This window comes from Candidatus Parakkermansia intestinigallinarum, from assembly GCF_944389695.1.
Taxonomy (GTDB): domain Bacteria; phylum Verrucomicrobiota; class Verrucomicrobiia; order Verrucomicrobiales; family Akkermansiaceae; genus Akkermansia; species Akkermansia intestinigallinarum.
Map to the genome: position 1 here is coordinate 1 of NZ_CALXNG010000013.1, position 55,024 is coordinate 55,024.

Below are 55,024 nucleotides of genomic sequence, written 5' to 3' on the forward strand. Positions count from 1 at the left end.
TCTCAGAGTGAGGGTAAATAACGATATCGTGGCGCCGCTGGGGTGAATAACGGTTTCAACAAAACTGCTCGAGACCCGAAAGCCGCTCCGAAACACGTTTTTTCCTTGCGGCGGCGGGAGCATTGTGCTAGCATACAGATACTCCGAATACTGCCATGCTGAAGGCGAAAAACATCTGTTTTGAAGTGCCTGACGGGGATGAAGTCCGCGTCTTGCTCAACGACGTCAACTTTTGCGTACCCAAGGGCCACTTCATGGCGATCGTCGGTCCGTCGGGCTGCGGCAAATCAACGCTGCTCAAGGCCATTGCCGGCATCAACCCCGTCAGCTCCGGCTCCTTCATCTGGGAAGGGCGCGACTTGGAGGAAGAAGGCGACTTCGAACCGCACGAAATCGGCTACGTGCCCCAGTTCAGCATCGCCTACGATGAACTCACCGTCGATGAAAGCATCGAGTACTCGGCTCGCCTGCGCGTGAAGGCCGACGAAGACACCCTCAACGACATCATCGACAACGCGCTGGCGGAGACCGGCCTGACCGACATCGCCGACCGCCAGGTCAAGCTGCTTTCCGGCGGCCAAAAGCGCCGCCTCGGCCTCGCTATGGAGCTGGTCTCAAGCCCCCGGCTGCTGCTCTGCGACGAAGTCACCAGCGGCCTCGACCCCCACTCCGAGCGGGAAATCGTCGAACTGCTCCACCAGCTCAGCCTCAAAGACGGCCGCATCGTCATCTCCGTGACGCACAGCCTCGCGCAGATGGAGCTCTACGACAGCATCCTCGTCATGGTCGAGGGCAACCTCGCCTATCACGGCTCGCCGCAGGCTATGAGCCACTACTTCAACGTCGAGAGTTTTGAGGGAGTTTACCCCATGCTGGCCTGCCGAGACGGATTCGCTTGGCACGACAGCTGGCTGCGCCACTACCGCGACTACTACATGCGCCTCAACGAAGAGCACGTGGCCAAGTTCGCGCGCCTCGGCATCCCGCTTCCCGAGCCGACGCCGCTGCACCAACGCGACAGCGATGAGGAGCAGGAGTCCCCGCAGCCGGGCTTCCTCTCGCAGACCTTCACCCTGTTGCGGCGCCGCTTTGACATCCTGATGCGCGATCGCGGGCAGCTGCTGCTGCAAATCGCGATGATCCTCATCTTCCCGATACTCGTCGCCCTCTTCTCGGACATGGGGCAAGATCAAATCCCCTCACTGCCGGCCAGCGAAACGGGCCAGTTCTCGCTCTCCGACATCGAGGCCGCGCAAGAGCAGGCCGAAGTCAGCGCTCGCGTCGGCACGGCCGTCTCCGGCATCATCATGTTCCAAGTCGTGCTGCTCGGGCTCATGGGCTCGAACAACTCGGCGCGCGAGATCGCCGGCGAGCGCCTCATCATGGAGAAAGAAAAGCTGGCCGGTGTCGGCGTGGCTCCCTACGTCGCCAGCAAGCTCGCCTACCTGACCCTGCTCGTGCTGCTGCAGAGCATCTGGATGTTCGGATTCGTGCAGTACTTCTGGCCCTTCCGGGGTGATTGGTACGTGCACATGGGCTTCCTGCTCCTGGCCAACGCCGCCATGACGGCCATGTGCCTCGGCATCTCGGCGGCCTGCCGAACGGCCGATCAGGCCTCGCTGCTGAGCATCTACCTCGTCGGCTTCCAGCTGCCGCTCTCCGGCGCCGTGCTGGCTCTGCCGGAAGTAGTGGCGCGCATCGTGCAGCCCTTCATTTCCGCCTACTGGTCGTGGAGCGGCAGCATTGAAGGCGGCCTCGAGCCCCAGGTGCGCGAGGTCGTCCTCTCGCTCAACAGCACGAACTTCAGCACTTCGACCGTCTGCGTCTGGGTGCTGGCGGCCCACATCGCGGCGGGCCTTGCCCTCGCCGTCTGGGGCGCTTCGCGAACGCGCTGGGAATAAGCGCACTGCCCCTGTGAACGCAACCTACATCACTCACTCCTATGGCCAGAAGAAGACGCAACAACTCATCGGGTAACAAAAACATTTTGTACGTGATCCTGGGGGCCGTCGCCTTGGTCCTCATCGTCGCCGTGCTCTTCAAATCGTCGGGCAGCAGCTCCGGAGCAGGGCCGACCGACAGCGACTTCCGCATATCGGATTACCGCAAGGGCGGCTCTCGCTTCACCAACAACAAATACCGCCTCGAAGGCCGCGTTGAGGCCGTGATGCCGCAGGGCCATGATCGCCTTGTCGCCGTCACGCTCGCCAACAACCCCGACGGCGAGATTCTGCCCATCCTCGTGCCTGACGGCGCCGCCGGCGACGTCAACCTCGACCGAGGGAAAACCTACATCTTCAACGTTGAATGCCGCAGCGGCCGGGATGAATCCGGCGAGCCCATCAAGGGCATCTTTATCACGCGCGAAGTGGAGAATAAGTTATGAAAACGTCTCAAATGATCATGCTGCTGGCTCTCGGCAGCTCCCTGTGCTCGGCGCAGATGCCCAACAGCTTTGACGCCTCCGGCAAGTCTGCCCAGTCGGAGAGCGGCGTGCCCGCGGATCAGAACGGCGGTGACGCCGCCAACCCGCAGCTCTTCGGTATGGAGATACCTCTGCTTGACCCCTCAACGGATACCGTCAAGTACAACGGCGGCTTCTTTGACGTGGGCAACAACGCCGTGGTGCGCGCGCGCTTCGAGAAATATCTCAGCCAGAAGCCCGACGAAAGCGCCAAGTCCAAGGACTACCGCAGCAAGATCGGCAAAATCCTCAAACTCACGGAGCGCTACACCAAGGGCAAGCGCCCGGGCAGCAAGGTGCTGGTGAGCATCGGCAAGACGCTCTACGACATCAGTGACTACTCGGGCGATGCCGGGCAGTCCGCCGCCCTGGCCAGCGCGCTCGTCAGCGCTCTGGATGCCCAGCGCGCAAACTTCGAGCGCGATCGCGAGAGCGAGCAGCTGGAGAAAGAAATCGACGAGCTGGTGAAGCGCACCAACAGCCTCAACAACCGCAACACCCAGCGCGGCAGCGGAGCCACCGGCAACATCAAGCCCAGCGGCCAGAGCAACAACAGCAGATACCGCAGCAATGACATCCTCATCGCGCACAACACCACCAAGGTGGCGGAAAACAAGGCCCTGCGCGTGAAAAACGACGCGGAGAACGCGGCCAACCTGCTGGCGGCCAAGACGAGCTACCAGAGCATGATGGCGAGCTTCCTGCTGCAGCGCCGCTTCGACCATGCACTCATCGCCGCACGCCTGTATCGGCACGTCTTCCGCGACGGCGACACGAAGCTCAACATCAAGGAAGACTCCGACTTGGGCAAGGTGTTCAGCGGCGTGGGCGGCCTGCCGCCGACGGTCTCGATGATCGACCAGCTGGCGAGCAATGCGCGGCGCGAGGTGGATCAGAACATCGAGTCCGTCCATTCCCTGCTGGCTCAAAACAAGCTCGCCGCAGCGACGCAGCGCCTTGTCGAGGCCGTGGCCGTCGGTGAATACATGCAGAGCGTCGCGACCTTCCCGGAGGCCGACAGACTGCGCATTCTCGAGTTCTGGGAGCTCCGCAAGAAGGCCCTCACAACGCTCAATCACCGCGACTACGAGCAGCTGCAGGCGGTCGCGACGCGCATGAAAGAGCTCGATGCCGACTTCGACGATTCGCTGCTGCGCAGCTACTGCAAGGGCAAGATGAACGAAAGTAACCTGCACCTGCGCAACGCGCGCAAGGCGATTGCCGCCGGAGACGAAGAAACCTTCAACGCCGAGGTGCGCCTCGCCGGCGAGATCTGGCCGCTCAACCCCAACATCGACAAGGGGATGGAGCAGATCGAAGAGCTCGATAGCCAGGATTATCTCAAGGACGACTTCCGCAGCCTCGTGGCCGCGGGCGACCTGCGCGGCGTCTACAACAGGCGCGACGAAATGAAAGTGGTCGCCATGGACAAAGAGCTCGGCTCTCAGTACGAAGAGGCCGTGACCTTCATCGGAGGCTTGGATGAGATGCTCCGCCTACTCGACGGCCAAGCGCAGTCCGTCGGCGAATACGGCGCCTGCATGGCATGGGAGGAGCTTGACCGCTACAGCCGCGAAGACGAGCGCTACGCTCGCGACTCGGCCTTCAAGGACGCCGTAAACACCTACCGAGTTCGCGCCAACGACTTCGTCGGCGCGATGGAGAAGGCCGCCGAGATGGAGAAGCGCCGCGAGTACGGCTCGGCTCTCTCCTGCTACTACTACGCCCGCTCCAAATACCCGAACTCGAAGCTGGCGCAGGAGGGCATCGAGCGCGTCTCGCGCCTGATTCTCGACGGCAGCTACGACATGAAGGACTGAGGCGGGCAGGGGGCTCTGAGCCATGTTGCGCCATCCTGTCACCACGCGCTTCGCTCCCTCGCCGAGCGGGCCGCTGCATGTCGGGCATCTGCTGGCGGCACTCTCGGCGCGTCGTCTGGCGGATCGGCACGGCGGGCGCTGCGTGCTGCGCATCGAAGACATCGACGCGCGAGCGCAAGACCCGCATTGGGTGGAGCTGATGCACGAAGACCTCGACTGGCTCGGCCTGCACTTCGACGGCGAGACCATGGTGCAGAGTCGGCGCATGCCCCTCTACGCCGCGACCCTGCACGAGCTGCATCGCCGGGGGCTGCTCTACCCCTGCTTCTGCACGCGCGGCGACATCCGCGCCCAGCTCCGCGACATGGGGCGCGCACCGCACGCAACACTCGGCTACCTCTACCCCGGCACCTGCAAAAAGCTGCCGCCCGACCTCGTCGCCGAGCGGCTCGCAGCCGGACTGCCCCACTGCTGGCGCCTCGACATGGAGCGCGTGCAAGACCTCATCGGCTGCCCGACTTGGCACGACCTCAGACGCGGGACACAGCGCTGCGTCCCGACGCTCTACGGCGACGTGGTGTTGGGGCGCAAGGATTTTCCGGCCAGCTATCATCTCGCCGTTGTCATCGACGACGCGGCTCAGGGCGTCAACCTTGTCACGCGCGGCCGGGACCTCTTCGACGCCACGCACATCCACCGCGCCATCCAAGGCGTGCTCGGCCTTCCCGTTCCCCTCTACGATCACCACATGCTGCTGTGCGACAACGAGGGAAAGCGCTTGGCGAAACGCGACGGCGCACGCTCCATCGCCTCGCTCCGCGAAGCCGGCATGACACCCGCCGAGCTGCTTGATTCACTGGCGCGCGCTCTTGAAAACGGCGGCATCTGGCGCATCTGAGCCGCGCGAAACCGCAGCTGCGCCATGACGAACTCGAGCTGCGCGAAGCCTAGCTTGAGCCGCACGAAGCCGAGCCGCGAGCCGCACGAAGCCGAGCCGCGAGCTGCCGAAGTCGAGCCGACGACGGGCGCCGAGCTTGCGTCGCACCGTCCCGTCGGTATCAGAAAAAGCGCTCGACGAGCGCCACGCTGCGAGCCGTGGCTCCGGCATGAGCCTGCAGAGCCGCCAGCCCGCGTTCGCAGCGTGCCCGCGAAGCCTCGGGCTTGCCGAGCACCTCGCGGAGAGCATCCGCCAGCCCGTCCGCTTCGCAGCGGAGGATGCCGCCGGCTTCTTCCAGCAGGCGGACGAGGTCGGCGAAGTTCGTCATGTCCGGCCCGGTGATGACGGGCACCCGTGCGGCGATTGCCTCGACGGGGTTTTGCCCGCCGCGCGCCAGAAAACTCTTGCCGATGACGGCCGCATCGGCCAGCGCCGTCCACTCGCGCAGCTCGCCCGTCGTATCGGCCACGTAGCAGGCGTCCGCGGGGACGCTTTCAGGCAGCTTGCCGGCCGTGCGCAGCAGGGGAGTAAAACCCGCGGATTGCAGATCGCGCACCACCTCGTCGCGCCTCTCGGCGTGGCGCGGGACAATCAGAGCGAACGCGCCGACCTCGCGTGCCGCGCGGGCAATCAGCAGCTCCTCGCCCGCGTGCGTCGAAGCCGCGAGCACCACGGGGCGCCCGCCCCTGAGCCGATCGAGAATCGCGCGGAACTCGGCGCGCGGTGCCTCGGGGGCATCCCCCAGCACGTCGAACTTGATGCTGCCCGTCACCTCAATGATGCCGGGCTCAACACCGATGCCCGCGAAGCGCTCCTTGTCGCGCTCGTTCTGGGCACCCAAGGCTGAGAGCCGCGAGAAAAGCAGCGACGTGATGCCCCGCACCTTGCGGTAGCGCCCCTCGCTGCGCGGCGAGAGACGCGCATTGAGCATCAGCATCGGAATCTTCCGGCGGCGGCAGGCCTCGGCAAAATTCGGCCAGAGCTCCGCCTCAATCAGCACCACCGCACGCGGCTCAAAGCGCTTGAGGCAGCGCCCCGAGAGCCCCGGCAAATCCAGCGGCGCGTACAGAGCGCGCAGCCCGGGTATCCCGGCGTCGCGCACCACCTGATGTCCCGTGGCCGTCGACGTCGCCAGCACCACCGGCTCGGCGTGCGTCCTGATCCACTCGCGCGCGAACTTCAGACCGATAAAGGCCTCTCCCACCGACACCGCGTGAATGTAGAGCCCACCTTTCGGCTCCGATGCGGACGGACGGCGATAAATGCCGAAGCGCTCCAGCAATCCCGTGCCGAAGCCTCCGCGCCTCTTCATCTTGATGAGGTAGCCCGGCAGAGACAGCAGCAGAAAAAACGGAAAAAACAGGTTGTAGAGCAGCAGAAAGAAAAAGCGTTTCATGACTCGACCTGATAAAAGAGAATGGTGTTTTTGCCGTAGCAGCGCTCATCGACAAGCCGCCAGCCCGCGAACTCGCGGCTGCGGGCGTCGCCCACCCCGTAGCCCAGCTGAGCCTCGGCGATGAAGAAGCCGCCCGGGCTGAGCAACTCGTGCAGGCGATCCGTCATCAGCTCGGCAATCATGTCGCGATCGCCGATGGCCTTGCAGTAAGGGGGATCAGCAAAAATAATGTCATATCGGCCGCCGTCGCGCTTCACAAAGGCCAGGCAGTCGCTCTGCACCACCGAGCCGCCGCTGAGGCGCGATTTTTGGAGGTTGTCTCGCGCAGCGATGCATGAGGCGCGAGAGGCGTCGACCATGCACGCCGTGGCAGCCCCACGGCTGAGCGCCTCGATGCCCACCGAGCCCGAGCCGCAGAAGAGGTCGAGCACGTGAGCCCCGTCAATCAGCGGCCCGATGATATTGAAGAGAGCCTCGCGGACGCGATCCTGCGTCGGGCGAACCTCTCCGTGCGGAACTTTGATGGGCATGCCTTTGGCCGCGCCGGCAATGATGCGCATAGGTCGATGGGGGAAGGAAGGGCGGATGTGCAGAAAAAGCGGGAGCCGATGAGCGGCTCCCGCGTACAAACATGAGGCTTCGGCTTTTACTTCTGGCCGGGCTTGCTCGACGATGCCGAAGGAGCGTCGGCGCTGAAGCGCATGAGGTAGGCTGCCTGCGCGATCGGCGTATTGGTATCGCCCATCTGCTCGAGGAAGGAGTAGAGAATGTAGACGTACTTGTTGTCATCGGAGCGCGTCACGCGCACCGTCTCCGTCACCTTCGTGAAGTCGCCGGACTTCTCAAGCTTCCATTCCGTGCCGCTCTGCCGACCGAACGCAAAGAGATCCGAAGTCGTGCAGCTCGACGGATTGAGCGTCCCGTTGTTGGACGTCCAAACATTGGCCTTGGGGTCGTAGCGGAGGGCGGAAATCGTCAGCGGAACAAGATCCCTCTCCTGCACCCTCGTGAGGGAGAGAATGCTCATCGTCTGATCATCATCAGCCTTGACGCTGAACACAACCTCGCCGCTCGGCACCACGCGCAGCTTCTTCCAAGCCGCGATGTAGGCATCGTAGTCCTTGCGGTCGGGCCAGAGGTCGGCATCGTACTCCATAGCGCAGTCCGCCTGAGACTTGCCCACGATCTCCTTCTGCTTTTCGGGACTCATCGACCGCAACTTCTCCACGAGTTTGCGCTGTTCGGCCGCGAAGGAATCATCGACGACGGCTCTGACGATGCTGCCCTTCATGATGGTACCGTCGCAGGGAATATACTCGGAGAGCCCGGGCGCTTCGCTCTGAGGCGCTGCTTGGCATACCAGAGAAACGGACGCTGCGACTGCTGCGAAAAGGAACGTAAGTGCTTTCATATTCGTGTGTCCATTTTAGCACGAATTTTTTTCTTGGCAAGTACGAAATTCGGTGGTAAGGTGTGCCGTAAGGTGAGAACAGTATCCCGATTAGCTCCCGTCATCCTAGCGCTGGCAGCGACCTGTTCGCTGCTGTCGTGCTCGGTTACTCCGGCCGACCGCATACGCGAAAATCCGACCCTCTACGCCTCGCTGACGCCCAAACAGCAACAGGCCGTTATGAGCGGGCAGCTCGAGATCGGCATGTCGACGGCTGCCGTCTATCTGGCCATGGGGGCGCCCTCGGGCTCGGGTGAGCGCGCTGATGCGAACGGGCTGCGGGAGCAGGTCTGGTTCTACAGCAGCATGCAGCCCGTTGCCGTCGTGCCCCGCGCGTACTACTGCTACCCCTACGGCGGGCCCTACTTGGGCGACGACTGGGTCTACCGCCGCCGCCTCGATGCCGTCGTTTATTTCAGGCAGGGCAAAGTCGTCGGGTGGGAGCGCAACGTGCCCGGTTCGAGCATACCCTTCTCCTCCTATGTTTCATACGGTCCCTCTTTTGTCTTATGATTTACGGAACAACCCCCGACGGCCGCGACTTTGAGATTTTCACGCTCAGTTACGGTGATTTGGACGTCAGCATCTCCAACTACGGTGCGCGTCTCGTGAGCTTCAAATACCGTGGGCAGGATCTGCTCTACGGGCCCAAGACGGCCGAGGCCATGCTGGCGGATGAGTGCTACTGCGGCGCCATCTGCGGGCGCGTCGCCAACCGCATCGCCGGCGGCAGCTTCAGCCTCGACGGCCGAGACTACAAACTGGCCGTCAACAACGGGCCGAACCACCTGCACGGCGGCCTTGTCGGCTTCAGCTCGCGCATTTGGACGGTCGAAAAGGCGGATGATCTTCAGCTGGTGCTCAGCCTCGTCTCCCCCGACGGCGAAGAGGGCTACCCGGGCACCGTGCATCTGCGTGCCGAGTACAGCCTCAACGAGCAGGAGCTCTGCCTGCGCCTCGAAGCCTCGACCGATGCACCCACCCTGCTCAACCTCACCAACCACGCCTACTGGAACCTCAAGGGCAAGGGCACGATAGACGACCACAGCCTGATGGTCAACGCCGATCAGTACACGCCCATGGTCGCCAACATCCCCACGGGCGCCATCGCTCCGGTCGAGGGAACCCTTTACGACCTGCGCCGCGAGGCGAAGCTCGGCCTTCGCAACGCCCCCGGCGCCATTGCCGGCGGCTACGACGACAACTACGTGCTCGACAACGGCGGCGAGCCGGCCGAGGCGGCCGTGCTCAGCGCAGGCGACCTCTGCCTCCGGGTGCTCACCGACGCCCCCGGGCTGCAGGTCTACACCGGCGACTACCTCCCGCTCAAGCGCGGCGGCGTGGCTCTCGAAGCGCAGAGCTTCCCCGATTCGCCCCACCACCCGAACTTCCCCTCCATCGAGCTGCGCCCCGGGCAGAACTACTGCCGCAACATCTGCTGGCTCATCGACGGACTCTGGTGAAGAACCCGCCCCGCGCGGGCAGCGACCTCCTTCAACCCCAGCGGGGCGGCATGAGCCGCCCCGCTTTTTGTTTCCGGGCGCCGCATCGGCGGGAAAGCCGCCTCTCCACCCTCCCTCTCGGCGTCCGCCCTGCGTCATCCTGCGCTGTCCTCCGCCATAACCCGCTGCCCCGCGGCACGTCTGCCCCTCAGCGCCCGCCTTTTCTCCCTCTCCCTAAGCTCTCCCCAAAAAAAAGACTGCTCCGCCCCGGAGAGGGGGGAGCAGTCCTGCACATTCTCCTTGAAAGCGGGGGCTCAGGCCAGCAGCTTGGCGATGCGGCGGCAAACCTCCTCCACATTCGCGCGGCTGTTGAAAGCCGAGATGCGGAAGAAACCCTCGCCGTGCGCGCCGAAGCCCGCACCCGGCGTAATGACCACGAGAGCCTCCTCGAGCATCTTGTCGAAGAACTCCCAGCTGCCCATCCCCGCAGGCGTCTGCACCCAGACGTAGGGAGCATTGGCACCGCCCCAGACCTTCAGACCCGCCGCGCGGCAGGCCTCGGCCAGCAGCTTGGCATTGCCGAGATAGTGCTCGATGAGCGCCTTGCACTGCGCCTGACCCTCGGGCGTGAAGAGAGCCGCCGCGCCGCGCTGCACAATGTAGCTCGCGCCGTTGAACTTCGTGCAGTGGCGGCGATTCCAGAGCTGAGCCACCTGCACGGGACGGCCCTCGGCATCCTTGCCCATGAGCTCCTTGGGAATCACCACATACCCGCAGCGCGTCCCCGTGAAACCGCCCTGCTTCGAGAACGAACGGAACTCGATGGCGCAGCGACGCGCCCCGGGAATCGCGAAAATCGACGTCGGGATGCTCTCATCCGTCACGAAAGCCTCGTAGGCACCATCGTAGAGCAGAATGGTATCATTCTTCAGCGCGTAATCCACCCAAGCCTCAAGCTGCTCGCGATTCGCCACGGCACCCGTCGGGTTGTTCGGGAAGCAGAGGTAGACGAGGTCGACGCGCTGCGCGGGCACCTCCGGCACAAAGCCGTTTTCCGGCGTGCAGGGCAGGTAGACCAGCCCCTCGTACGAACCGTCCTCGCGAGCCTTGCCCGTATTGCCGTTCATCACATTGGTGTCGACATAAACCGGGTAGACCGGATCGGGCACCGCAATCACATTATTGTGGCCGAAAATATCCAAGATATTGCCCGTGTCGCACTTCGCGCCGTCGGAAACATAAATCTCATCCGCGTGCACCTCGACACCGCGGGCCTTGTACGACACCTCGGCGATGGCCTCGCGCAGCCAAGCGTAACCCTGCTCCGGGCCGTAGCCGTGGAAAGTCTCGCGCTTCGCCTGATCGTCGACAGCCTTGTGCATTGCGTCGATGGCTGCCTGGGGCAGGGGCTCGGTGACATCGCCGATGCCGCAGCGAATGATGTCGGCAGCCTTATCAGGATGAGCCGCGGCAAAAGCCGCGACGCGGCGACCGATTTCCGGGAAGAGGTAACCGGCCTGAAGCTTCAGAAAGTTATCATTGATCTGTGCCATGCGGCGTATGATGCCAGAATGATTCTTGTTTGGCAAGCCCAAATGAGGCTTTCGCGCGCACTTTCGCCTTGACGCAGGCGAGCGTACATGGTAAGGGAAGAGGCATGTTCAAGCATCTCATCGCTACCCTGTGCCTGAGCGCTCTGCCCTCAGCCCTTGCCGCCGCCGCTGACCTGCCGCCGACCGACCTCGAGCAGCACAGCGACCATGAAAGCACCATCGCTCTGAGCGTGAGTGCCGGCGGCTGCAACGCCGACACCCTGATCGATGCCAACAACACCACACCCTACCGCTGGGTCATCATCGGTGAAGGCGACAGCTCCGTGGCCACCCTCAAACTCGACTACGAAGCCCCCGTACCCGCCTCGCGCGGCGGCGCCGTCCTCTGCGGCGCGCCCGGCAAACTGCGCGTGAGCGTCATCGGGCATCGCCCCGGCGTCACCGAATACGTGCTCGGCTACACCCATCTGGCCGATCGCCATGCCCGCCCCGCGCGGAAACTGACCCTGCGCATCACCGTAACACCCTCAAAATAAAGCCGAGCAAACGCGGCCTTCCCGTCGTTTGTCCGCAAGCTCATACCGCCTGCGATCCCCGCGCGGTATGAGCTTGTCTTTTTCTCGCCGTCGGTGTATAATCCCTGCGGTAATCAAACCCTGAATCAACCATATGAGCGACAAAGTATTATTCTTCGACACCACCCTCAGGGATGGCGAACAGTGCCCCGGAGCGTCCATGAACCTCCGCCAGAAACTCGAAGTAGCACGTCAGCTCGAGAAACTAGGTGTGGACATTATCGAAGCGGGCTTCCCCTGCATCTCCGACGGCGACTTTGAAGCCGTGCACACCATCGCCTCCACCATCACCAAATGCCGCATCGCGGGCCTCGCACGCTGCGTGGAGAACGACATCCGCCGGGCCGGAGAAGCCGTTGCGCCCGCCGGAGATCGCGGCCGCATCCATACCTTCCTGGCCACCAGCCCCCTGCATCGCGAGTTCAAGCTCAAGAAGAGCAAGGAGGAAATCATCCAAATGGCCGTCGCCGGCGTGAAACTCGCCAAAACCTACGTCGATGACGTCGAGTTCTCGGCGGAGGACGCCAGCCGCACCGAACTCGACTACCTTGCCGAAGTCGTCACCGCCGTCATCGACGCCGGAGCCACCACCGTCAACGTCCCGGACACCGTCGGCTTCACCACGCCCGGCGAGTACTGCAACATGGTGCGCTACCTCAAAGAGAACGTCCCGAACATCGACCGCGCCGTCATCTCCGTGCACTGCCACAACGACATCGGCTTGGCCGTCGCCAACTCGCTGGCCGCCGTGCAGGCCGGAGCGCGGCAGGTGGAGGGCGCCATCAACGGCATCGGCGAGCGCGCCGGCAACGCCGCGCTCGAAGAGGTCTGCATGGCGTTGACCATTCGCCCCGAGGCTTTCGGCTTCGCCGCCGGAGAGAAACCCCACAACCTCAACACGCGCGAAATCGTCAAGACCAGCCGCGTCGTCGCGCGCTCCAGCGGCCTTGCCGTCCAGCGCTCCAAGGCCATCGTCGGTGAAAACGCCTTTGCCCACAGCTCGGGCATTCACCAGCACGGCATCCTCGCCAAGCGCGAAACCTACGAAATCATCGACCCGGCGGAAGTCGGCTGGGGCGAAACGGAGCTGCCGCTCACCAAGCACTCGGGTCGCGCCGCCGTCAAGGCTCGCCTTGAAAAACTCGGACACAACCTCTCCGACGAAGAGCTCAGCCACGTCTTTGAGCGCTTCAAGAAAGTGGGCGACAGCAAAAAGTTCGTCTACGACGACGACCTCGCCTCGCTCGTCAATGACTCGCTCGACACGCACAACGGCCGCTGGAAGCTCGTGCAAATCCAGTTCATCGCCGGCGACAAAACCTGCCCGACGGCAACCGTCACCCTCGAAAAAGAGGGCAAGCCCTACACCGACTGCGCCATCGGCAACGGCCCCGTCAACGCCTGCTTCAAGGCCATCGACCGCATCACCAAAGCGAAGGGAACGCTCGTCGACTACAACGTGCGGGCCACATCGGCCGGTCAGGATGCGCTCGGCGACGTCTCCGTCAAAGTGCAGTTCGGCAGCGAGTGCGGGTGTGCGCCCGTCTCGGGCAAGGGCGCGGCGACAGACGTCATCGAAGCCTCGGCACGCGCCTACCTCAACGCCGTCAACCGCAACATCGTCTTTGAGGAGATGAAGCGCAAGGCCTGAAGCCTGCCGCGCCTCAACTTCGCAACGCCTTCGCAGCAACCCCCGACAGCGCCGCCATGGAACGCATCCGCCTCGTCGTCGGCCTCGGCAACCCCGGGCGCGAATACGCTCAGACCCGCCACAACGTCGGCTTCATGGTGCTGGATCGCCTGGCGGCGCATCTCAACGCCCCCTGGAAGGCGGACAAAGCTCACAAATGTGAGCTGGCGTCCGCTGCCGGGGTGCTGCTGGTCAAGCCGCAGACCTACATGAACGCATCGGGCGAAAGCGTCGGGCCGCTGATGCGCTACTTCAAGTGGGAGCCCGCGCAGGTGCTCGTCATCTACGACGACATCTCCTTCCCCGTCGGCACCATGAAACTGCGTGCCGGAGGCTCGGCCGGCGGGCACAACGGCATGAAATCGCTCATCGCCCATCTCGGCACCGAAAAATTTCCCCGCCTGCGGGTCGGCATCGGCGTGCCCGGGCAGAAGAGCATGGTCGGCCACGTCCTCGGCAAATTCAGCGACGAAGAGAAACCCCTCTTCGAAGAAAGCCTCCTCAAAGCCGAAGCCGCCACTCTGATGATGCTCAGCGACGGCTTCGAGAAAGCCGCCAACACCTTCAACCCGCGCAAAGAGAAAAAACAGCGCCGCCGCCCCGAGCCGGAAGCCGACGCAGGCCCCGAGACCGACGCAGGCTCTGAAGCCCCCGCAAGCGGCAGCGGCGAAGCGCCCGAAAGCGCGGCGGGCGAGCCGCAGCCCCGCGATTGCTGAAGCGGCGGCAAGCGGCGCCTTGCCTGCCCCGCTTCACCCGGCTTCCCTCCCCCCGGCCGACTCAGCTCGCGGCAACCCCATCTCTCCGCATACTTATGGCATCAGGTAAACAGTTTTTGACGCATATCAACGGCCTTCGCGGCCTCGCCATCCTCGCCATCGTCCTCTACCACCTCAGCCCGAGCCTCTGCCCCTGCGGCTACTTCGGCGTGGACGTCTTTTTGGTCATCAGCGGCTACTTCCTGTTCCGCAACGACATACCGCGCCTGCGCGACAAGAACCTGCGCCTGCGGGACTACGCCGCACGCAAACTGTGGCGCATCGTCCCCCCTTGGATGGTCGTCGCCGTCCCCGTCGTCCTGATCTGCCTCTTCTACATGCCCTATGTGCGCAACGTCACCATAGCCGGCACCGTCGGCGCGACCGCCTTCGGCTTCGCCAACGACTACATCGCCTTCAGCGGCAGCTACTTCAACCCCAACGTGCAGCAGAACCCCCTGATGCACCTCTGGTATATCGGCCTCACCGAGCAGCTCTACGTCCTTTTGCCTCTGCTGGCCCTGCTGCCCGCGCGCAGCGGCAAAGCCGCCGTCCGCGCCGTCCTCGCCCTTGTCGGCGTCCTTTCTCTGCTCTTCTGCGCCTACCTGAACTACGGCATGCTGGTGCCGGCCTGGGCCGATACCGTCAACTCCATCAACAACGACCTGATTCGTCCCTACTACAGCGTCTTCACCCGACTCTGGGAGCCCCTGCTCGGCGCTGCCGCAGCCGGCATCAGCCTCGCCCCCGCTGCCGGCAGCGCTGCTCGAATCGGGCGCAAGCTGGCGGGCGCCGCCGCCCTCCTCGGCTTTGTCGCCGCCTGTTACCTCTGTGAAACCGGATCCGCCCTCAGCCTGCCTGCCGCCCTCGCCGCAGCCCTGCTCATCCTTTTCGCCGCCGAGGGACCCGTCGCGCGCCTGCTCAACCTGCGCCCCCTCCAGCAACTCGGCAGCATCTCCTTCTCCCTCTACCTCGTCCACTGGCCCGTCATCGTCATCTGGCAGTACTTCTGCTTCTGGAATCCCGGCGCATGGGACATGCCGGGCATGGCGCTGCTCTCCCTTCCCCTCGCCGTGCTCCTCTACCGCGGCGTCGAGACCCGCTGCAGCAAGTGGCCGAGCCGGCTGGGTCGCCGCGCGCGCCTCAGCTTGGCCCTCATCCCGCACCTCCTCATCCTGCCTTGGTCGCTCTGCATGACTCAGGCCACCTTCATGGAGCAGGTCCTGCCCTCGGGCATCCCCGAAAAAGTCTCCGGCTACACCCACCGCTACTTCGCGGGCACGGTGGCGGGACTCGGCGAAGACGTCGACAAAGACGTCTTCCGCGAGGGATTGCACGGCCTCGGCGGCAACAAACAAGCCCCGCTGCGCTTCCTCATCCTCGGCGACAGCCACGCTTGGCACCTCGCCGACGGCCTCGACACCGCCTGCACCGACAACGGACGCCTGCGCGGCCTCTACCTCAACTTCTCCTGCGTCCCCGCCTGGAACTGCCGCATCACCCTCAACCAAGGCAAAAACATCTGGGAGCGCTCTCAGGGCGAAGCCCTCATGAACTGGCTGAGCCGCCGCCGCGATCTGCGAGCCGTCCTGATCTCCGTGCATTGGTGGCTGCGCCTGCAACCCGAAGCCATCACCGACTGGGACGGCCGGGCCATCGCAGCCGACGACTACCGAGCCGCCGTCGAAGCCGGCATGATCGAAACCTGCCGCCGCATAGCCGCCTTGGGCATCACCCCGGTCATCCTGCGCGACAACCCCAAATTCCTCGGCGATGACCCCTACGAAACAGCCCTCGTCTACCACGGCCTGAACCGCGAGATACCCGACATGGCCGTCACCCCCGAGCAGCATGAGGCCAACACCGCCGCCGAGCGCGCCATGATCGAGCGCATCATCGCCGCCGTCCCGCAGGTGCGCGTCGTCGATGCCGCCCCGGCCATGTTCATCGGCGGCCGCTACCCCTTCCGCGACGAGCAGGGGCGCTTCCTGTACCGCGACACCAACCACGTCAGCGTGCACGGCTCCAAGCGCATCGCCGAGCGCATCATGCAGGAGCTCGGTGAGCTGCTCGTCCCCTGAAAAATGGATAAAAAACAGGAAAATGGCGCTTTTTCCCAAGAAAAGGCTTGCCATTTCGTGAAAATATTGTACCATAACCGCCCCTGAAACCGCGCCGGAAGGCGTCAAAGTGAAAGGATTATCGGGTCCGCCGCCGGAAAAACGGCAGGTTTCCTCTAGGTGAGAGGAGCTTGCTGGCTACCGTGCAAGCGCCTGAAAACAAACAAACCAGAAGGAAACATGCCGACCATCAATCAACTCGTCCGCAAAGGACGTATCGTACCGGAAGAGAAGTCGAAGTCTCGCGCTCTTCACAGCTGCCCGCAGCGTCGCGGCGTCTGCCTCCAGGTCATGACGCGCACGCCCAAGAAGCCGAACTCCGCTCTTCGTAAAGTTGCTAAAGTTCGCCTGACCAACGGCGAAGAAGTGATCGCCTACATCGGCGGCGAGGGCCACAACCTCCAGGAACACTCCATCGTGCTCGTGCGCGGCGGCCGTGTGAAGGACTTGCCCGGCGTTCGCTACCACATTGTCCGCGGTGCTCTCGACTGCCTCGGTGTTGACAAGCGCCGTCGCGGCCGTTCGAAGTACGGTGCCAAGCGCCCCAAGGCCGGCGCCCCTGCAGCCACCGGTAAGAAGAAGTAAATCAAAGCTTTAAGAAAGAATACTATGGCTCGTCGTAAACGCGTCTACAAGAAGATTGAACGTCGTGACTCCCGTTACGATTCCGTGCTCGTGGGCAAGCTCATCGGCAAGGTGATGCTCTGCGGCAAGCGCTCTCTGGCTGAGCGCATCGTCTACAAGGCCATTGATCTGGCCAACGAGGGCACCGACACCGTCAGCCCGCTCGAGGTTCTGACCCGCGCCATTGAGAACGCCAAGCCCCGCGTCGAGGTGAAGAGCCGCCGCGTCGGCGGTGCCACCTACCAGGTGCCGCTCGAGGTTGCTCCCGATCGCTCCGAGGCTCTTGCCATGCGCTGGATCATCGGCTACGCCCGCAACCGCAAGGGTATCCCGATGGCCAAGGCTCTCGCCAACGAAATCAAGGAAGCCGCCGCCAATCAGGGTGCCGCCGTCCGCAAGCGCGACGATGTGCACAAGATGGCTCAGGCCAACCGCGCCTTCGCCCACTTCCGCTGGTAAGCAGCCGACGGAAGTTTTCTCGTAATCTCTGAAAAAATCAACATTCATATTACTTTCTACTACAATGGCTAGTGTTAGCAGCCCGAACCGCAAGGCCCCGCTTGAGCGCTACCGTAACTTCGGTATCGCTGCTCACATCGACGGCGGCAAAACCACGCTTTCCGAGCGCATCCTCTTCTACACCGGCATGATCCACAAGATCGGCGAAGTGCACGATGGCGCAGCGACGACCGACTGGATGGAACAGGAGCAGGAGCGTGGTATCACCATTACGTCCGCCGCAGTGACGACCAACTGGAAACAGCTCCCCGCTGAGGGCTGCTACAAGCTTTTCGAGAACGAGAACTTCCAGTTCAACGTGATCGACACCCCCGGGCACGTGGACTTCACCGCTGAGGTGGAGCGCTCCCTGCGCGTGCTTGACGGCGCCATCGTCGTGTTCTGCGGCGTTGCCGGCGTGCAGCCCCAGACGCAGACCGTCTGGCGCCAGGCCACCAAGTACAACGTGCCGCGCATGTGCTTCGTCAACAAGATGGACCGCACCGGTGCCAACTTCGACAACGTGCTCAACGACATCCGCACGAAGCTCGGTGCCAACGCCGCTCCCATCCTCATCCCCATCGGCGCTGAGGACAGCCTCTGCGGCCAGATCGACGTCGTGAACCAGAAGGCCATCATGTACGCGGACAACGACCGCATGGGCTCCACCTACGAGATCGTTGACATCCCCGAAGAGCTCAAGGAGAAGGCGGCTCTCGCCCTCGAGGAACTCAAGGAACGCGTGGCTGACGTGGACGACGAACTCGGCGAACTCTTCCTCATGGAGGAGCCGATCGACGCTCCGACGCTCAAGGCTGCCATTCGCCGCGCCACCATCGCCAACAAGTTCGTGCCCGTTTCCGGCGGTTCCGCCTTCAAGAACAAAGGCGTGCAGGCCCTCCTCGACGCCGTTGTCGACTACCTGCCCTCGCCGCTTGAGGCCAAGCCCGCCGTGGTGACCTCGACCATCGCTTCCGGCCTCGATGAGAACGGCTACGAAGTCTTTGACACCAAGGAGATCATCCCCTCCGACGATGACAAGCCCGTCGCCCTCGCCTTCAAGCTCTGGGCTGACAAGTTCGTCGGCTCGCTCGTCTTCATCCGCGTCTACACCGGCGTCATCCGCAAGGGCGACACCGTCTACAACCCCCGCACCCGCAAGCGCGAGCGCGTCGGCCGCCTCCTGCAGATTCAGGCCAACGTCCACACCGACGTCGACGAAGTCTTCTCCGGCGACATTGCCGCCATCGTGGGCCTCAAGAACGCCACGACCGGTGACACGCTCGCTACCGACGACTACGACTACACGCTCGAGCCGCCGACCTTCCCCGATACCGTGATTTCCATGGCCGTCGAGCCGCTCACCAAGGCCGACCAGGAGAAGATGTCCAACGCCCTGCAGCGCCTCTCCGCCGAAGACCCGACCTTCCGCGTCAAGACCGACGAAGAGACCGGCCAGACCATCATCGCCGGTATGGGCGAGCTGCACCTCGACATCATCGTCGACCGCCTGCGCCGCGAGTTCAAGGTCGAAGCCAACACCGGCAAGCCCCAGATCGCCTACCGCGAGACCATCACCAAGAGCGCCGATCGCGTTCAGGGCAAGCTCGTCAAGCAGTCCGGCGGCCGCGGTCAGTACGGTGACGTCGTCATCGCCATGCGTCCGGGTGAGCGCGGCACGGGCCTCAAGATCGCCAACAAGATCGTCGGCGGTGCCATTCCGAAGGAGTACATGAACGCCGTCTACGCCGGCCTCAACGAGGCCATGAACTCCGGCTGCGTCGCCGGCTACCCCGTGGAAGACGTTGAAGTCGACGTCATCGACGGCTCCTACCACGAAGTTGACTCGAACGAAAACGCCTTCAAGATGGCCGCTATCTTCGCCATGAAGAACGCCTTTGCCAAGTGCGGCCCCGTGCTGCTGGAGCCCATCATGAGCGTTGAAGTCTCGACCCCCGCTGAGAACCAGGGCGACATCATGGGCGACCTCAACCGCCGCCGCGCCCAGGTCAACAACATGGAGCACAAGGGCAGCGAGTGCATCCTCACCGCCTCCGTGCCGCTGGCTGAGATGTTCGGCTACTCGACCGACATCCGCACCCTCTCCAAGGGTCTGGCCTCCTACTCCATGGAACCCTCTCACTTCGAGCAAGTGCCCCCGAACCTCGTCGCCCAGATCGTCAAGGCTCGCGGTGGCAGCAAATAAACCAACCCGTATTACATAACCCTAAACATACCGCACGTTCATGCAAAGTCCGAAAATCCGCATTCGTCTCCGTGCCTTTGACAGCCGCGCGATCGACCGTTCCGCTTCCGAGATCGTCGAGACCGCCAAGCGCACAGGCGCCAAGGTTGCCGGTCCGATTCCTTTGCCGACTCGCATCGAGAAGTTCTCTGTGAACCGCTCGGTCCATGTTAATAAGAAATCTGCCGATCAGTTCGAAATCCGCACCCACAAGCGCCTGCTCGACATCATCGAGCCGACCTCTCGCACGGTTGAAGAGCTCAAGAAGCTCAACCTGCCCGCCGGTGTCGACATCACCATCAAGATCTAAGTTGCCCGCGCAGCACGGATTCCCATTACGAACCCCCAACACAGATTTACATTAACATGTCTTTAGGACTTATCGGTAAGAAGGTTGGCATGACCCGCGTCTTCAACAAGGAGACCGGCGCCATGATCCCCGTGACCGTCATCGACGTCGCCGGCAACACCTACGGCCAGATCAAGACCGTTGAGAAGGACGGCTACAGCGCCGTGCAGGTTGCCTTCGACGCCCAGAAGGAAAGCCGCCTGAGCAAGCCCGTCGCCGGCCACTTCAAGAAACTCGGCATCGCCCCGGCGAAGCTCCTCAAGGAGTTCCGCGTCGACGCCGCTGAACTTCCCGCCGAGGGTGCCGCTCACCCCGGCTGCGAACTCTTTGCCGAAGGCGCCTGGGTCGACGTCATCGGCACCTCCAAGGGCAAGGGCTTCCAGGGCGTTATGCGCCGCCATAACTTCCACGGCTCCCCCGCTGCCCACGGCTCGATGATGCACCGCCGCACCGGCGGCATCGGCGCCTGCGCCACGCCCTCCCGCGTGTGGAAGGGCCAGAAGATGCCCGGCCACATGGGCAACGAGCGCAAGACCGTGCAGAACCTGAAGGTCGTTCAGGTGCGCAAGGACGACAACGTGATCCTCGTCTCCGGCCCCGTGCCCGGCGCCAAGGGCTCGTACGTCGTCATCCGTCCGGCCAAGAAGAAGAACGGCAAATAAGAAATACGAACTAGGAGAACCTATCTATGTCCGCTACAGAATTTACCATTGAGGCAGCCAACGCCGCCAACATCGTGACGGTCGGGCCCGAGAAGGGCAGCCAAGCCGTGCACGACCTGGTGACTGCCTACCGCGCCAACCGACGCACCGGTTCCGCCAACACCAAGACGCGTGCCGAGGTGGCCGGTAACAACCGCAAGATGTACCGCCAGAAGGGCACGGGTAACGCCCGTCACGGCGATCATCAGTCGCCGATCTTCGTGGGCGGCGGCGTCGTCTTCGGCCCGCGTCCCCGCGACTACAGCAAGAAGGTGAACAAGTCCACCCGCAAGCTGGCCCTGCGGCGCGTGCTCGGTGACATCATCTCCGGCGGCAAGGTCGTGACCGTTCCGACCTTCAGCATCGAAGACGGCAAGACCAAGAGCTTCGTCGCCGCGGTCGCTCAGATCGCCGAAGGCGCGAAGATCCTCATCGTCGCGCGCAACTTTGATGAAGAAACCAAGCGCGCCGGCCGCAACGTGGCCGATGTGACGCTGATGTCGGCCGACGAAGTGAACGTCGAGCAGCTGCTCGACGCCCGCAAGGTCGTGCTTGTCGAATCCGCTCTTGAAACCCTCGCCAACCGCACCAAGTAACATGAACGACATCTACGACGTTATCAAGAAGCCCCGCGTGTCCGAAAAAGCCACCGTGCAGCACGAGTCCACGGGTGAACTTGTGCTGGAAGTGGCGGTCAAGGCCACCAAGGTTGAAATTAAGCAGGCCGTCGAGAAGGCCTTCGGCAAGAAAGTCGCCTCCGTTCGCACCGCGAACTACGACGGCAAGGTGCGCCGCAAGCGCACCAAGGACGCCGGCGTCTCGCCCGCTTGGAAGAAGGCCTATGTGCGTCTCGCCGCAGGCGAAAGCCTCGACCTCGTCTGATCATCGAACCCCTAAACACGTAAGCTATCATGTCCCTCAAGTCATTCAAGCCTACCACTCCGTCCAACCGCTACAAGGTTCTGCCCGGGTTCGACGAGATCACCAAGAGCAAGCCTGAGAAGAGCCTGCTCGAGCCCCTCCGCAAGAGCGGCGGCCGCAACAACAACGGCCGCATCACCACGCGCCACATCGGCGGTGGCCACAAGAAGCACTATCGCCTGGTCGACTTCCGCCGCACCAAGACGGAGCCCGCCACCGTGATCGCCATTGAGTACGACCCGAACCGCACCTGCCGCATCGCGCTCGTGCAGTACAGCGACGGCGTCAAGAGCTACATCCTTGCCCCGGTCGGCCTCACCGTCGGTATGACGGTGCAGTCCGGCGAGAACGTCGCTCCGAAGGTCGGCAACGCCATGCCGCTCAAGAACGTTCCGCTCGGCACGGCCATCCACAACATCGAAGTGCGCCCCGGCACGGGCGGCAAGATCGCCCGCTCCGCAGGCCAGCAGGCCGTGCTCTCCAACCGCGACGGTGAGTACGCCCTCGTCAAGATGCCCTCCGGTGAAATCCGCAAGTTCCGCGTTGACTGCTACTGCACGATCGGTCAGGTCGGCAACACGCAGCACATGAACGAGTCCTCCGGCAAGGCCGGCCGCACCCGCTGGATGGGCATTCGCCCGACCGTGCGCGGTATGTGCATGAACCCCGTCGATCACCCCAACGGTGGTGGTGAGGGTAAGTCGAAGTCGGGCGGTGGCCGCCAGCACCTGAAGTCCCCGTGGGGTCACGTCAAGGGCCAGAAGACCCGCCGCATCCGCAAGCCCAGCGACGTCTTCATCGTTCAGCGCCGCAAGTCCAAGTAACCTAACCCTCAACATCATTACATACAATGGGACGTTCCCTCAAAAAAGGACCCTTCGTCAGTCAGTCTCTTCTCGACAAGGTTGACGCCCAGCTTCAGAGCGGCGACCGCAAGCCGATCAAGACCTGGAGCCGCGCCTCGATGATCATCCCCGATTTCGTGGGCATCACCTTCCTCGTGCACGCCGGCAAGAGCTTTGCCACCGTGTACGTGACGGAGAACATGGTCGGCCACAAGCTTGGTGAGTTTGCTCCGACGCGCATCTTCAAGGCGCACGGCGGCATCGGTAAGAAGTAATACGACCATCTGAAACGCACATCATGCTCGCGCTTCACCGCTGCAACAGCCTGCTTGCCGTCGCTCTTGCCGGAGCGATGGCAGTCGGCGGGGCAGTGGCTGAAGCCGAGGATGCCAAAGACGCCAAAATCGCCTCGCTGGAGCGCCAGCTCGCCACCATGCGTGAGAGCTACGCGATGGCCCGAGCAGATGCCGATGCGGCACGAAGCCAGCTGCGCGAGATCCGGGAACGCCTGGAAGCGCTCGGCGGCTCGGCTCTCGGAGAGAGCGAAGAGCGACTCATCGAAACCGTCGCCCAACTTCGCCGCTCCCAGCAGCAACTGCAGGAAATGCGGCAGTGCATGCTGCGCCTCACGGCAGCCGTCGGCACCTACCTTCAGTCCGCCCTCGTGGAGGACGCCGAAGCGAGGGTTGCTCTCGAAGCCGCGATGCTCGATGCCGACGTCGCACTCGGGTTCCGCCAGCCGCAGCAGGATGAGTTCACCGGCACGCTCGATGCAGCCACCGTGCTGAGCATCGATTCCGAATCCGGACTCATCGTCATCAACGCCGGACGCGAAGCCGGCGTGAAGGTGGGCATGCCCATGCTCATCACCCGCGGCAGCGAAACCGTGGCCGAAGCGATCGTCACCGACGTGCGAAAGAAGGTGTCGGGCCTGCTGGTGCGCAAGCACCTCAACCCCACCCTCAAAGTCAGCACCGGCGATCAGGCTTCTCTGACATCCAATGACTAATTCTTCAACAAATACCATAACCATGGAAGTGAAAGCAGTATACAAGAACGCTCGCATCTCTGCGAAGAAGATGCGCGATGTAGCCGCCGCCGTTCAGGGTATGTCTGTCACGCAGGCGACCGACGTGCTGAGCTACTCCCCGAAGAAGGGCGCTTATCTCCTCAATAAGACGCTCAAGGCCGCCGTGGCCAACGCCGAGAACAACAACGGTCTTGCCGCCGATGAGCTCGTGCTCAAGAGCGTCATGGTCGACGAAGGTCCGACCTTCCGCCGCACGATGGCTCGTGCCCGCGGTTCCGCCAACATGATCCGCAAGCGCACCTCGCACATCACCGTCATCCTTGCCGACTCCCAGGCATAACCTACACATCTACATAACACTATGGGACAGAAAGTTAATCCTATCGGTTTCCGTCTTGCCGTCACCAAAGACTGGCGCTCCAAGTGGTATGCCACGGGCAAGGACTATGCCACGAAGCTCCACGAGGACCTCAAGATCCGCAAGTTCATCAAGGACTTCACCGCGAAGCTCAACAGCGACCTCAAGGGCGCTACCCCCGCCATTTCGCGCATCACCATCGAGCGCGCTTGGAACAGCGTTCGCGTGACCATCGCTACCGCTCGCCCCGGCCTTGTCATCGGCCCGAAGGGCAAGAACATCGAAGAGATGACGGCAGCTCTCGCCAAGCTTTGCGGCGGTGCTCAGGTCAAGCTCGACATCATGGAAATCCGCCAGCCCGAGCTCGATGCTCAGCTTGTTGCTGAGAACATCGCCACGCAGCTCGAGCGCCGCGTCTCCTTCCGCCGCGCCATGAAGCGTGCCGTTCAGGTCGCCATGGACTTCGGCGCCGAGGGTATCCGCGTGCGCTGCGCCGGCCGCCTCGGCGGTGCCGACATCGCCCGCGCCGAGCAGTACCGCGAAGGCAAGGTGCCGCTGCAGACCCTGCGCGCCCCCATCGACTACGGCTTCGCCGAGGCTCGCACGCTCTACGGCGTCATCGGCGTCAAGTGCTGGATCAACAAGCGCCCGGAACTCGCCGGCTCCGCTCCCTCAGGCCGCAACAACCGGCCGCAGCGCCAGCGCCGCGATCGCGGTGAGCGTCGCGATGCCTGAATCATGAACCTTAAACGAGAAACAGGAGAATAAGACTATGCCTTTAATGCCTAAACGAGTCAAGGGTAACCTCCGCAAGATGCACCGCGGCAACCGCGGCGGCAATGCAACGAGCGGTGACTACGTTGCCTTCGGTGAATTCGGTCTGCAGGTGCTCACCCGCGGCTGGGTCACCAACAACCAGATCGAAGCCTGCCGTATTGCGATCAACCGTTACCTGCGTCGTCGCGGTCGCGTGTTCATCCGCATCTTCCCGCAGAAGTCCTTCACCAAGCGTCCGCCGGACACCCGTATGGGTAAGGGCAAGGGTGCCGTTGAGGGTTGGGTGGCCGTCTGCCGCCCCGGCAACATCATGTTTGAGGTCGGCGGCGTGACCGAGTCCGCTGCCCGTGAGGCCCTTCGCCTCGCCTCCAACAAGCTGGGCATCCGCACGCGCTTCGTCTACCGCCAGGGCTTTCAGCCCCAGGGTTAATCCTTAACATCACACCAATTTATCACTATGCCTGTCAAGAAAGCCAAAGACTTCCGCGGCATGAACGCCAAGGAACTCGCCGCCCACATCCGCGGGCTGCGCGAGGAGTACTTCCAGCTTCGTCTCCAGCACGCCACCGGCCAGCTTGAGAACAACCAGCGTATCCGCATCGTCCGCAAGGAACTCGCCTGCGCCCTGACCGTTCAGGGTGAAGGCTCCGCCGCTGACGCCGAGTAAACACGAAACCCCAGAGGACCAATATGAGCGAAGAAACTACTACGACCAAGCCCCAGGGCCTTCGTAAGACCCGCGTCGGCGTTGTTGTCTCGACGAAGATGAGCAAGACCATCGTCGTTGAGTACGTGGCACGCGTTCCGCACCCCGTCTTCAAGAAGATCGTCAAGAAGAGCAAGAAGTTCTATGCTCACGACGAGAACGAGATCGCCAAGGTCGGCGACAAGGTGCGCATCCGCGAAACCCGCCCCCTCTCTGCGCTGAAGCGCTGGGAGCTGGTGGAAATCATCAACAACTAAGCAGAGAAAGGACACTACTGAAATGCTTCAGATGGAATCCCTCGTTCAGGTCGCCGACAACACCGGCGCCCGCACCGCCAAGATGATCGGCGTGATCGGCAAGGCTACCGCCCACGCCCACATCGGCGACATCATCACCATCCACGTCCGCGAATCCATCCCCACGGCTACCGTGAAGAAGGGCTCGGTCGTGAAGGCTGTTGTCGTGCGCACGGCTGCTCCCATCCGTCGCGATGACGGTTCGGTGCTCCGCTTCGACTCCAACGCCGTCGTGGTGATCGACAAGGACAACAACCCGCGCGGTACCCGTATCTTCGGGCCGGTGGCTCGCGAACTTCGTGAAAAAGGCTTCATGAAGATCGTCTCCCTCGCCCCCGAGGTGCTGTAAGCGGGAAGAGTATTTGTTGAAGTTACTCACTTCCTGATCGGCAGAACCGGCGGTCTTCGGACTGCCGGTTCTTCTGTCGGGTGATCCGATGGCGGCTTGGGGCGGCTGTGAGCTTCTGGGGGCTTCTGAGGGTTGCTGCGGGTTGCTGCGGGTTGCTGCGGGTTGCTGCGGGGTGCTGCGGGGTGCTGCGGGGTGCCTGTGAGCCGCTGCGGGCTGCTGCGAGCTACTGAGCTGCCGGGGGGCAGGGGCGCTGCGTGCCGCCTGCCTGCCTGCATTTTCAATGAAAGAGCCGCCAAGGGGCACTATCGGCTTGACTCGTCCATGCCCTATGTTATTATCGCGGCATGAGGACATGCCCGCGCACGCGCTCCGCCGCGTCAACCCTTTTTTGCCTGCTCTTTGCCCTGTTGATCGCAGCGGGCTGCTCGGCTCCGCTCGTCCCGGCGGCTCGCGAACCCGCCGTCGAACGCAGCGAGCTCTCCGACACACAGCTGCTGGATCGATTGCATGACCAATGGCGGCGCCTCGGGAATCGCAGACTCAGCGAGCAAGAGCGCCGGGCCTTGGTCGATGCCTACAACGCCGACTTGCTGCTGCTGCTGCGTCGCCTGCGCCACGACGTCATCGACGACGGCCGGTACGAGACCCCCTTCCTGCAGCTCATCGACTTCCGCGACGAGACCGTCAGCCTGAAGCTCATCGAGGTTTACGATGACTTGGTGCCCGCTGTCGACATCCCGATCAGCGAATTGGAAGAGCGCTACGTCGGCGGCGGCCTCGGAGTTCCCGTCGTGGGCATCATTCCGGCCGAGAAGCTTCGCAGCCTGCAGGGGCGCCGCCCCGTACGCTCCAAAGGCACCGTCAACGCCCTGACGGCCGTGCTGGAGTTCCCGCAGGGGAAGGGCAAGCCCGTGATGCGCCTCTGCGCGCCGAGCCGCTCCGACGTGATTGAGGTCGGTCGCGTTCGCTACAGCTTGGCGCACGATTTCTCCGCCGCGCTCGAGCTCTATTGGAACCTGACGAACCTCAAGGAAGGGCGTCTGCTCGGCCTGCTGCGCCCGCAGGAATTGCGCGACGTCACCGGGCTGTCCTGCATCGAGAGCTACGACCCGGGGAAGATACCCGTCATCCTGACGCACGGGCTCATGTCGAGCGCCGAGACCTTCTCTCAGCTCGTCAACCGCCTCGTGGCCGACCCCGACATTTACCGCCATTACCAGTTCTGGTATTACAACTACCCCACCGGCGTCGCGTGGACGGTGACGGCGGCTCAGCTGCGCGCCGATTTGAAGCGCACCCGCAAGGAGCTCGACCCGCACCACCGCAACCGCAACTGGGATCGCCTCGTCCTCGTCGGGCACTCTATGGGCGGCCTCATCACGCACTACAATCAGTGCGAAGAGCCGTGGATGCTGCTGCGAAACGTCGATGTGCTCAAAACGGACATCCGTCCCTTCCTCGACCGCCGCTACGTCCACCAACCCTTTGAGAATGCCGAGTACGAAAAACTGCGTTCGCTCTTTTACTTCGAGCCCATCAAAGCCGGACTCGTCATCTACATGGCCACGCCCCATCGCGGCGCACCCATGGCGGACTACGGCGTGGTGACCTTCTTCCGCAAGCTGGTGCAGCTGCCCGAGAACATGGTGACCGAGCTGCTGGCCATCGCGACCCTGCAACAGGACTCCCTCCTGACGAATCCCGAAAAAATTAAAACTTGGTTCACGAGCGTCGGGCAGCTCTCGCCCGACAGCTGGTCTATCCACGCGCTTTCCGGCATGAAGATGCGCCCGTCGCGCACCTATTCCGTCATCGGCTGGTGCCGAGGCCGCGAGCTGGCGCGCAGCAGTGACGGCGTCGTCCCCTACTGGTCGAGCCATTTGCCGAAGGGCGAGGAGTTCGTCGTTTGCTCCGGGCACTCGGTGCAGGACAAGAAGCAGACGGCCGCCTTGCTCAGGACCTTGCTGCGCGATTACCTCAAGTCGCTGGGCATTCACTGAGCTTTTTCGCAGCCGGAGGGTTTCGGCTCTCGAAGATGTTTGACTTTGCCGCCTGACTGTGCTAGTATGCCCTGACTGATGAACAGGCAGAGCCGGAAATCCAAGTGGGAGGTGTTTGCCCCCGTGCTGCGCCGCTACCTGCGCCCGGTGCTCGGTACGGTGATTCTGGCGCTTGTTGCGGGTATCATCGGCGCGAGTGCCGGCTTTTTGTTGCCTCTGCTGTTGCAGGATGCCTTCCCCATCGTCTTCGGGCAGAAGCCCGCTCCCGACTGGCTGTTGGAGCTGTCGGCTTCGTGCTTCCCGTGGCTTGATACGGCGGAGTTTTTGCTGTGGGCGGCGGCTTTGTCGATTCCGCTGGCGATGGTGCTGCGCGGCGTCGGCACGTATTTCAATACCTATCTGCTGACGCTGGCCGGGGTTCGAGTCCTCAACCGCATGCGCGTCGAGCTCTTTTCTCATTTGCAGTGGATTTCCTTTTCCTACCTCGATCAGAATCGCCGCGGCGACCTGATGACGAAGGTGATGCAGTACACGCAGCAGGTGCAGGGCAACATGAGTATCGTGCTCAATGATCTGGTCATTCAGCCCCTGACGCTCATCGCCGCCAGTGCTTACCTGATTTATTCGGCCGTGACGAGTCATGAGAGCGCCATGCTGCTGGGCAACCTCATCATTGCCGCCCTGTTCGTGCCCCTCGTGCGCTTTGTCGGCAAGCGCGTGGTCAAGCAGATGAAGAAGATGCTCATCAGCTTCAGCGTGATCACGCAGACCGTGGAGGAGACCCTGTCCTCGCAGCGCGAAATCCGCATCTTCAACCTCGAGGAGCGTCAGGAATCGCGCCTCCGAAGTCTCATCCGGCTCCTCAATGACCAGTTGATGCGCGTGGCGGCCTGGCAGCAGGGGCTTTCTCCGGCCATCGAGGTGGTCAGCTCGCTGGCTCTCGCCTTTGCCCTTTACCAAGGCAGCTCCGAGAACCTGACGCTCGAGCAGTTTTCCGCCATCGCCGTGGCTTTCTATTTCTGTTATGATCCGCTCAAGAAGCTGGGTGCGGTCTTGAACCGTTGCGATATGCTGGCCGTTGCGGTCGATGCCGTCATGGAGGTTCTCAACGCGCGGGATACCACCCCCGAGCCCGAGAATCCCGTCGCTCTCCCGCCCGACGCGCCCGGCGCCGTGGTCTTCGATGATGTGAGCTTCTCGTACGATGGTGAGACGCCCGTGCTCCGCCACATTTCCGTCAGCGTTCCGGCGGGGCAGATTGTGGCGCTGGTCGGCCCCAGCGGCTCGGGCAAGACGACCTTCATCAACCTCATTTGCCGCTTCTATGACGTGCAGGAGGGCAGCGTGAAGCTCGACGGCGTTGACGTGCGCCGCCTGCGGCGCGAGGATCGCACGCGGCATATCGGGCTCGTCTCGCAGTTTTCGGCGCTGTTCCGCGCGTCCATCCGCGAGAATATACGCGTCGGGCGCCCGTCTGCCGGAGATGACGAGGTCGAGCAGGCGGCGCGCGAGGCTTGCGTGGATGAGATTGCCGCCTCCAAGCCGGGCGGCTACGACTTCGTGTTGGCCGAGGGCGGTGCCGGGCTGTCCGGCGGGCAGAAGCAGCGCGTCTCCATTGCGCGCGCTTTCCTCAAGAATGCTCCCGTGCTCATTCTCGATGAGGCGACGTCGGCTCTCGATATGCGGAGTGAGGCGGCCATCCAGAGCTCTCTCGACAAGCTGGCGGCCGGCCATACGACCTTTGTGATTGCTCATCGATTCAGCACCATTCGCATGGCGCAGCGCATTCTCGTCTTTGACCAAGGGCGCATCGTGGCCGACGGCAGCCACGACGAGCTCTATGCGAGTTGCGCGCTCTATCGCCACCTCTGCGACGAGCAGATGCGGCGCGAGTCTCAGCCCGAGACGCAGACAGAGACGCAGCCCGAGGCGCACGGAGAGGAGGTGCCCGCATGCTGAGGCGCATCGCGAGCTTTGCGCGCCGCTTCGTGCTGCCGAACTGGCGCCTGATGCTGCTGATGATCGTCACGGGGCTTTGCGCGGCGGCGGCAAGCGGTTTGGGCGTACCGCTGTTACTGCGCTACGTGTTCCCCGTCGTGTTTCCGTCGGCGGACGGCGAGATGCCGTTGCTGCTGCAGCAGGTGCCGATGTTGCAGAGCTGTGATCGCGCGACGCTTTTGCTGCTGGCCTGCGGCAGTATTCCCGCTGTCTTCGTGCTGCGCGGCTTCTTCTTATGGCTCAATGCCGTGACGGTGACGCGCACGGGGCTCCGCATTCTGGAGATGCTGCGCATGGAGGCTTTCCGCCACGTGCAGCGCCTCCCGTTGGGCTTTTTGGAGAAGCATCGCAAGGGCGATTTGCTCAGCCGTCTCGTGACGGATACGCAGAGCGTGCAGACGGTGCTGACGAACGTGGCGAATGATCTGGTCAAGCAGCCGATTACGACCCTGTGTGCACTGGCGGCCTTTGTGGTGCTGTTGGTGCAGACGGGGCACGCTTTCCTGTTTTTGATTAATTTGGTGTTCATTTCGCTGGCGGTCGTGCCCGTGATGGTTTTCGGCAAGCGCATCATGATCAAGGCGAAGAGGGCTCAGGCCAACATGGGTGAGCTCAATGCGCTGCTGCAGCAGAATCTCGAGACGCAGCGCGAGGTGCGCGCCTACGGCCTCGAGCAGCAGCAGACGGATGATTTCAGCCGCGCGTCGGAGGCTTACTGCCGCAATGTCCTCAAGCTGGTGAAGTATCAGAAGGCGCTGGTGCCGGTGATGGAGACGGTGACGTCGCTGGCGCTCGCGGTGTTGCTGGTGCAGGGGCGCCGCTGCGGGATGGATTTGACGATGTTTATGGCGATGGCGGCCGCGCTCTTCTTCCTCTTTGATTCGTTGAAGCGCGCCGGTCAGGCCTTCAACAATCTCAATGAGGCGCAGGGCGCGATGATGCGCATCAGCGAGATTTTGGACGAGCCTCTGACGATGCTCGACCCGCAGGAGCCCAAGCATTTCAAGCAGCCGCTGCGCGGCGAGATTCGCTTCCGCGGGGTGAGCTTCGCCTACGATGAGGCGTGCGAGCCTGCTCTGCGCGATGTGGATTTGGTGATTCCGGCCGGTCAGGTTGTCGGCCTTGTGGGGCCGAGCGGCGCGGGTAAGACGACTTTTGCCAGCCTGATTCCGCGCTTTTACGAGGTGACTGAGGGGGCGATTGAGCTCGACGGTATCGATTTGCGCGAGGTGAGCAAACACGAGCTGCGCGAGCAGATTGCGTTCGTCGGGCAACAGGCTTTGCTCTTTGCGGGGACGATACGCGAGAATATTCAGCTCGGTTCGCCGAGTGCCGATGAGCGGGCGTTGATGCAGGCGGCGGATGCCGCTGCCGTGACGCCCTTCCTCGCGGCCCAGCCGCAGGGGATGGATACGGTGCTCAGCGACGGGGGCAGCGGGCTCTCGGGCGGGCAGCGCCAGCGCGTGGCGATTGCTCGGGCTTTTATCAAGGAGGCTCCCGTGCTTATTCTGGATGAGGCGACGGCTTCGCTCGATGCGGAGAGTGAGAGCGAGGTGCAGCGGGCTCTCGAGGAGCTGTCCCAGGGGCGCACGACGCTGATTGTGGCGCACCGCTTCAGTACGATTCGCCACGCGCAGCGCATCCTCGTTTTTGATGCGGGCCGCATTATTGCCGACGGTTCGCACGATGAGCTCTACGCCGGCTGCCCGCTCTACCGCGAGCTTTACGACCGGCAGGGAATGTGAGGTGGCGTGCGCGGCTGAAGACAGCCCTGAACGCATCTGAACGGGCTTGAGCGCACCTGTGCCGCGTGCGGGGGCGCGCGGCGTTGCGATGCCGCGGTGTTGCTGCGCCGTTGTTGCGCCGTTGTTGCGCCGTTGCCCGGCGAACGGGCCTGCTCGGGTATGCGGAGGCGAGCCTGAAGACGGCTCATGCGGCAGACCCGCCTCAGCGGGGAAGGGGGGAGTGGGGAAGGATAGCCCCGCAGGGCACAGAACGGCGGCTCTGAGGCCGAAGAAGCCCGCGCGTGCCGGGTGCGGAGCTGCCTCAGCGGAGCGTGCGCTCGACGCAGGCGTAGGCGTTGTGGTTGTGGATGGACTCGAAGTTTTCGGCTTCGACGCGATACCACTTGAAGGCGTTGTAGTGCTCGGTGGCGACGGCCACGTTGCGCACGAGATCTTCGACGAAGGCCGGGTGCTCGTAGGCGTGGTCGGTCACGAACTTTTCATCGGGCCGCTTGAGCAGGCTGTAGAGTTGGCAGCTGGCGCAGCCTTCGATGAGGTCGATGAGGTCTTCAATCCAAACGGCGCGTCCGGCGAATTGCACGGAGTAGGTGACGATGCCGCGCTGGTTGTGCGCGCCGCGCTCGCTCATGGCTTTGGAGCAGGGGCAGAGCGTTGTGACCGGCACCTTGATGGTGAGCGTAAAGGTGTTGCCTTTGTCCTTTTCGGCGTCGATGACGAAGCGTACGTCGTAGTCCATCATCCCCTCGCGGCCCGTCACCGGGGCCTTCTTGAGGCGGAAGAAGGGGAAATCAATCTCGACGTGTGCCCGCTGAGCCGAGAGCTTGTGCAGCAGGCGATCGGGCAGGCGAATGGCAGAGCGCACGTCCAGATAGCGGCGATGCTCGTGCAGCGCCTCGATGAAGCGGCTCATGTGCGTGCCTTTGTAGCGCTCGGGCAGATCGACCATCAGAGCGATCGTGGCCACCGTCGACTGGGTGCGATGCTCTTTATCACTCACGATGATGGGGTAGCGTATGCCCTTGACGCCGACGCGGTCAATGGAGATCTGCCTGCTGTCGTATTCGTTCTGTGTGTCTCTGAGGTCTTGCATGTCGAGCGTATGAAAAAAACGGAAGGGAGCTTGCAGGCTCAGGGCCTGTCAAGCTCCCTTTAATCAACGACAATTCGCCGTCGAGAATTCCTCGCGGTCGGAGGACATCAGGGGAGCAGGTTCACGGCGCGGGCGCGGCGAATCTCGCGCGTGATCTTGCGGTGCATCTTGGCGGAGACACCGGTCACGCGGCGGGGAAGAATCTTGCCCGTCTCAGACGTGAACTTGGTCAAAAACTCGGGGTTGCACATGTCGACGGCGCCGGCGGGAATGTCGATACGGCGACGGGGAATGGACTTGTTGCAGGTGCGGAAGCGAATGCGACGCTCGACGCTCTTGAATTCGGTGATCATGGTCTTTGTTGCTTGAAAGGGTTAGCGCATCTCGCGATGAAGAGTGCGACGCTTCAGGAAGGGATTGTACTTGACCTTCTCGAGACGGCCCGGGGTGCGGGGGCTCTTCTTGTTGCGGGTGGTCACGTAGCGCGACGGGGTCTTACCCTCGGCCTTGGCCTCAGTGCATTCCAGAATGATGATATCTCTAGGCATAATTGCTGATAAGTTGACTTGCGGGCGCACATTTTACACTATTCTTCGCTATCGTCAAGCGAAATTGCATCATCTTCGACATTTTGTAACCCGGCGAAGCCGACGCTGCCCTGATTTTTGGCTCGATAATTGGCGTAGGAGCCGTACTTTTTCTCGTACTCCTCCTGGCATTTCACGGTGAGGCGGCAGAAGGGGCGGGCTCTCAGGCGGCCCTTGGGAATGGGCTCGAGCGAGATTTCGCAGATGCCGTAGGTGCCGCGGCGGATGCGCTCGAGGGCGGCGTCGATTTCAAAGAGCTGCTCGCGGTCCTTGTCGAGCAGGCTGATGGTCAGGGCGCGCACTTCGGCATCGCTGCCGGCATCGCCGATGTGCTGGCCGGAGGAGGAGGAGAGGTTGGAGGCGCCGCTGCGCAGGTGTTCGCGCGTGACGTTGTGCACGTTGGGTGCTAGGTCGTCGCGCAGCTTGTAGAGAGCTTCTCGCTGCTCTTCGAGAAAGGCCGGCCATTCGGGATCGGCCTTGAGAAGCTCGATGGTGGCTTTGAGTTTGCGGCTGCGTTCGCGCTCTTCCGGCGTCAGGGTGTCCTTGATCGGCGCTTCCTCGCGCACCGCGGGTTTGCTGTCCGGCTTGCTCTTGGACGCTGCCGGCTTTTTGCGGGAGGTCGCGGCAGAGGCGGAGGCGGGTTTCTCGACTCTTGCGGGTTTGGCGGCAGGGGCAGGAGTCGCCTCGTCCGCCGATTCGGCTGATTTCTTGCGGCAACCGCTGCGAGAGGGCTTGGCCGCAGCCTTGGCAGCGGGTTTGGCTGCAGGCTTGGCGGCGGGTTTGGAAGCTTTCTTATCGGATGACTTTTCAGGTTTGGTGGCCATGGGGGTATGCGTTGGATCCGGATGTTGCGACGGGGCTTTTTGGTTCTGCTCCCCGCGTTTCGTTGCTACTATCACAACTGCGCCTCTAAAGCAAGAAAAAAAGGAAATAAGTGTGCAAAATAACTTTGCGGGCATGTGATGCGGCGGCGGCGCTTTCTGATTTTGTGTTCTTTACCGTTGATTCGGCACTTGCGTTGTGCTAAGCTCCCACCATGGCATCTGAAAGATTGACGGGCGTGCTTCTGCCCCTTTTTTCGCTGCGTCGCGAGGGCGACGGCGGCATCGGCGATCTGGCGGCTCTCGAGGAATGGATCAATTGGGCGGCCGATCACGAGGTGGGGTTTTTGCAGCTTCTGCCCGTCAATGCGTTGCTGGAGGGCGATGCGCCCTCGCCGTATTCGGCGATCAGTTCGGTGGCGCTTGAGCCTCTCTATCTGGCGCTGGAGAGGGTGCCCGGCATGCCGCTGCCGCTGCCGCCCTATCAGGATGATTTGCCGCCGCGCCAGCTGCCCGGCGGGCGCAACCTGACGGATTATGCCCGCGTGCGAACCTACAAGCGGGAGCTGCTGCATCAGGCTTGGCACAACTTCTGCGAGTCGGATCAGTTCGCCGATCAGCGGGAGGAGTTTGATCGCTGGGTGGCGGCCGAGGGCCGCTGGCTCGAGGATTTCGCGGTGTTCAAGGTGTGCTGCATCGCTTTCCGCACCTCGGAGTGGTGGAACTGGCCGATGCAGAATACGGATGTGATTCGCCGCTCCGTGATGATGGGCGGCAGTACGCTTGAACAGATGCGCTACCAGCAGTGGTTGCAGTGGCTCTGCGCCGGGCAGTGGCGCCGGGCTCGCGAGCTGGCTGATGCGCGCGGGGTGCTGCTGATGGGGGATGTGCCGATCGGCGTTTCGGTCGCCAGCTCCGATGTGTTTTTCGAACGCCACCTCTTTGATATGAACTGGAGCGGCGGTGCCCCCGCCGAGGGCAATTTCGCCGAGGATCCCTTTACGGCAAAGTGGGGGCAGAACTGGGGCATACCGCTCTATCGCTGGGATGTGATGGCTTCGGACGGTTTCGCTTGGTGGCGCCGCCGCATCGGCAAGCTCGCCGAGATTTTCAGCATGTATCGCATTGACCACGTGCTGGGCTTTTACCGCATCTATGCCTTCCCGTGGATGCCCAATCGCAACGACGAATTTTTGAATCTGACGCCCGATGAGGCGGCCGCCCGCTGCGGCGGCCGCCGCCCGGGTTTCCGCCCGCGCCCGGACTGGACTTGGCAGGATCGCCGCGCCAACCTCATGCAGGGCGATTATTTGCTCAGCCAGCTGCTCAAGGCGGCACCGGGCGTGCGCGTCATCGGCGAAGACCTCGGCTGCGTGCCGGACTATGTGCGCCCCGATCTCTCGAGGCTGCGTATCGCGGGCTTCATGATTCCGCACTGGGAGGTGTCGGCGGATCGCATTACGCCGGGCGCCGCATACAACCCCTGCTCGTTTGCGACCTACGCGACTCACGACTTCCCGCCGCTCTGCCATGATTGGAACGAGTGGTACGGCCATGTCGCTGCGGCGGAGGAGGCTCGGCGGGATATTCATCTGCCGTCGGACCGGCTGCGCGAGAAGCTTCGCGTAGGGCGAGAGTGTTCGCGCGTGCTGGGCTGGCTGGCGGATTATGCCGGGCGGGATAAGGCTGACTTTATGCGCGGCTGGAACTCCGAGATCAAGGATGAGCTCTACCGCGCGCTCTTTGCCTGCCGCTCGTCCTACGCGGCGCTGATGTGGACGGAGCTCTTCGATTGCCCCGTGCGCCTCAACACCCCCGGCACCGAGGGCGGCACCAACTGGCGCCCGCGCATGCCGTTTACGGCCGCCGAGGCGGCTGCTATGCCGCAGTCCGCATGGATTCGCCACCTGTCCCGCAGCTGCGGTCGCGGCAAGGCGGTGAAGGACTGAGGGCCTGCTGCCGAGGCCTCGTTTGCGCTCGGCAGCCCGTGCCCGGCAGCTTGTGGCGTGATGCGGCGGGGAGTCCGCGCCGCGTCGGTCGGTCTGCCGACCTTCCGATTGCAAGGGCCGCGCCGTCAGCGGGCGGAGTCGGTCGGCTTTGCGTTGAAGCGGGATAATTTGACGGGATGCAGGTAGAGGTATTCGCGCGGGAACTCTTCCGGCAGGCGGGCAATGTCTCCGTCGCAGGCTCGGAGCAGTTCGTCAATTGTCGTGCTGATGAGTCGGTAGTGTTTGGGGTTAAAGGGATACCATACGTTGCCCGTCTTGTAGGGATGCTTGTCGGCGTGGCAGACCTCCGTATCGGGCATCAGCATCATGGCGGTCGGAATGGCCATTTCGACGAACATGCCCCATGTGGCAAAGGTTTCGAGATAGCGGCAGAACAGGTCGAGCTTCTCCTTCGGTATCAGAACCAAATCGGAGTATCCGAACACGCAGGGATAGGCGAAGGTGGTCGGCTTGATCCGGTAGCGCAGCATTTTGAGAAAGTGGTAGACGCGCGCCTTGAAGATTTTGTAGTTTTTGTACGCATGGCCGCCTCCGAGCAGAGGGCGGAGGAAGAGGGGGTAGAAGGGCTTGTATTTGCGGAGGCGCCGGGAATCGATGAGCCCTTTGGAGCGGAGGATGTCGAAGGCTTCATCGTAGCTCGGCACCCAGCGGTTCGCACTTTGATCGAGGCCGGGCGGTGTGCATGAGAAGTTGTCGGCCTCGTCGAGGGGGCGCGAGTATTCGCCCTTGCAGATGTTTTCTACCCGGTCGATGTAAAAGGCGCCGGGGCTGATGTTCAGCTGACGGTGGATGTTGAACTCATGGAGTTCGGGGTTGAGAAGGAGGTCGTCGCCGATGATGAGGATGTCATCGCAGGGCATCTGCTCAAGCTCGCGCCGCGCTTGAGCAATGTAGCTGTGAAAGATGAAGGAGTTGCCGAAGACGCTGATGACGTCGTCCCGATCGCCGCGGTAGAAAGGCATCAGCTGCCTGATGGCGGAAAAATGGGGGCGGTAGAGCTTGAAGAGGAGCTCGATGTTCTTTTCGTAGTTGTGGTTATACAGAATGACGAGTCCGGTTTTTCTGGTCTGGGTCATGTAGCGTGGGCGAGTGTGGCGGCGACGTATTCGCCGCGGAGTGATGAAACGGATGTCGTGCTGGAGCCGGAGGAGTGAGAGACGTGTACCCGGCCGGGTTTACTCACAGTCCTTGAGCAGTTGAGCGGCGTCGTAGTCGCCCAGCGCAGCGAGTTCTTCGAGCAGCAGGCGGGCCAGTTCGACGTCCTTGCGCGTGCCGTAGCCGTAGCGCAGCATGACGGCGTAGTTGAAGCGGGTCGATACCGATGCGACTTCATCGGCGTCAATCGCGACCTGCTCGGCCAAGCGTTTGCCGCTCGCTTCATCGAGCTTCAGCGCCGCGCAGGCCGCGCCGTACTCTTCCCCGTAGCGCACCATCGCGAGCGCGTAGCCGCCGCCGGCTGCCTTGTAGAGCAGACGTGCGGCTTCGTTTTTGTCTTGCGCGACGCCCTTGCCCTGTTCGTAGCAGAGGGCCAGCGCATAACAGGCGCGCAGATCGCCCGCATCGGCCAGTTTGCGGAGATTGGAGGCGGCGACGTCTGCCTGATTGTCGGCGCGCAGGTGGTTGAGCGAGAGCAGCAGAACGCGCTCTTCGGGCGCGAGATCCGCGTCCTCGGGCAGTTGGTCGACCAAGGGCTTCGACGGGGTCGGCTGCGGGCTGCTGCCCGGGGTGCCCGCCGCTGCCCCGCCGCTGCCCTTGCCCGAGTCGGCGCCGGGCGCCGGAGCCTTGCCGTTGCCGGCATCGGCGATGGCTGTATCAGGCGGGGGCGTGCTGCCCTCGCTGCCCTCGCTTCCCGCGCTTCCCGAGGCGTCGCCGGGTTGCGGCGCGGGCTGCGGATCCGGCTTCGGCAGAAGACCGCGGTCGGCCAGAAAGCGCTTGCCCTCGGGGTAGGTGTCGAGATTCGGGATGCGTTTCCATTCGTCGGCACTGCCGCCCGTATTGTCCGCTCCCGTGTTGCCCAGCCCCGTTTTCTGATAGGGGGAGAGGCGGAAGGCCATCGAGTAACTCTTGCCGCGGTTGCGAACAACGCCCACGGTCAGCAGCGCAGTGTCGTTGATGGCGTAGGCGTGCATGGGGGCAAAGGCGCCGGGCTTCGCCTCGCGCCCCTCGCCCCACGCAGGCGTGTTGATGGGTTTGTCGTTCGAGACGCCGAAGTGAGAGCGCAGAGCCTTCTCCGTGAAGAGGTAGAAGGATTTGAGCAGGTCGTCGTAGCCCGAGGCGGGCATGGCCTGATCGCCGATGAAGAGCAGAGCCTCCAGCTTGCGGCTCTTGTTGTAGACAAAACTCATCGCCCACTTTTGTCCGGCGGGTTCCGCAGACAAGCGGTATTCGCCCTTTTTTTCAGCCTCCGTCAGTTCCGGACAACTTCGGGCTGCCTTGGTTGCATCTCGCTTGCTGCTGTTGGCTTCAATATTGCCGAGCAGCCCGGCAGAGCTTTGCAGCGCACCGAAGATGAAGGCGGCGCTGAGGGAGGCGGTGATGAAAGGGACGTGACTCATGGTGGGCGGAGAAGGTTGGTTCGGAGGGCGAGAGCCGGCATCAGTACCAGATGAGACCGACGGCCTCGCGCACGCGGGTGAGGGTGGCGGCCGCTTCCTGCCGTGCGCGTTCGGCACCGTGGCGCAGGACGTCTTCGACGTATTCCGGGTGCGCCAGAATGTGCTCGCGCTTCTCGCGGGCGCTGCGGAAGTACTCCCAGTAGGCCTCGAAGAGATCCTTCTTGAACTGCCCGTAGCCCACGCCGCCGGCATGGTGGGCGTCGACCATGGCTTGGTACTGCTCGGGCGAGGCGAAGAGCTTGTAGAGCGCGAGGATGATCGAGCCTTCGGTCGGCTTCGGGTCTTCGAGCGGCGTGGCGTCCGTCACCACCTTCTTGTTGATGAGCTTGCGGACGGCTTTCTCATCGCCGAAGATGGGCAGCGTGTTGCCGTAGCTCTTGCTCATCTTCTGCCCGTCGAGGCCCGGCACCACGGCTGTCACCTCGTTGATGATGGGTTCGGGGAGTTTGAAGAGGTCGGCCCCGAAGGCGTCGTTCATCTTGCCGGCGAGGTCGCGGGTTACTTCAAGGTGCTGCTTCTGGTCTTTGCCCACGGGGACGGCGTCGGCGTTGTAGAGCAGAATGTCGGCCGCCATCAGGGCCGGGTAGGCAAAGAGAGCGTGGGTGGCCGCAAAGCCTTTGGCCATCTTCTCTTTGTAGGAGTGGCAGCGCTCGAGTAGCCCCATGGGGCAGACCGTTGAGAGAATCCAAGCCAGTTCGTTGACTTCCGGGACGGCCGATTGGGCGAAAAAGACGGATTTTTCGGGGTCGAGGCCGCAGGCAAGGAAGTCCGTCGCCAGTCCCTTCGTGTTCTCGCGGAGCTTGGCGGCGCTTTCCATGGTCGTCATGGCGTGATAGTTGGCGATGAAGTAAAAGCCTTCTCCCCTGTTTTGGAGGCGAACGGCGGGTTCAATGGCGCCGAAGTAGTTGCCGATGTGGAGTTGACCGCTGGGTTGCAAACCTGTCAGGAATCTCATGATGAATGCTGATATGTGTGTGGGTTGGAAGGGGGAGGGAAGGGGCGCCGCGTCGGTTCAGGTCGAGGGTGCTTCGCCCGCATTCTCGGTGCTGAAAACCTTGCGCAGGTAGCGCCGCACGCTTTCGGTGGAGTAGGCGCCGCGGAAGGTGCGGAGCTTGACGCCTTCGGTGTAGAGCACGGTGGTGGGAACGGCCGAGATGTTGTAGCGATGCGCCAGCTCGGAATACTCGTCGGCGTTGACCTCGACGACCTGGATGCTGCCGTGCTGCGACTCGGCGAGCTCTTGAAGGGCGCGGCGCATGTTGGCCGAATGAGGGCACCACGGAGCCGTGAACACCAGCAGAAGCTTGCGGCCCGAAACTCCCGTGAGCTGACGGATATCTTCGCCTTTGTACTCGCTGTAGAGCTCAAATTTGGTGGCGCCTGTGCCGGCGAGCGGGTCGCCGGCACCCGGTCGGATGAAGGTGCTGAGCTCTTCGCGGTGCGGGGCGGGGGCCGGCTTGGTCGAGGTGGTGAAGCGAGCCGCGCGGGCACGGTCTTCATCCTTCGACGAATCGTCGCAACCTGCTGCCGTCAGCAGGAGCGGCAGGACGAGTAGCGCAAACCGTGACCGAAAGCTCATGGGCTTATTATGCCGCATCTTCGCGCATGTGTGAAGCCCATTCTGAGACACGGGCTTAATTTTCATCGCCGCGAGGGCTGCGCCGCTGCCGGCGGCTCGAAGGTGAGAAGCAGAGGACGCGCCGCTGCGGCAGGCGGACTTCGTCGGCTCTGCCCGGCAAAAGCAGCCGCCGCGCGGCTCGTGTTTTGATGCGAAAACTGCCGAAGCCCGAGAGGTGAACCTCGCCGTCTTGCCGCAGCCCGTCCGTGAGTGCGCGCAGCACGGCTTGCAGAGCCAGGACGGCGGCACCCGTTGTGGCCGTGCCGCCCAGGCGACTTCGCACGGCTTCGAGGAGTTGTCGGCTTCGGTTGCTCACGGATGGCGGAACCCGCAAGGGGTGGTGAAAACAACAAGGCGGCCCTCCGGCCGGAGCGCCGCCCGGGCAAGCTGCGTCACTCGTTGTTGCGCCCGCCGCTCTGCCTCAGAATGATGAGGGCGTAGTAGACCAGCATGGCGATGGATGACAGGGCTGCGGCGACGTAGGTCATCGCCGCCCAGCGCAGCGCCGTTGAGGCTTGGCCGTGCATGGCCTGATCGGCGAGGCCGGACGAGCGCAGCCAGCGCAGCGCACGCATCGAAGCGTCGAACTCCACCGGCAGCGTCACGAGGGTGAAGAGCGTCGTCGTGCCGAAGAGGGCAAGGCCGATCCACGCGACGGTCGGGTTGTGGCTTACGCCCACCATGATCAACCCGATGATGAGCACAATCTGGCCGAGATGCGAGCCGATGTTGACCATGGGAACCAGCGTCGAGCGCAGCGTCAGCCAGGAGTATGCCGTGGCGTGTTGGACGGCGTGCCCGCACTCGTGAGCCGCCACGGCCATGGCGGCCACCGTCGCCTGATTGTAGACGCTTTCGCTGAGGTTGACGGTCTTGTCGGCGGGGTTGTAGTGGTCGGTGAGCTGCCCGGAGGTGCTGATGACGCGCACGTCGTCGATGCCGTTTTCGGCAAGCATGCGCCGCGCAACCTCGGCTCCCGTCATGGGCGCGCGCTCCGATGAGAAGCGCCTCATGTGCTGCATCATGCGCTGCTGAACGATAAAGCCGATGAGCCCTGCGCCGAGAATCAGGATGAGACCGAGAAGATTCATGCCGCCCAGAGCGTAGCCGTAGCCCGGGACGCCGATAAAGTTGCTGCTCTCAGAGACGTGGTGTGAGTACTGAGCGAGAATCGCGGAGAAAACTTCCATACGCGCGCAGTCTAGCACGGCGCTGTGCCCGAATCAATGCGGATGTGCGTCGCGCGAGGCGCTTTTCGCGTCATGCAGCAGGCTTCGCGTCCTGCCGTCGGCTCCTCCGCTGCGCCGCGCCCGGCGGCCTGATGCCTGCGGGCTCAGCGCTGCCCCAGATTGGCTCTCCAGTGTTGCGGGCCGATGCGGCGAATCGACGAGCCGGCGAAGAGGGCGGCGAAAGCCTCGTCACTCAACTGCGCCAGCTCGTCGATGTCGGCTCGCCTCAGGGCAGCGGGCATCAGCAAGTGCGGATCCGTCGGCGGTGAGGCGTCGTGAGGGAGGGGGCGATTCCAGGGGCAGACCTCTTGGCAGATGTCGCAGCCGTAGAGGCGATCCGACTGCCGTGCCGCGATGTCGGCGGGCATGGGGGCCTTGGCCTCAATCGTCCAGTAGGAAAGGCAGCGTCTGGCATCGCAGAGCCCGCGGCTCAGCGCTCCTGTCGGGCAGGCCTCTTCACAGCGTCGGCACGAACCGCAGCGGTTTTTGGCGGGCGCATCGAGCGGCAGCTCAAGCGTGGTCAGGATGCAGGCCAGAAAGCAAAACGAGCCCCCGCGCTCCCGCAGCAGCAGACCGTGGCGCCCCAGCCAGCCCAACCCGGCCTGCCGGGCGAAAAAACGCTCGGACACCGGCCCCGAATCCGTGAAACAGCGCTGCTGCCCGCCGTAAAAACTCAGCGTCTCATCGAGATCCGCCAGCTTCGGTGCCAGCAGCTTGTGGTAATCGTCCCCCTGAGCGTAGCGCGCGATGCGACCGAGGCTTCGGGCGTCGTGCCGCGCGTATTCATACGTCAGCATCACGACGCGACGCACCCCCGGCAGCACGAGATCGGGGTTGAGGCGGGCATCGAGGTGGCGCTCCATCCACGCCATATCGGCGTGGCAGCCCTCCTGCAGCCAGCGCTTCAGCCCGTCGCCCTGAGGCGCATGCGCGTCGGCGACACCGACGGCGGAAAAACCGAGCTGCGCGGCAGCCGTTCGCAGCGCGCCGAGAGCCGCCTGCGGCTCAAAACTTCGGGCGCTTCGGGCAGGCGGGTTCAACGAGCAAGCGGACTCGGCGCCGTTCGCTGCGCCGTCGCACCCGGCCTCAGAACAGTAGTCTGCAGCGGCGTCCTCCGCTCGGTCGGCGGGCGAGGACTCGGCGCAGAGAGGAGAGTTGGGCTGGCGGCGGGACGACATGGCCGAGGGGTGGGGAAGCGTCAGGGGAAGCAGGGACGCAGGAGACGCGGAGACGCGGAGACGCAGGGATATCAGGGCGCGGGGTTGAGGTGACTGTTGTCGAAATCGCGAAGGCGGCGGATGATCTTGTCCTTCCCGCTCTCGTCAAGGGGTAGGGCATGCACGAAGCGCTGCAAGCTGTGGTTGAGGCGCTGCGCGAAACTCGTCTCATGCGTGCCGCCCTTGAGCCGCGTCCGGAACTCGAGCCTCTGCAGATTGGCCGAGGCCTCTCGGTTGCCCAGCGAAGCCGACTTGCGGTAGAGCTTGAGCGCCAGCTTGTAGTTGCGACGCGTCTGCGGCGTGCCGCGCTCGTAGAGAGCCCCGAGGTTGTTGATGGCGTTGGGATCGTTGTACTTTGCCCCCAAGCGGTAAAAGCGCACGGCCTCAGCCGGCTGAGCACTCTTCATCCCGAGCCCTTGAGCGTACATGAAGCCCAAGTAGTAATAGAGATTCGGCGTATCGGGAGCCTTGCCGTGCACCAGCAGCAGGTTGCGCAAGGCCTCCTGAGGCGCCGGATCGCAGCCCGTGCCGCGCATCTGGTAGAGCGCCAGCTCGACGCGAGCGCGAGCTGCACCGAGATCGGCCGCCTTCTTCATGCAGAGGTAGGCTTCGCGCGGCTGCTTCTTCCCCGCAAACCCGCGTTCGCAGTATCGGGCGAGGCGAAAAAGCGCGAGGCACTGCAAATCGCGGTGCACCGCATCGCGTGCAGCCAGCTCGTCATTCTCGGCAATGGACTTGGCCAGTTCAAAAGCCGCCTTCGGGTCGGCATTCAAGCCCTTGTGTTTGCCCTCGTAGACATCGAGAAGCTTGACGGCGGCCGGCGCGTAGTCGTGCTCCGTCCACGCCCGCCGGAGCATGTCGGGCACGCCCGAAACATCGCTGTACGACTCGTGGTCGAGGTAGTAGCAGGCCGTCTCACAGAGGTCGCGCCCCTTCGCCTGCTCGGGCGTCAGCGGTGCCTCCGCCGCCGTGGCGGAGATCGCATCCGACGCCGCCCTCGGCAAATCGCCGGCCCGCCCGCTTCCCGACTCTCCCCGCATCTGCGCCGACGGCTCGGGCGGCTCAAGCGCAATGATGAGAGCCGGCAGCGACAGCAGAGCGACGATCGTCACGAGAATCTTGTTCTGGGGAGACATCCGCATCGTCTGCGGTTTTAACATGCGGCGGGCTCTTTGTCCATCATTTTCCCTGTCTGATGGCGATCTGGAGGCTTGACACACCGTTCCGCTGTGGTAACATCGCAGGCGCATGATACAGGAATCCCTTCTGAAATTATTGGAGTCGGACGCCCGCCTGAGCGACCAGCAGATCGCAGACCGCCTTGGTGTGAGCGTCTCTGACGTCGCCGCCGCGCGAGCCGCTCTCGAGCAGGAGGGTCGCATCGTGGGCTATCAGGTGATCGTCAACGACGACGAGGACGGCGTCTCCGCCTTCATCGAAGTGCGCTGCACCCCCGAGCGAGGCGGCGGCTTTAACCACCTGGCCAAGCGAATCGCCCGCTTTGACGAAGTCAAGACCTGTTACCTCATCTCGGGCGGTTTTGACCTGCTGGTGCTCGTCGAAGCCGCCAACCTGATGGATGTGGCGCGCTTCGTCAGTGAAAAACTCTCCAGCCTTGAGGGCGTCCTCTCCACCGCGACGCACTTCCGCCTCAAGACCTACAAACTCAACGGCCTGCTCTTCGAGGAGGAAACCCCGCACGAACGCCTCATCGTCGCCCCCTGAGCCATGGATTGGAATCATACGCTCTCTCGCCAGATTGTGGACCTGCCCCGTTCGGGCATCCGCGAGTTCTTCGACCTAGTCACCGGCAGCAAAGACATCATTTCGCTGGGCGTCGGCGAGCCGGACTTCGTCACCCCTTGGAATATCCGCGAAGCGGCCATCTTCTCGCTGGAGAAGGGGCACACCACCTACACGAGCAACCTCGGCCTCGAATCGCTGCGCTGCGCCATCGCCGACTACGTGGAGGATTTCTTCAGCGTCAGCTACGACCCCGCCTGTGAGATTCTGCCCACGGTCGGCGTCAGCGAGGCAATCGACTTGGCTCTGCGCTGCCTGCTCAACCCCGGCGACGAAGTCCTCTACCATGAGCCGGCCTACGTGAGCTACGCGCCCACCGTTCTCATGGCCTACGGCAAAGCCGTGCCGGTCGAAACCAACATCGACGACCTCTTCGCCCTCAATCCCGCGAAGCTCGAGGCCGCCATCACGCCCCGCACCAAGGTGCTGATGCTCAACTTCCCGACCAACCCGACCGGCTCGGTCGCGCCGCTCGAGACCCTCAAGGCCATTGCCGACATCTGCATCCGCCACGACCTCGTGGTGCTCACGGACGAGATTTACTCCGAGCTGCGCTACGACGGCGAAAAACACGTCAGCATCGCCAGCCTGCCCGGCATGAAAGAGCGCACCCTGCTCCTGCACGGCTTCTCCAAAGCCTTCGCCATGACCGGCTTCCGCTTGGGCTATGCCTGCGGCCCCGCCGAGCTCATCGAGATGATGTGCAAGGTGCACTCCTACACCATGATCTGCCCGTCCATCACCTCGCAGGAGGCCGGCATCGAGGCCCTGCGCAACGGCCGTGAAGCCATGCTGGAGATGCGGGACAGCTACCGCATGCGCCGCGATTACATCGTCAAGCGCTTCAACGACATGGGGATGGACTGCCACCTGCCCGGCGGCGCCTTCTACACCTTCCCGAGCGTCAAACGCTTCAACCTCAGCTCCAAAGAGTTTGCGGTTCGCCTGCTCCGCGACGCCCGCGTGGCGGCCGTTCCCGGAACGGCCTTCGGCTCCTGCGGCGAAGGATACCTGCGCTGCTGCTACGCCACCGGCTTTAATCTCTTGGAGAAGGCCTGCGACAAGATGGCGCGCTTCTGCGAGAGCCTCAAGTCCTGAGGCGCCGCACATTCGGCGCTGTTCCCCTCCCTGCGCGAAGACATGGACAAAGCCGCACCGCCGCAGAGCGACGCCGCGCTCTATCGCTGCTGCGTGCTGCCCTTTGTCCTCTTCATCGCCTTCAACCTCCTGCTCTTCGTGCTGGAGGGGACTGTCGCCTGGGATCACCCCGATGCTCCTTGGTGGCGCCGCGCCCCCGAAATGTGGCTCTACCCCTTGCAGACACTCGTCTGCGCGGGCTACCTCCGGCGCGTGCGCCGCGGCATCCCCCTCGACGGCAGCCTCGGCAGCTGCCTGCTCGGCGTCCTCTGCGGCGTCGTCGGCATAGGCATCTGGCTCATCCCCTACCTCGCTGGCTGGGTGCCGAACGAAGGGGGCTTTGAGCCCGAGCGCGTCTTCGGAGACTCATCCGCGGCCGTGCCCGTCGAATACGCGCTGCGCTTCATGCGCGCCGCCCTCGTCGTCCCCTTCGTCGAAGAGCTCTTCTGGCGCGGCTTCCTCATGCGCTGGTGCGTCAACCGCGACTTCCCGCAAGACGTCCCCCTCGGCACGCACAGCCCCCTTGCCTACATCGTGACCACGCTGGGCTTCATGCTCGTGCACGTCACGGCCGACTACCCCGCCGCCTTCATCTACGGCAGCATCGCCTACTGGCTCGTCGTGCGCACCAAACGCCTCATGCCCGTCGTGCTCATGCACGCCGTCGCCAACCTCATCATGGGCATCGTCGCCGTCGCTTGGCCCATGCCGGCTCTTTGGTGACATCTTTGGTGACACCCTCCCTTCGCCCTCCCTTGCCCGAGACTCGCAGCTCCGGCACTTGACCGCGGGCGGCCGACGCGCTACAATGCCGCCCATGCAAGCCTTCATCCTCGGCGCCGGCATGGGCACGCGACTCGCGCCGCTCACGCACATCCTGCCCAAGCCTCTGATGCCCGTTTTTCAGAAGCCGCTCATTCAGCACACGATGGATCACTACATCCGCTGCGGCGTCAAGGACTTCATCGTCAACATCTCAGCCCTCCCCATCATGTGGGAGAGAGCCTTCCCCGAGCCGACCTACCGAGGCTGCCGCGTCCGCTTCAGCGAAGAAGCCGCCCCCCTCGACTCCGGCGGCGGCCTCAAGCGCATCATGCCCCTCATCTCGCATGACGAGCCGCTCATCATGCACAACGGCGACATCCTCACCGACATCCCCGTCGCGGAACTCCTCGCCGCCCATCGTCGCAGCGGCGCCCTCGTCACCCTCGCCCTGCGGAGCATCGACGGCAAGCGCAACGTCGGCTATGATCCCGCCACCGGCCTCATCACCGACATGCGCCACGCCCTCGGCATCAACCCCGGCACCCACCAGTATGCCGGCGTCTGCGTCACGGACCCCTCCATCGCCGAACTTTTCCCCGAAGCCGACCTCTTCTCCATCGTTCCCATCTGGTTGGAGCTCATCAAGCGCAAACAACTCGCAGGCGCCGTCTTCGACTGGGCCAACTGGCATGAAGTCGGCAACCCGCAGAGCTACCTCGACACCGTCCTGAGCCTCAACTCGCGCGAGCGCATCCACCCCGCCGCCCGCATCGCTCCCGGCGCCGAGCTGGGCGAAGATTGCAGCGTCGGCTGCGACGCCGTCATCCCCGACGGCTGCGTGCTGGACGATTGCATCGTCTGGCCCCGCACCCACGTTGCCCCCGGGCACTACAAGCGCTGCATCCTCACCCCCCGCATCACCGTGCAAGCCTGAACGGCCGTCGACGAGCCGCCTCCGACGAGCCGCCTCTGCGGCAGCGCCGCCCCGTCGCCGAAGCTCATCCCGCCGCGCGAAGAGGCTCCCCGTTGCCCGAAACACATCCCCTTTCGGGAAGTCCGGCCTCGCCTTCGCCTGCGCAGCTCGCCTCCGCTGACCCGCATGCGGCCAAGTGAAACAAAAATCACGGTATGACGGTCGAATTTGCTTCACTTAGCCGTAGGAGCGTGGTACAATGCCGCTGCGTAGAGTGGGGCAAGCCCACCTCTGCGACAGATCATCGGCGTCGCGTCCGACCGCCATCCGATCGGCATCAAAGCAAGCGGATAAAGCGGGCGGAGAGGCGAGCGGCCGCAGGGAGCCCCCTGCGAACGTCTCGCAGCTGCGGCGCAGGACAACCCGTCTGACAATCTTATGGCTATAGATCCCAAATTGCTTGAAGAACTCGAAGCTCGTCGCCGCAAGATCATCCTCTCCGGCGGCGAGGAGAAAATTGCCAAGCGCCATGAAAAAGGCGACTGGACGGCGCGCGAGCGCGTTGACGCACTCTTTGATGGCGGCTCCTTCACGGAGATCGGCATGCACACCCGCCACCACTGCAACAACTTCGGCATGCAGAACAAGAACATCCCCGGCGAGGGTATCGTCTCGGGTTTCGGCCTCGTCGACGGTCGTCCCGTCGCGGCCGTCTCCGCCGACTTCATGGCGCAAGGCGGCTCTCTGGGCTACATGCACGCCATGAAAATCTGTGATGCCCAGCGCTACGCCCTCAAGGCCGGTATGCCCGTCATCCAGATGAACGACTCGGGCGGTGCCCGCCTGCAGGAAGGCGTCGAAGCTCTCTCCGGCTTTGCCAACGTGTTCTACAACAACGTAGCCGCTTCGGGCGTCGTGCCCCAGATCTCGCTCATCCTCGGCCCCTGCGCCGGCGGCGCGGCCTACTCGCCCGCTCTCACCGACTTCATCATCATCCGCGAGGGCGGTGCGGCCGGCATGTACATCACCGGCCCGAAAGTCATCGAGCAAGTCACCTACGAAAAGTGCACCATGGATGAAATCGGCGGTGCTGCCGTCCACTCCTCCGTTTCCGGCAACGCCCACTTCGTCGCCAAGAGCGATGCCGAGGCCATCGAGATCGCCAAGAAGATCCTCTCTTACCTGCCGAGCAACAACACGCAGGAGCCCCCGCACGACCTCAGCTGCCCGCTCAACATCGCCGATGATGAGGGCATGAATGACATCATTCCCGAGAGCAACAGCACGCCGATGGACATGATGCAGGTCATCAACCACCTCGTGGACGAGGACTCCTTCCTCGAGGTTCAGGCCAACTTCGCCGGCAACGTCATCGTCGGCTTCGCCCGCATCTGCGGCGTCGTCGTCGGCATCATTGCCAACCAGCCCGCCGTCAAGGCCGGCTGCCTCGACATCGACGCTTCCGACAAAGCCGCGCGCTTCATCCGTTGCTGCGACTGCTTCAACGTGCCCGTGGTGAACCTCGTCGACGTTCCCGGCTTCCTGCCCGGCAAGCAGCAGGAGCGCGGCGGCATCATTCGCCACGGCGCCAAAATGATCTTCGCCTACTCTTCGGCCACCGTGCCCAAGATCACCCTCATCACCCGCAAAGCCTACGGCGGCGCCTACATCGCCATGTGCAGCAAAGACCTCGGCGCCGATGCCGTCTTTGCCTGGCCCTGCGCTGAAATCGCCGTGATGGGTGCACAGGGTGCCGTGCCCATTCTCTACGGGCGCGAGCTCAAAGCTATCGAAGACCCCGCCGAGCGTGCCGCCCGCGAGAAAGAGCTGCTCGACGAATACATCAACACCTTCTACAACCCCTACGCCGCCGCTGCCTCCGACCAGCTCACCGAGATCATCGACCCGAAGCAGACCCGCGCCCGCATCGCTCTGACGCTGCGCACCCTGCTGGGCAAACGCGAAACTCGCCCGGCCAAGAAGCACGGCAACATGCCCCTCTAACTTACTCCATCCCATATGATCGCAACCGCACACACCCTTGCCGCTCTCGAGATAGGCGACCTGATGTATCAGATCACAGGTATGCTTGTGGTGTTCTGCTGCCTCGGCTTCCTGAGTATCCTTCTGTCGATCTCCGGAGCCGTGGCCCAGCGTCTGGATGCCAAGCGCAAGGAGAAGGAGCAAGCCGCCAAGGCGAAGCTGGCAGCCGCCCGCCCCGCCGCAGCGCCTGCTCCCGCTCCTGCGCCTGCGCCGGCGGCTGCTCCTGCACCCGGTGAACTCAGCCCCGTGCAGGTCGCAGCGCTGGCTGCCGGCATTTTCGACGCCGCCCGCAGCAGCATCACACCCGAGATCGTTGCCGCCATTGCCGCCGCCGTCAAAGTCACCGTCGGCACCGAGGCTCGCATCCTCGAGATCAAACCCGTGAACCCGAGCTACGCGCAGAACGGCCGGGCCACCATCATGAGCTCTCACTTCCCCGTGCGTCGATGATGCTCATTTAACCTCCCCTCTCCGCACGATACCCCTACACAAACTCTTAACACACAATCTACAATCCACAACATCATGAAACAGCTCCGCATTACCGTCGCCGGCCAGACCTTTGACGTCACCGTTGAAACCCTCAGCAGCTCCGCCGCTGCCCCCGCCCCTGCAGCCCCCGCTCCCGTTGCGCCGGCTCCCGTCGCGGCACCCGCCCCCGCTGCTGCCCCCGCCCCCGCCCCTGCGGCTCCCGCTCCGGCTGCAGCTCCCGCTCCTGCCGGCGGCAAGCCCGTCCCGAGCCCGCTGAGCGGCAAAGTCGTCTCTCTGGACGTCAACCCGGGTGCGGCCGTCAAAGACGGCGACCAGATCCTCACCCTCGAAGCCATGAAGATGAACACCATCATCCCCGCCCCCTGCGACGGCACCCTCGTTTCCTTCGCCGTGGCTCCCGGTGATACCGTGGCTGAAGGTCAGGTTCTCGCCTACATCGGTTGATACCGGCCCGTCGGCCCCGCCGCCGTAACGGGCGGGGAGATCAGAAATCACTTCATCAAAAACTATGCTGCAAGAACTCTTAACCTCCTTCGGCGAATTCCTCTCAGGCATCGGCCTTTTCCAGATGACCTGGCAGATGTACGTCATGTGGGGTGTTGTGCTGGTCATGCTCTACTTGGGTGTGGCCAAGCAGTTTGAGCCGCTCCTGATGGTGCCGATTGCCTTCGGCGCCCTCATCGCGAACATCCCTGACAACGGCATGGTCATCACCCAGGCCAACAAGCAGGTCGTCGCCATTCAGGACGGCAAAGTCACCGAACAGACCATACGCGACGTCGGTTACCTGACCGTCAAGCTCGCCAAAATGGAAGGCAAGGCCGCCGAAGCCCCTGCGGGCGTGACCGATGAGGTCAAGGCCGAATACGAGGCCAAGATGGCCGAGCCCATGGTGGCCGGCCAAGCCTTCAAAGCTGACGGCAAGACGCCTCAAAAGGGCATGCTCGACATCAAGGGCCAGAAGCCCGAGGAGTACGCCATCGTCGGCCTGCACGGCGGTCTCTTTGACTGGATCGGCCTCGGCATCCGCGCCGAGCTCTTCCCCCCGCTCATCTTCTTGGGAGTGGGTGCGCTGACGGACTTCGGGCCGCTGCTGGCCTCGCCGAAGGCGCTGCTGCTCGGCGCCGCGGCTCAGGGCGGCGTGGCCTTCACCTTCTTGGCGGCCTTGCTCTTCGGCTTCACCCGCGGGCAGGCATCGGCCATCGGCATCATCGGCGGCGCGGACGGCCCCACCTCGATCTTCCTCGCCAGTAAACTGGCGCCGGAACTTCTGGGCGCCATCGCCGTGGCCGCCTACTCCTACATGGCCCTCGTGCCGATGATTCAGCCTCCCTTCATGAAGCTCTGCACGACGAAGGCCCAGCGCAAGATCAGGATGAAATCGCTGCGTCAGGTCTCCAAAGGCGAGAAGCTCTTCTTCTGCTTCTCCGTGACCATCGTCACCATCCTGCTCTGCCCCGATGCGGCACCGCTGCTCGGCATGCTCATGTTCGGCAACTTCCTGCGTGAGTGCAAAGTCACCGAGCGCCTTGTCTCCTGCGCGCAGAATGAGCTGATGAACATCACGACCATTTTGCTGGGTGTCTCCGTCGGCCTCACCATGCAGGGCTCGCGCTTCCTCGAGGTTCAGACCCTGCTGATCATCATCCTCGGCGTGGTCGCCTTCGCCGTGGCGACGATTTGCGGCCTGCTGGCGGCTCAGATCATGAACCTCATCCCCGGCTGGCGCAAGAACCCCATCAACCCGCTCATCGGTTCGGCCGGTGTCTCCGCTGTCCCGATGGCCGCCCGCGTCTCGCACAACGTCGGCCAGCAGGATGACCGCAGCAACTTCCTGCTCATGCACGCCATGGGGCCGAACGTTGCCGGCGTGATCGGCACGGCAGTGATTGCCGGTTACTACATCACCACCCTCAACTGAGGCTCCGCGTGAGCTAACCCAAGCGCAAGCTCTATAAACAGGCGCCCGGCCGAACATCGGCCGGGCGCCTCATGTTATTCGGAGCAGGCCAGGCCGCTCGTGGCCGTCGGCATCAAGCTCAGCTCGCGAGCCGTCGGCTCGTTCGCAGCGAGGCGGCACGCCGCAGCAGGGCGCGCGTCGCGCGGGCGCCGGAGCACTTGGCCGGAACATCAAGAGAGCGCCCGCTAGGGGCGCCCTCACACAAAACAACACATGAAAACCGCCGCGGGCCTTGAAACAAAGACCCGTTGAAAAGCCTCACCCGGCTGCAGGCGGCTTTTGATCGGGAGGGCAGGGGGGTGCCGCCGCAGACTCGTCCGCTGCCGCCGCGCCGCGAATCACCTCGCGAGCCTCCTTCGCCTTATCGAGCCAAAGCCGCAGACCCTCCTTATCCTGGTTCTCCAGCAGAGCCATCAGCGCCTTGAGATCCTCCATCGTATCCGCGAGCGAGCGGCGGATCGCCACATCATTCTCCCAGAGAATATCGGCCCACATCGTCGGCGGCCCCGAGCACACCCGCGTCGTGTCGCGGAACCCCGACGCCGCCAGCCGCTGCATATCCTTCAGCGGCACATCGCTCAAGTACGCATGCCGGGCGCAAAGCCCCGCGAGAATATGAGGCGTGTGCGAAATACGCGCCACCGTCTCGTCATGCGTCGCCGCCGCCATCTCGTAAGTCGCACAGCCCAGCGCCTGCCAGAAAGCCTCCAGCCGACGCAGCCTGTCGAGCGGCGCCGCATGCTCATTCGTCACCACCACCGTCGCCCCCCGAAGCAGATCGGCGCGGGCATGCTCGAGCCCCTGAGTCTCGGCGCCCGCCATCGGGTGAGACCCGATAAAACAGCGCCCGCGCTCCGTGAGAAACTGCCCCGTCGTTCGGTGCACGTAAGCCTTCACCGACCCGACATCCGTCACCACCGCCTCGGGAGAAATCGCCGAGAGAATATGCCGCGCCAGATCCTCAAACACCCCGATAGGCGTAGCCAGAATCACCAGATCCGCTCCCTTGGCCGCAGCCACGGGATCCGAAAAGGTATGCTCCGTAATCCCCATGCGGCGCGCCAACTCCAGCGGCTGCTCGCGCCTCGCCCAGAGACGCAACTCACAGCCCGGCATCAGCTCGGAGACCGCAAGAGCAATCGAACCGCCCAGCAGCCCCGGACCGTAGATCGTCACACAGCGAAAAACAGGCAAATCAGCCATGGCAAACAGCGTTGTCAGGGAACTAGGAAATACTTATCCTGACCTTTAATCTTGAGACGCTTGCCGCTCGGCCAGCGCTTGCCGTTCTTATCGAGAATTTGGATCGTGCGGCTCGGATTATACGGGTTGTAAACACGCGTGGGATCCCCCGGCACCTCCTTGGCCACCGGAGTATCACCCGAAGGCTTAGCCGCAGACTTGGAAGGCGGCGTATCAGGCAACAGCGAAGGCTTCTTCGGCTCGGGCTTCGGATCAGCCTTGGGCTTGGTCGGCGTCTGAACCTTGGGCTCCGCGGGCTTCACCGTCGCATGCCCGGGCTGCGTGATATGCGATGAAGGCTTGCCCGCCGGCTTGGCATCGTGCCGTGGCGGCGGTGCCGGCACAGCCGTTGGCTTGGTCGCAGCGCCCGGCAGCGGCATCTGCGCGGAGCCCGGCGTCGCGGCGGGCGTCGCGGCGGGCGTTGCAAGCGGCGGAGTCGTCAGTTTGGGCGGGCGGCCCTTATACGGCTTATCGGGAACATCCTGCGTGAAATACACACAGGAACTCAAGACACCCACCAGCGTGAGTGAAAGAAGTCGGGCAGAGGTTGAAACGTGATTCATGCTAGAGAGATTAAATTTCACTTCCAATTTAGAGCCAGATACGGCATAAGTCAACAGCAAAACGCGTCAGAGACGGATTCGTGCTTGAAATCCGCCCCCGACGGGGGTAAAGTCACGCTATGCCGAAGCTGCATTGCCCGAGCCTGTACAGTTACAACCGACGTTTGAGCCGCGAAGTCATGATCGGCGACCTGCCCCTTGGCGCCGACCACCCCATCCGCATCCAATCCATGCTCACCAGCGACACCCTCGACACGGAGGGATGCGTCAAAGAAGCCTTGGCGCTGGCCGAAGCCGGCTGTGAAATCATCCGCCTGACCGCGCAGACCAAAACCTACGCCGCCAACCTAGAAAACATCGCCCGGGAACTCCGCGCCGCCGGCTGCCGCGTCCCCCTCGTCGCCGACATCCACTTCAAACCCGACGCCGCCATGGAAGCCGCGAAATGGGTTGAAAAAATCCGCATCAACCCCGGCAACTTCATCGACAAAAAGAAATTCGTCGAGCGCGACTACACCGACGCCGAGTACGAAGAAGAACTCGAACGCGTGCGCCTGGCCTTCACCCCGCTCGTCCTCTTCTGCAAAGAACACGGCCGCGCCATGCGCATCGGCGCCAACCACGGCTCACTCTCCGATCGCATCCTCAACCGCTACGGCGACACCCCGGAAGGCATGGTCGAGAGCGCCCTCGAATTCGCCCGCGTCGCCCGCGACCTCGGCTACCACCGGCTCGTCTTCTCGATGAAATCATCGAACGTCAAAGTCATGATCCAGGCCTACCGCCTGCTCATCAAACGGCTCGACGAAGCCGGAGACGACTGGAACTACCCCATCCACCTCGGCGTCACCGAAGCCGGCGAAGGCGAAGACGCCCGCATCAAGAGCGCCATCGGCATCGGCTCCCTGCTTGCCGACGGCATCGGCGACACCCTGCGCGTCTCACTCACCGAAGACGCCGTCCATGAAATCGCCCCCGGCTACGAACTCGCCGCCCCCTACCAGCCCGGCGCCCTTGCCGGGCAGCCCGTCGCCGAACCCGCCGAAGCACCCTTCGACCCCTTCAGCTACCGCAAACGCAAATCAGAGCTCATCCGGCGCGGCGGCGTCAGCCTCGGCTACAACGAACCCGTGCGCGTCATCCTGCCGCAGAGCGGCATCGCCGCCCTCGACCCGGCGAACATGAAAGAACTCATGCCCGAAATCAGCCTCGAAGACGCCGCCCCCCTTGCCGTCGACCCCCGAGACAGCCAAGCCATCGCCGCCCTCGCCGAAGC

Annotated in this window: 57 protein-coding genes (1 of these 57 cut by a window edge); 39 read left to right on the forward strand and 18 right to left on the reverse strand. The window is 63.4% G+C overall.

What is annotated here, in order from left to right; all coding sequences use genetic code 11:
* The first annotated feature begins 155 nt into the window (after positions 1 to 155).
* From AC6UAL_RS05070 to gluQRS, 4 genes are read left to right on the forward strand one after another with little or no spacing between them, the layout of a single operon-like run.
* Positions 156 to 1,901, forward strand: coding sequence for an ATP-binding cassette domain-containing protein (locus tag AC6UAL_RS05070; RefSeq protein ID WP_500682283.1), 1,746 nt, complete (start codon positions 156 to 158; stop codon positions 1,899 to 1,901).
* Between the two features lie 41 nt (positions 1,902 to 1,942).
* The gene (locus tag AC6UAL_RS05075) at positions 1,943 to 2,386 is read left to right on the forward strand and encodes a hypothetical protein (protein WP_500682284.1); all 444 of its coding nucleotides are present in this window, start codon (positions 1,943 to 1,945) and stop codon (positions 2,384 to 2,386) included.
* Positions 2,383 to 4,284 (forward strand): hypothetical protein, encoded by a 1,902-nt coding sequence (locus tag AC6UAL_RS05080; protein WP_500682285.1) that lies wholly within the window; start codon positions 2,383 to 2,385, stop codon positions 4,282 to 4,284. Before AC6UAL_RS05075 ends, AC6UAL_RS05080 begins: the two co-directional genes overlap by 4 nt.
* Positions 4,285 to 4,306: 22 nt before the next feature.
* Positions 4,307 to 5,182, forward strand: coding sequence for a tRNA glutamyl-Q(34) synthetase GluQRS (gene gluQRS / locus AC6UAL_RS05085; RefSeq protein ID WP_500682286.1), 876 nt, complete (start codon positions 4,307 to 4,309; stop codon positions 5,180 to 5,182).
* A gap of 160 nt (positions 5,183 to 5,342) precedes the next feature.
* Here the strand turns inward: gluQRS and AC6UAL_RS05090 are convergent, their stop codons facing one another.
* From AC6UAL_RS05090 to AC6UAL_RS05100, 3 genes are all read right to left on the reverse strand, one after another.
* Positions 5,343 to 6,617 carry a 3-deoxy-D-manno-octulosonic acid transferase gene (locus AC6UAL_RS05090; protein WP_500682287.1) on the reverse strand — a complete coding sequence of 425 codons (1,275 nt, stop codon included), beginning with the start codon at positions 6,615 to 6,617 and terminating at the stop codon, positions 5,343 to 5,345.
* Positions 6,614 to 7,177, reverse strand: coding sequence for a 16S rRNA (guanine(966)-N(2))-methyltransferase RsmD (gene rsmD / locus AC6UAL_RS05095; protein WP_500682288.1), 564 nt, complete (start codon positions 7,175 to 7,177; stop codon positions 6,614 to 6,616). Before rsmD ends, AC6UAL_RS05090 begins: the two co-directional genes overlap by 4 nt.
* An 86-nt stretch (positions 7,178 to 7,263) precedes the next feature.
* The gene (locus tag AC6UAL_RS05100; RefSeq protein WP_500682289.1) at positions 7,264 to 8,028 is read right to left on the reverse strand and encodes a hypothetical protein; all 765 of its coding nucleotides are present in this window, start codon (positions 8,026 to 8,028) and stop codon (positions 7,264 to 7,266) included.
* Between the two features lie 72 nt (positions 8,029 to 8,100).
* Between AC6UAL_RS05100 and AC6UAL_RS05105 the strand changes: the two genes are divergently transcribed.
* On the forward strand, positions 8,101 to 8,580 hold the full coding sequence (locus AC6UAL_RS05105) for a hypothetical protein (protein WP_500682290.1): 480 nt from the start codon (positions 8,101 to 8,103) through the stop codon (positions 8,578 to 8,580).
* A complete protein-coding gene (locus AC6UAL_RS05110) occupies positions 8,577 to 9,530 on the forward strand; it encodes an aldose epimerase family protein (RefSeq protein WP_500682291.1) in 954 nt (317 codons plus the stop codon). The genes AC6UAL_RS05105 and AC6UAL_RS05110 overlap by 4 nt, the downstream gene beginning before the upstream one ends.
* A 293-nt stretch (positions 9,531 to 9,823) precedes the next feature.
* On the opposite strand, the gene AC6UAL_RS05115 is transcribed toward AC6UAL_RS05110, so the two are convergent.
* Positions 9,824 to 11,062, reverse strand: a complete 1,239-nt coding sequence (locus tag AC6UAL_RS05115; RefSeq protein ID WP_500682292.1) for an LL-diaminopimelate aminotransferase — start codon at positions 11,060 to 11,062, stop codon at positions 9,824 to 9,826.
* A 104-nt stretch (positions 11,063 to 11,166) separates the two neighbouring features.
* Here AC6UAL_RS05115 and AC6UAL_RS05120 point away from each other — a divergent pair, with 104 nt between their 5' ends.
* The 23 genes from AC6UAL_RS05120 to AC6UAL_RS05230 all read left to right on the forward strand — a co-directional run bounded on the left by AC6UAL_RS05120 (position 11,167) and on the right by AC6UAL_RS05230 (position 31,644).
* Entirely contained in the window at positions 11,167 to 11,598 is a 432-nt protein-coding gene (locus tag AC6UAL_RS05120; RefSeq protein WP_500682293.1) for a hypothetical protein, read from the forward strand.
* 133 nt (positions 11,599 to 11,731) lie between these two features.
* Positions 11,732 to 13,288: a 2-isopropylmalate synthase gene (locus tag AC6UAL_RS05125; protein WP_500682294.1), complete on the forward strand. Its 1,557-nt coding sequence runs from the start codon at positions 11,732 to 11,734 to the stop codon at positions 13,286 to 13,288.
* A gap of 56 nt (positions 13,289 to 13,344) precedes the next feature.
* Positions 13,345 to 14,043, forward strand: a complete 699-nt coding sequence (gene pth, locus AC6UAL_RS05130; protein WP_500682295.1) for an aminoacyl-tRNA hydrolase — start codon at positions 13,345 to 13,347, stop codon at positions 14,041 to 14,043.
* 95 nt (positions 14,044 to 14,138) lie between these two features.
* Positions 14,139 to 16,163, forward strand: a complete 2,025-nt coding sequence (locus AC6UAL_RS05135; protein WP_500682296.1) for an acyltransferase family protein — start codon at positions 14,139 to 14,141, stop codon at positions 16,161 to 16,163.
* A gap of 219 nt (positions 16,164 to 16,382) precedes the next feature.
* Positions 16,383 to 16,787: a 30S ribosomal protein S12 gene (gene rpsL, locus AC6UAL_RS05140; protein ID WP_500682297.1), complete on the forward strand. Its 405-nt coding sequence runs from the start codon at positions 16,383 to 16,385 to the stop codon at positions 16,785 to 16,787.
* A gap of 24 nt (positions 16,788 to 16,811) precedes the next feature.
* Positions 16,812 to 17,285: a 30S ribosomal protein S7 gene (gene rpsG, locus AC6UAL_RS05145; RefSeq protein ID WP_500682298.1), complete on the forward strand. Its 474-nt coding sequence runs from the start codon at positions 16,812 to 16,814 to the stop codon at positions 17,283 to 17,285.
* Between the two features lie 64 nt (positions 17,286 to 17,349).
* Positions 17,350 to 19,530 carry an elongation factor G gene (fusA, locus tag AC6UAL_RS05150; RefSeq protein ID WP_500682299.1) on the forward strand — a complete coding sequence of 727 codons (2,181 nt, stop codon included), beginning with the start codon at positions 17,350 to 17,352 and terminating at the stop codon, positions 19,528 to 19,530.
* A gap of 40 nt (positions 19,531 to 19,570) precedes the next feature.
* Positions 19,571 to 19,879, forward strand: a complete 309-nt coding sequence (rpsJ, locus tag AC6UAL_RS05155; RefSeq protein ID WP_446095692.1) for a 30S ribosomal protein S10 — start codon at positions 19,571 to 19,573, stop codon at positions 19,877 to 19,879.
* A gap of 56 nt (positions 19,880 to 19,935) precedes the next feature.
* Positions 19,936 to 20,580, forward strand: a complete 645-nt coding sequence (gene rplC, locus AC6UAL_RS05160; RefSeq protein ID WP_500682300.1) for a 50S ribosomal protein L3 — start codon at positions 19,936 to 19,938, stop codon at positions 20,578 to 20,580.
* 26 nt (positions 20,581 to 20,606) lie between these two features.
* Positions 20,607 to 21,215: a 50S ribosomal protein L4 gene (gene rplD / locus AC6UAL_RS05165; protein WP_500682301.1), complete on the forward strand. Its 609-nt coding sequence runs from the start codon at positions 20,607 to 20,609 to the stop codon at positions 21,213 to 21,215.
* A gap of 1 nt (position 21,216) precedes the next feature.
* Positions 21,217 to 21,501, forward strand: coding sequence for a 50S ribosomal protein L23 (gene rplW / locus AC6UAL_RS05170; protein ID WP_500682302.1), 285 nt, complete (start codon positions 21,217 to 21,219; stop codon positions 21,499 to 21,501).
* 29 nt (positions 21,502 to 21,530) lie between these two features.
* Entirely contained in the window at positions 21,531 to 22,364 is an 834-nt protein-coding gene (gene rplB, locus AC6UAL_RS05175; RefSeq protein ID WP_500682303.1) for a 50S ribosomal protein L2, read from the forward strand.
* Between the two features lie 26 nt (positions 22,365 to 22,390).
* Positions 22,391 to 22,660: a 30S ribosomal protein S19 gene (rpsS, locus tag AC6UAL_RS05180; protein ID WP_500682304.1), complete on the forward strand. Its 270-nt coding sequence runs from the start codon at positions 22,391 to 22,393 to the stop codon at positions 22,658 to 22,660.
* A gap of 23 nt (positions 22,661 to 22,683) precedes the next feature.
* Positions 22,684 to 23,394 (forward strand): hypothetical protein, encoded by a 711-nt coding sequence (locus tag AC6UAL_RS05185; protein WP_500682305.1) that lies wholly within the window; start codon positions 22,684 to 22,686, stop codon positions 23,392 to 23,394.
* A 22-nt stretch (positions 23,395 to 23,416) separates the two neighbouring features.
* The gene (gene rplV / locus AC6UAL_RS05190) at positions 23,417 to 23,755 is read left to right on the forward strand and encodes a 50S ribosomal protein L22 (protein WP_500682306.1); all 339 of its coding nucleotides are present in this window, start codon (positions 23,417 to 23,419) and stop codon (positions 23,753 to 23,755) included.
* Positions 23,756 to 23,776: 21 nt separating this feature from the next.
* Entirely contained in the window at positions 23,777 to 24,508 is a 732-nt protein-coding gene (gene rpsC, locus AC6UAL_RS05195) for a 30S ribosomal protein S3 (protein WP_500682307.1), read from the forward strand.
* Positions 24,509 to 24,545: 37 nt separating this feature from the next.
* Positions 24,546 to 24,980, forward strand: a complete 435-nt coding sequence (rplP, locus tag AC6UAL_RS05200; protein ID WP_500682308.1) for a 50S ribosomal protein L16 — start codon at positions 24,546 to 24,548, stop codon at positions 24,978 to 24,980.
* A 27-nt stretch (positions 24,981 to 25,007) separates the two neighbouring features.
* Positions 25,008 to 25,217 (forward strand): 50S ribosomal protein L29, encoded by a 210-nt coding sequence (rpmC, locus tag AC6UAL_RS05205; protein ID WP_500682309.1) that lies wholly within the window; start codon positions 25,008 to 25,010, stop codon positions 25,215 to 25,217.
* A gap of 23 nt (positions 25,218 to 25,240) precedes the next feature.
* Complete coding sequence (rpsQ, locus tag AC6UAL_RS05210; protein ID WP_500682310.1) at positions 25,241 to 25,513, forward strand: 30S ribosomal protein S17; 273 nt, start codon at positions 25,241 to 25,243, stop codon at positions 25,511 to 25,513.
* 22 nt (positions 25,514 to 25,535) lie between these two features.
* Entirely contained in the window at positions 25,536 to 25,901 is a 366-nt protein-coding gene (rplN, locus tag AC6UAL_RS05215) for a 50S ribosomal protein L14 (RefSeq protein WP_500682311.1), read from the forward strand.
* 344 nt (positions 25,902 to 26,245) lie between these two features.
* Complete coding sequence (locus AC6UAL_RS05220; protein WP_500682312.1) at positions 26,246 to 27,901, forward strand: esterase/lipase family protein; 1,656 nt, start codon at positions 26,246 to 26,248, stop codon at positions 27,899 to 27,901.
* Positions 27,902 to 27,979: 78 nt separating this feature from the next.
* Positions 27,980 to 29,860: an ABC transporter ATP-binding protein gene (locus AC6UAL_RS05225; protein WP_500682313.1), complete on the forward strand. Its 1,881-nt coding sequence runs from the start codon at positions 27,980 to 27,982 to the stop codon at positions 29,858 to 29,860.
* The gene (locus AC6UAL_RS05230) at positions 29,854 to 31,644 is read left to right on the forward strand and encodes an ABC transporter ATP-binding protein (protein ID WP_500682314.1); all 1,791 of its coding nucleotides are present in this window, start codon (positions 29,854 to 29,856) and stop codon (positions 31,642 to 31,644) included. The genes AC6UAL_RS05225 and AC6UAL_RS05230 overlap by 7 nt, the downstream gene beginning before the upstream one ends.
* Before the next feature lie 301 nt (positions 31,645 to 31,945).
* On the opposite strand, the gene folE2 is transcribed toward AC6UAL_RS05230, so the two are convergent.
* The 4 genes from folE2 to AC6UAL_RS05250 all read right to left on the reverse strand — a co-directional run bounded on the left by folE2 (position 31,946) and on the right by AC6UAL_RS05250 (position 34,145).
* Entirely contained in the window at positions 31,946 to 32,734 is a 789-nt protein-coding gene (gene folE2 / locus AC6UAL_RS05235; protein WP_500682315.1) for a GTP cyclohydrolase FolE2, read from the reverse strand.
* A 107-nt stretch (positions 32,735 to 32,841) separates the two neighbouring features.
* Complete coding sequence (gene rpsR / locus AC6UAL_RS05240; protein ID WP_500682316.1) at positions 32,842 to 33,087, reverse strand: 30S ribosomal protein S18; 246 nt, start codon at positions 33,085 to 33,087, stop codon at positions 32,842 to 32,844.
* Between the two features lie 21 nt (positions 33,088 to 33,108).
* Positions 33,109 to 33,282: a 50S ribosomal protein L33 gene (gene rpmG, locus AC6UAL_RS05245; protein WP_500682317.1), complete on the reverse strand. Its 174-nt coding sequence runs from the start codon at positions 33,280 to 33,282 to the stop codon at positions 33,109 to 33,111.
* A 38-nt stretch (positions 33,283 to 33,320) separates the two neighbouring features.
* Positions 33,321 to 34,145: a TraR/DksA family transcriptional regulator gene (locus AC6UAL_RS05250; RefSeq protein ID WP_500682318.1), complete on the reverse strand. Its 825-nt coding sequence runs from the start codon at positions 34,143 to 34,145 to the stop codon at positions 33,321 to 33,323.
* A 212-nt stretch (positions 34,146 to 34,357) separates the two neighbouring features.
* On the opposite strand from AC6UAL_RS05250, the gene AC6UAL_RS05255 reads away from it, so the two are divergent.
* The gene (locus AC6UAL_RS05255) at positions 34,358 to 36,091 is read left to right on the forward strand and encodes a 4-alpha-glucanotransferase (protein ID WP_500682319.1); all 1,734 of its coding nucleotides are present in this window, start codon (positions 34,358 to 34,360) and stop codon (positions 36,089 to 36,091) included.
* Between the two features lie 125 nt (positions 36,092 to 36,216).
* Here the strand turns inward: AC6UAL_RS05255 and AC6UAL_RS05260 are convergent, their stop codons facing one another.
* The 8 genes from AC6UAL_RS05260 to AC6UAL_RS05295 form a co-directional block, all read right to left on the reverse strand.
* Entirely contained in the window at positions 36,217 to 37,227 is a 1,011-nt protein-coding gene (locus tag AC6UAL_RS05260; protein ID WP_500682320.1) for a hypothetical protein, read from the reverse strand.
* 99 nt (positions 37,228 to 37,326) lie between these two features.
* Positions 37,327 to 38,706, reverse strand: coding sequence for a tetratricopeptide repeat protein (locus AC6UAL_RS05265; protein ID WP_500682321.1), 1,380 nt, complete (start codon positions 38,704 to 38,706; stop codon positions 37,327 to 37,329).
* Between the two features lie 40 nt (positions 38,707 to 38,746).
* Entirely contained in the window at positions 38,747 to 39,721 is a 975-nt protein-coding gene (gene trpS / locus AC6UAL_RS05270) for a tryptophan--tRNA ligase (RefSeq protein ID WP_500682322.1), read from the reverse strand.
* 57 nt (positions 39,722 to 39,778) lie between these two features.
* Positions 39,779 to 40,345: a thioredoxin family protein gene (locus AC6UAL_RS05275; RefSeq protein WP_500682323.1), complete on the reverse strand. Its 567-nt coding sequence runs from the start codon at positions 40,343 to 40,345 to the stop codon at positions 39,779 to 39,781.
* A 55-nt stretch (positions 40,346 to 40,400) separates the two neighbouring features.
* Positions 40,401 to 40,700: an HU family DNA-binding protein gene (locus tag AC6UAL_RS05280; protein WP_500682324.1), complete on the reverse strand. Its 300-nt coding sequence runs from the start codon at positions 40,698 to 40,700 to the stop codon at positions 40,401 to 40,403.
* Positions 40,701 to 40,776: 76 nt separating this feature from the next.
* Positions 40,777 to 41,574: a zinc metallopeptidase gene (locus tag AC6UAL_RS05285; RefSeq protein ID WP_500682325.1), complete on the reverse strand. Its 798-nt coding sequence runs from the start codon at positions 41,572 to 41,574 to the stop codon at positions 40,777 to 40,779.
* A 143-nt stretch (positions 41,575 to 41,717) separates the two neighbouring features.
* Entirely contained in the window at positions 41,718 to 42,791 is a 1,074-nt protein-coding gene (queG, locus tag AC6UAL_RS05290) for a tRNA epoxyqueuosine(34) reductase QueG (RefSeq protein WP_500682326.1), read from the reverse strand.
* A 71-nt stretch (positions 42,792 to 42,862) separates the two neighbouring features.
* On the reverse strand, positions 42,863 to 43,966 hold the full coding sequence (locus AC6UAL_RS05295) for a tetratricopeptide repeat protein (protein ID WP_500682327.1): 1,104 nt from the start codon (positions 43,964 to 43,966) through the stop codon (positions 42,863 to 42,865).
* A gap of 112 nt (positions 43,967 to 44,078) precedes the next feature.
* Here AC6UAL_RS05295 and AC6UAL_RS05300 point away from each other — a divergent pair, with 112 nt between their 5' ends.
* From AC6UAL_RS05300 to AC6UAL_RS05335, 8 genes are all read left to right on the forward strand, one after another.
* On the forward strand, positions 44,079 to 44,555 hold the full coding sequence (locus AC6UAL_RS05300; RefSeq protein ID WP_500682328.1) for an Lrp/AsnC family transcriptional regulator: 477 nt from the start codon (positions 44,079 to 44,081) through the stop codon (positions 44,553 to 44,555).
* A 3-nt stretch (positions 44,556 to 44,558) separates the two neighbouring features.
* Positions 44,559 to 45,731 (forward strand): aminotransferase class I/II-fold pyridoxal phosphate-dependent enzyme, encoded by a 1,173-nt coding sequence (locus AC6UAL_RS05305; protein ID WP_500682329.1) that lies wholly within the window; start codon positions 44,559 to 44,561, stop codon positions 45,729 to 45,731.
* Positions 45,732 to 45,773: 42 nt separating this feature from the next.
* On the forward strand, positions 45,774 to 46,493 hold the full coding sequence (locus tag AC6UAL_RS05310) for a CAAX prenyl protease-related protein (RefSeq protein WP_500682330.1): 720 nt from the start codon (positions 45,774 to 45,776) through the stop codon (positions 46,491 to 46,493).
* Positions 46,494 to 46,587: 94 nt separating this feature from the next.
* Complete coding sequence (locus tag AC6UAL_RS05315) at positions 46,588 to 47,469, forward strand: nucleotidyltransferase family protein (protein WP_500682331.1); 882 nt, start codon at positions 46,588 to 46,590, stop codon at positions 47,467 to 47,469.
* 417 nt (positions 47,470 to 47,886) lie between these two features.
* On the forward strand, positions 47,887 to 49,452 hold the full coding sequence (locus tag AC6UAL_RS05320; protein ID WP_500682332.1) for an acyl-CoA carboxylase subunit beta: 1,566 nt from the start codon (positions 47,887 to 47,889) through the stop codon (positions 49,450 to 49,452).
* Between the two features lie 15 nt (positions 49,453 to 49,467).
* The gene (locus AC6UAL_RS05325; protein WP_500682333.1) at positions 49,468 to 49,941 is read left to right on the forward strand and encodes an OadG family protein; all 474 of its coding nucleotides are present in this window, start codon (positions 49,468 to 49,470) and stop codon (positions 49,939 to 49,941) included.
* Between the two features lie 75 nt (positions 49,942 to 50,016).
* The gene (locus AC6UAL_RS05330) at positions 50,017 to 50,427 is read left to right on the forward strand and encodes a biotin/lipoyl-containing protein (protein WP_500682334.1); all 411 of its coding nucleotides are present in this window, start codon (positions 50,017 to 50,019) and stop codon (positions 50,425 to 50,427) included.
* A 64-nt stretch (positions 50,428 to 50,491) separates the two neighbouring features.
* The gene (locus tag AC6UAL_RS05335; RefSeq protein ID WP_500682335.1) at positions 50,492 to 51,904 is read left to right on the forward strand and encodes a sodium ion-translocating decarboxylase subunit beta; all 1,413 of its coding nucleotides are present in this window, start codon (positions 50,492 to 50,494) and stop codon (positions 51,902 to 51,904) included.
* Positions 51,905 to 52,201: 297 nt separating this feature from the next.
* Here the strand turns inward: AC6UAL_RS05335 and AC6UAL_RS05340 are convergent, their stop codons facing one another.
* Both AC6UAL_RS05340 and AC6UAL_RS05345 read right to left on the reverse strand, forming a co-directional pair.
* Entirely contained in the window at positions 52,202 to 53,146 is a 945-nt protein-coding gene (locus tag AC6UAL_RS05340; protein WP_500682336.1) for a prephenate dehydrogenase, read from the reverse strand.
* Positions 53,147 to 53,160: 14 nt separating this feature from the next.
* The gene (locus tag AC6UAL_RS05345) at positions 53,161 to 53,748 is read right to left on the reverse strand and encodes a hypothetical protein (protein WP_500682337.1); all 588 of its coding nucleotides are present in this window, start codon (positions 53,746 to 53,748) and stop codon (positions 53,161 to 53,163) included.
* A 119-nt stretch (positions 53,749 to 53,867) separates the two neighbouring features.
* On the opposite strand from AC6UAL_RS05345, the gene ispG reads away from it, so the two are divergent.
* Positions 53,868 to 55,024: the 5' portion of a (E)-4-hydroxy-3-methylbut-2-enyl-diphosphate synthase gene (gene ispG, locus AC6UAL_RS05350; RefSeq protein ID WP_500682338.1), read on the forward strand. Its footprint extends 583 nt past the window's final position; the window shows 1,157 of its 1,740 coding nt (coding positions 1–1,157); its start codon is at positions 53,868 to 53,870; the stop codon falls past the right edge of the window.

Coding starts and splice junctions, on each gene's coding strand:
- AC6UAL_RS05070 (WP_500682283.1), top strand. CDS start 156: ATGCTGAAGGCGAAAAACATCTGTTTTGAAGTGCCTGACGGGGATGAA.
- AC6UAL_RS05075 (WP_500682284.1), top strand. CDS start 1,943: ATGGCCAGAAGAAGACGCAACAACTCATCGGGTAACAAAAACATTTTG.
- AC6UAL_RS05080 (WP_500682285.1), top strand. CDS start 2,383: ATGAAAACGTCTCAAATGATCATGCTGCTGGCTCTCGGCAGCTCCCTG.
- gluQRS (WP_500682286.1), top strand. CDS start 4,307: ATGTTGCGCCATCCTGTCACCACGCGCTTCGCTCCCTCGCCGAGCGGG.
- AC6UAL_RS05090 (WP_500682287.1), bottom strand. CDS start 6,617: ATGAAACGCTTTTTCTTTCTGCTGCTCTACAACCTGTTTTTTCCGTTT.
- rsmD (WP_500682288.1), bottom strand. CDS start 7,177: ATGCGCATCATTGCCGGCGCGGCCAAAGGCATGCCCATCAAAGTTCCG.
- AC6UAL_RS05100 (WP_500682289.1), bottom strand. CDS start 8,028: ATGAAAGCACTTACGTTCCTTTTCGCAGCAGTCGCAGCGTCCGTTTCT.
- AC6UAL_RS05110 (WP_500682291.1), top strand. CDS start 8,577: ATGATTTACGGAACAACCCCCGACGGCCGCGACTTTGAGATTTTCACG.
- AC6UAL_RS05115 (WP_500682292.1), bottom strand. CDS start 11,062: ATGGCACAGATCAATGATAACTTTCTGAAGCTTCAGGCCGGTTACCTC.
- AC6UAL_RS05120 (WP_500682293.1), top strand. CDS start 11,167: ATGTTCAAGCATCTCATCGCTACCCTGTGCCTGAGCGCTCTGCCCTCA.
- AC6UAL_RS05125 (WP_500682294.1), top strand. CDS start 11,732: ATGAGCGACAAAGTATTATTCTTCGACACCACCCTCAGGGATGGCGAA.
- pth (WP_500682295.1), top strand. CDS start 13,345: ATGGAACGCATCCGCCTCGTCGTCGGCCTCGGCAACCCCGGGCGCGAA.
- AC6UAL_RS05135 (WP_500682296.1), top strand. CDS start 14,139: ATGGCATCAGGTAAACAGTTTTTGACGCATATCAACGGCCTTCGCGGC.
- rpsL (WP_500682297.1), top strand. CDS start 16,383: ATGCCGACCATCAATCAACTCGTCCGCAAAGGACGTATCGTACCGGAA.
- rpsG (WP_500682298.1), top strand. CDS start 16,812: ATGGCTCGTCGTAAACGCGTCTACAAGAAGATTGAACGTCGTGACTCC.
- fusA (WP_500682299.1), top strand. CDS start 17,350: ATGGCTAGTGTTAGCAGCCCGAACCGCAAGGCCCCGCTTGAGCGCTAC.
- rpsJ (WP_446095692.1), top strand. CDS start 19,571: ATGCAAAGTCCGAAAATCCGCATTCGTCTCCGTGCCTTTGACAGCCGC.
- rplC (WP_500682300.1), top strand. CDS start 19,936: ATGTCTTTAGGACTTATCGGTAAGAAGGTTGGCATGACCCGCGTCTTC.
- rplD (WP_500682301.1), top strand. CDS start 20,607: ATGTCCGCTACAGAATTTACCATTGAGGCAGCCAACGCCGCCAACATC.
- rplW (WP_500682302.1), top strand. CDS start 21,217: ATGAACGACATCTACGACGTTATCAAGAAGCCCCGCGTGTCCGAAAAA.
- rplB (WP_500682303.1), top strand. CDS start 21,531: ATGTCCCTCAAGTCATTCAAGCCTACCACTCCGTCCAACCGCTACAAG.
- rpsS (WP_500682304.1), top strand. CDS start 22,391: ATGGGACGTTCCCTCAAAAAAGGACCCTTCGTCAGTCAGTCTCTTCTC.
- AC6UAL_RS05185 (WP_500682305.1), top strand. CDS start 22,684: ATGCTCGCGCTTCACCGCTGCAACAGCCTGCTTGCCGTCGCTCTTGCC.
- rplV (WP_500682306.1), top strand. CDS start 23,417: ATGGAAGTGAAAGCAGTATACAAGAACGCTCGCATCTCTGCGAAGAAG.
- rpsC (WP_500682307.1), top strand. CDS start 23,777: ATGGGACAGAAAGTTAATCCTATCGGTTTCCGTCTTGCCGTCACCAAA.
- rplP (WP_500682308.1), top strand. CDS start 24,546: ATGCCTTTAATGCCTAAACGAGTCAAGGGTAACCTCCGCAAGATGCAC.
- rpmC (WP_500682309.1), top strand. CDS start 25,008: ATGCCTGTCAAGAAAGCCAAAGACTTCCGCGGCATGAACGCCAAGGAA.
- rpsQ (WP_500682310.1), top strand. CDS start 25,241: ATGAGCGAAGAAACTACTACGACCAAGCCCCAGGGCCTTCGTAAGACC.
- rplN (WP_500682311.1), top strand. CDS start 25,536: ATGCTTCAGATGGAATCCCTCGTTCAGGTCGCCGACAACACCGGCGCC.
- AC6UAL_RS05220 (WP_500682312.1), top strand. CDS start 26,246: ATGAGGACATGCCCGCGCACGCGCTCCGCCGCGTCAACCCTTTTTTGC.
- AC6UAL_RS05225 (WP_500682313.1), top strand. CDS start 27,980: ATGAACAGGCAGAGCCGGAAATCCAAGTGGGAGGTGTTTGCCCCCGTG.
- AC6UAL_RS05230 (WP_500682314.1), top strand. CDS start 29,854: ATGCTGAGGCGCATCGCGAGCTTTGCGCGCCGCTTCGTGCTGCCGAAC.
- folE2 (WP_500682315.1), bottom strand. CDS start 32,734: ATGCAAGACCTCAGAGACACACAGAACGAATACGACAGCAGGCAGATC.
- rpsR (WP_500682316.1), bottom strand. CDS start 33,087: ATGATCACCGAATTCAAGAGCGTCGAGCGTCGCATTCGCTTCCGCACC.
- rpmG (WP_500682317.1), bottom strand. CDS start 33,282: ATGCCTAGAGATATCATCATTCTGGAATGCACTGAGGCCAAGGCCGAG.
- AC6UAL_RS05250 (WP_500682318.1), bottom strand. CDS start 34,145: ATGGCCACCAAACCTGAAAAGTCATCCGATAAGAAAGCTTCCAAACCC.
- AC6UAL_RS05255 (WP_500682319.1), top strand. CDS start 34,358: ATGGCATCTGAAAGATTGACGGGCGTGCTTCTGCCCCTTTTTTCGCTG.
- AC6UAL_RS05260 (WP_500682320.1), bottom strand. CDS start 37,227: ATGACCCAGACCAGAAAAACCGGACTCGTCATTCTGTATAACCACAAC.
- AC6UAL_RS05265 (WP_500682321.1), bottom strand. CDS start 38,706: ATGAGTCACGTCCCTTTCATCACCGCCTCCCTCAGCGCCGCCTTCATC.
- trpS (WP_500682322.1), bottom strand. CDS start 39,721: ATGAGATTCCTGACAGGTTTGCAACCCAGCGGTCAACTCCACATCGGC.
- AC6UAL_RS05275 (WP_500682323.1), bottom strand. CDS start 40,345: ATGAGCTTTCGGTCACGGTTTGCGCTACTCGTCCTGCCGCTCCTGCTG.
- AC6UAL_RS05285 (WP_500682325.1), bottom strand. CDS start 41,574: ATGGAAGTTTTCTCCGCGATTCTCGCTCAGTACTCACACCACGTCTCT.
- queG (WP_500682326.1), bottom strand. CDS start 42,791: ATGTCGTCCCGCCGCCAGCCCAACTCTCCTCTCTGCGCCGAGTCCTCG.
- AC6UAL_RS05295 (WP_500682327.1), bottom strand. CDS start 43,966: ATGTCTCCCCAGAACAAGATTCTCGTGACGATCGTCGCTCTGCTGTCG.
- AC6UAL_RS05300 (WP_500682328.1), top strand. CDS start 44,079: ATGATACAGGAATCCCTTCTGAAATTATTGGAGTCGGACGCCCGCCTG.
- AC6UAL_RS05305 (WP_500682329.1), top strand. CDS start 44,559: ATGGATTGGAATCATACGCTCTCTCGCCAGATTGTGGACCTGCCCCGT.
- AC6UAL_RS05310 (WP_500682330.1), top strand. CDS start 45,774: ATGGACAAAGCCGCACCGCCGCAGAGCGACGCCGCGCTCTATCGCTGC.
- AC6UAL_RS05315 (WP_500682331.1), top strand. CDS start 46,588: ATGCAAGCCTTCATCCTCGGCGCCGGCATGGGCACGCGACTCGCGCCG.
- AC6UAL_RS05320 (WP_500682332.1), top strand. CDS start 47,887: ATGGCTATAGATCCCAAATTGCTTGAAGAACTCGAAGCTCGTCGCCGC.
- AC6UAL_RS05325 (WP_500682333.1), top strand. CDS start 49,468: ATGATCGCAACCGCACACACCCTTGCCGCTCTCGAGATAGGCGACCTG.
- AC6UAL_RS05330 (WP_500682334.1), top strand. CDS start 50,017: ATGAAACAGCTCCGCATTACCGTCGCCGGCCAGACCTTTGACGTCACC.
- AC6UAL_RS05335 (WP_500682335.1), top strand. CDS start 50,492: ATGCTGCAAGAACTCTTAACCTCCTTCGGCGAATTCCTCTCAGGCATC.
- AC6UAL_RS05340 (WP_500682336.1), bottom strand. CDS start 53,146: ATGGCTGATTTGCCTGTTTTTCGCTGTGTGACGATCTACGGTCCGGGG.
- AC6UAL_RS05345 (WP_500682337.1), bottom strand. CDS start 53,748: ATGAATCACGTTTCAACCTCTGCCCGACTTCTTTCACTCACGCTGGTG.